42 protein-coding genes and 4 tRNA genes (1 of these 46 running past the window's edge) are annotated in these 57,671 nt (G+C 41.7%); 24 read left to right on the top strand and 22 right to left on the bottom strand.

Annotation, left to right across the window (positions count from 1 at the left end; translation table 11 throughout):
• The 4 genes from V7L01_RS13440 to V7L01_RS13425 form a co-directional block, all read right to left on the bottom strand.
• Positions 1 to 733, bottom strand: partial view of a tubulin-like doman-containing protein gene (locus V7L01_RS13440; protein ID WP_335035467.1) — the start only. The gene continues 2,015 nt to the left of window position 1, outside the view; only the first 733 of its 2,748 coding nucleotides appear in the window; its start codon is at positions 731 to 733; its stop codon lies off the left edge, out of view.
• Between the two features lie 20 nt (positions 734 to 753).
• Positions 754 to 2,526: a vWA domain-containing protein gene (locus tag V7L01_RS13435; RefSeq protein ID WP_335035465.1), complete on the bottom strand. Its 1,773-nt coding sequence runs from the start codon at positions 2,524 to 2,526 to the stop codon at positions 754 to 756.
• Between the two features lie 851 nt (positions 2,527 to 3,377).
• On the bottom strand, positions 3,378 to 6,299 hold the full coding sequence (locus V7L01_RS13430) for a GAF domain-containing protein (RefSeq protein WP_335035463.1): 2,922 nt from the start codon (positions 6,297 to 6,299) through the stop codon (positions 3,378 to 3,380).
• A 200-nt stretch (positions 6,300 to 6,499) separates the two neighbouring features.
• Positions 6,500 to 6,925, bottom strand: coding sequence for a GNAT family N-acetyltransferase (locus V7L01_RS13425; protein ID WP_335035461.1), 426 nt, complete (start codon positions 6,923 to 6,925; stop codon positions 6,500 to 6,502).
• A gap of 134 nt (positions 6,926 to 7,059) precedes the next feature.
• Between V7L01_RS13425 and V7L01_RS13420 the strand changes: the two genes are divergently transcribed.
• Positions 7,060 to 8,193 (top strand): quinone-dependent dihydroorotate dehydrogenase, encoded by a 1,134-nt coding sequence (locus V7L01_RS13420; protein ID WP_335035459.1) that lies wholly within the window; start codon positions 7,060 to 7,062, stop codon positions 8,191 to 8,193.
• 24 nt (positions 8,194 to 8,217) lie between these two features.
• Here the strand turns inward: V7L01_RS13420 and V7L01_RS13415 are convergent, their stop codons facing one another.
• A complete protein-coding gene (locus tag V7L01_RS13415; RefSeq protein WP_335035457.1) occupies positions 8,218 to 8,940 on the bottom strand; it encodes a hypothetical protein in 723 nt (240 codons plus the stop codon).
• Between the two features lie 320 nt (positions 8,941 to 9,260).
• Here V7L01_RS13415 and V7L01_RS13410 point away from each other — a divergent pair.
• From V7L01_RS13410 to V7L01_RS13395, 4 genes are all read left to right on the top strand, one after another.
• Positions 9,261 to 9,390: transfer RNA gene (locus V7L01_RS13410), tRNA-OTHER, on the top strand.
• A 52-nt stretch (positions 9,391 to 9,442) separates the two neighbouring features.
• A tRNA-OTHER gene (locus V7L01_RS13405) sits at positions 9,443 to 9,569 on the top strand.
• Between the two features lie 70 nt (positions 9,570 to 9,639).
• A tRNA-OTHER gene (locus V7L01_RS13400) sits at positions 9,640 to 9,767 on the top strand.
• A 37-nt stretch (positions 9,768 to 9,804) separates the two neighbouring features.
• A complete protein-coding gene (locus V7L01_RS13395) occupies positions 9,805 to 11,406 on the top strand; it encodes a TROVE domain-containing protein (RefSeq protein WP_335035455.1) in 1,602 nt (533 codons plus the stop codon).
• Positions 11,407 to 11,671: 265 nt separating this feature from the next.
• Here V7L01_RS13395 and V7L01_RS13390 read toward each other — a convergent pair whose 3' ends face one another.
• Positions 11,672 to 14,446, bottom strand: a complete 2,775-nt coding sequence (locus V7L01_RS13390) for a tetratricopeptide repeat protein (protein WP_335035454.1) — start codon at positions 14,444 to 14,446, stop codon at positions 11,672 to 11,674.
• An 80-nt stretch (positions 14,447 to 14,526) separates the two neighbouring features.
• Between V7L01_RS13390 and V7L01_RS13385 the strand changes: the two genes are divergently transcribed.
• Positions 14,527 to 14,793: a hypothetical protein gene (locus V7L01_RS13385; RefSeq protein ID WP_335035452.1), complete on the top strand. Its 267-nt coding sequence runs from the start codon at positions 14,527 to 14,529 to the stop codon at positions 14,791 to 14,793.
• Between the two features lie 37 nt (positions 14,794 to 14,830).
• On the opposite strand, the gene V7L01_RS13380 is transcribed toward V7L01_RS13385, so the two are convergent.
• Positions 14,831 to 15,094, bottom strand: a complete 264-nt coding sequence (locus tag V7L01_RS13380) for a ribbon-helix-helix domain-containing protein (protein ID WP_335035450.1) — start codon at positions 15,092 to 15,094, stop codon at positions 14,831 to 14,833.
• Positions 15,095 to 15,467: 373 nt separating this feature from the next.
• Between V7L01_RS13380 and gorA the strand changes: the two genes are divergently transcribed.
• The gene (gene gorA, locus V7L01_RS13375; protein WP_335035448.1) at positions 15,468 to 16,814 is read left to right on the top strand and encodes a glutathione-disulfide reductase; all 1,347 of its coding nucleotides are present in this window, start codon (positions 15,468 to 15,470) and stop codon (positions 16,812 to 16,814) included.
• Positions 16,815 to 16,938: 124 nt separating this feature from the next.
• Here the strand turns inward: gorA and V7L01_RS13370 are convergent, their stop codons facing one another.
• Positions 16,939 to 19,317: a serine/threonine-protein kinase gene (locus tag V7L01_RS13370; RefSeq protein WP_335035446.1), complete on the bottom strand. Its 2,379-nt coding sequence runs from the start codon at positions 19,315 to 19,317 to the stop codon at positions 16,939 to 16,941.
• A 740-nt stretch (positions 19,318 to 20,057) separates the two neighbouring features.
• Between V7L01_RS13370 and V7L01_RS13365 the strand changes: the two genes are divergently transcribed.
• Positions 20,058 to 20,579: a LabA-like NYN domain-containing protein gene (locus tag V7L01_RS13365; protein ID WP_041565194.1), complete on the top strand. Its 522-nt coding sequence runs from the start codon at positions 20,058 to 20,060 to the stop codon at positions 20,577 to 20,579.
• A gap of 95 nt (positions 20,580 to 20,674) precedes the next feature.
• Positions 20,675 to 22,279 carry a 2-isopropylmalate synthase gene (locus V7L01_RS13360; RefSeq protein WP_335035444.1) on the top strand — a complete coding sequence of 535 codons (1,605 nt, stop codon included), beginning with the start codon at positions 20,675 to 20,677 and terminating at the stop codon, positions 22,277 to 22,279.
• 239 nt (positions 22,280 to 22,518) lie between these two features.
• Here V7L01_RS13360 and V7L01_RS13355 read toward each other — a convergent pair whose 3' ends face one another.
• On the bottom strand, positions 22,519 to 23,424 hold the full coding sequence (locus V7L01_RS13355) for an amino acid ABC transporter substrate-binding protein (protein WP_335035442.1): 906 nt from the start codon (positions 23,422 to 23,424) through the stop codon (positions 22,519 to 22,521).
• Between the two features lie 443 nt (positions 23,425 to 23,867).
• Between V7L01_RS13355 and V7L01_RS13350 the strand changes: the two genes are divergently transcribed.
• Complete coding sequence (locus tag V7L01_RS13350) at positions 23,868 to 24,548, top strand: SnoaL-like polyketide cyclase (RefSeq protein WP_335035440.1); 681 nt, start codon at positions 23,868 to 23,870, stop codon at positions 24,546 to 24,548.
• Positions 24,549 to 24,693: 145 nt separating this feature from the next.
• Here the strand turns inward: V7L01_RS13350 and V7L01_RS13345 are convergent, their stop codons facing one another.
• Complete coding sequence (locus tag V7L01_RS13345) at positions 24,694 to 27,150, bottom strand: HEAT repeat domain-containing protein (protein WP_335035438.1); 2,457 nt, start codon at positions 27,148 to 27,150, stop codon at positions 24,694 to 24,696.
• A gap of 374 nt (positions 27,151 to 27,524) precedes the next feature.
• On the opposite strand from V7L01_RS13345, the gene V7L01_RS13340 reads away from it, so the two are divergent.
• The 5 genes from V7L01_RS13340 (at position 27,525) to V7L01_RS13320 (ending at position 32,502) form a co-directional block, all read left to right on the top strand.
• Entirely contained in the window at positions 27,525 to 27,782 is a 258-nt protein-coding gene (locus V7L01_RS13340; protein ID WP_335035436.1) for a type II toxin-antitoxin system ParD family antitoxin, read from the top strand.
• Positions 27,779 to 28,051: a type II toxin-antitoxin system RelE/ParE family toxin gene (locus tag V7L01_RS13335; protein ID WP_335035434.1), complete on the top strand. Its 273-nt coding sequence runs from the start codon at positions 27,779 to 27,781 to the stop codon at positions 28,049 to 28,051. Before V7L01_RS13340 ends, V7L01_RS13335 begins: the two co-directional genes overlap by 4 nt.
• A gap of 426 nt (positions 28,052 to 28,477) precedes the next feature.
• A complete protein-coding gene (locus V7L01_RS13330; RefSeq protein ID WP_335035432.1) occupies positions 28,478 to 29,923 on the top strand; it encodes a RecQ family ATP-dependent DNA helicase in 1,446 nt (481 codons plus the stop codon).
• Positions 29,868 to 30,269, top strand: a complete 402-nt coding sequence (locus V7L01_RS13325; RefSeq protein ID WP_335035430.1) for a hypothetical protein — start codon at positions 29,868 to 29,870, stop codon at positions 30,267 to 30,269. Before V7L01_RS13330 ends, V7L01_RS13325 begins: the two co-directional genes overlap by 56 nt.
• A 346-nt stretch (positions 30,270 to 30,615) precedes the next feature.
• Positions 30,616 to 32,502: a S9 family peptidase gene (locus V7L01_RS13320; protein ID WP_335035429.1), complete on the top strand. Its 1,887-nt coding sequence runs from the start codon at positions 30,616 to 30,618 to the stop codon at positions 32,500 to 32,502.
• A gap of 26 nt (positions 32,503 to 32,528) precedes the next feature.
• On the opposite strand, the gene V7L01_RS13315 is transcribed toward V7L01_RS13320, so the two are convergent.
• From V7L01_RS13315 to pheS, 4 genes are all read right to left on the bottom strand, one after another.
• Complete coding sequence (locus V7L01_RS13315; protein WP_335035427.1) at positions 32,529 to 33,473, bottom strand: dienelactone hydrolase family protein; 945 nt, start codon at positions 33,471 to 33,473, stop codon at positions 32,529 to 32,531.
• A gap of 276 nt (positions 33,474 to 33,749) precedes the next feature.
• Positions 33,750 to 35,303, bottom strand: coding sequence for an RNA-directed DNA polymerase (locus V7L01_RS13310; RefSeq protein WP_335035425.1), 1,554 nt, complete (start codon positions 35,301 to 35,303; stop codon positions 33,750 to 33,752).
• A 210-nt stretch (positions 35,304 to 35,513) separates the two neighbouring features.
• Positions 35,514 to 36,116, bottom strand: coding sequence for a Uma2 family endonuclease (locus V7L01_RS13305; protein WP_335035423.1), 603 nt, complete (start codon positions 36,114 to 36,116; stop codon positions 35,514 to 35,516).
• Between the two features lie 165 nt (positions 36,117 to 36,281).
• On the bottom strand, positions 36,282 to 37,274 hold the full coding sequence (gene pheS / locus V7L01_RS13300; RefSeq protein WP_335002584.1) for a phenylalanine--tRNA ligase subunit alpha: 993 nt from the start codon (positions 37,272 to 37,274) through the stop codon (positions 36,282 to 36,284).
• A gap of 345 nt (positions 37,275 to 37,619) precedes the next feature.
• On the opposite strand from pheS, the gene surE reads away from it, so the two are divergent.
• From surE to V7L01_RS13280, 4 genes are all read left to right on the top strand, one after another.
• On the top strand, positions 37,620 to 38,417 hold the full coding sequence (surE, locus tag V7L01_RS13295; protein WP_335035488.1) for a 5'/3'-nucleotidase SurE: 798 nt from the start codon (positions 37,620 to 37,622) through the stop codon (positions 38,415 to 38,417).
• 287 nt (positions 38,418 to 38,704) lie between these two features.
• Positions 38,705 to 39,601 (top strand): MBL fold metallo-hydrolase, encoded by an 897-nt coding sequence (locus tag V7L01_RS13290; protein WP_335035421.1) that lies wholly within the window; start codon positions 38,705 to 38,707, stop codon positions 39,599 to 39,601.
• Positions 39,602 to 40,307: 706 nt separating this feature from the next.
• A complete protein-coding gene (locus V7L01_RS13285; protein ID WP_335035418.1) occupies positions 40,308 to 41,375 on the top strand; it encodes a bifunctional riboflavin kinase/FAD synthetase in 1,068 nt (355 codons plus the stop codon).
• A gap of 141 nt (positions 41,376 to 41,516) precedes the next feature.
• Positions 41,517 to 42,425, top strand: coding sequence for an AAA family ATPase (locus V7L01_RS13280; RefSeq protein WP_335035416.1), 909 nt, complete (start codon positions 41,517 to 41,519; stop codon positions 42,423 to 42,425).
• 279 nt (positions 42,426 to 42,704) lie between these two features.
• Here the strand turns inward: V7L01_RS13280 and V7L01_RS13275 are convergent, their stop codons facing one another.
• From V7L01_RS13275 to alr, 7 genes are all read right to left on the bottom strand, one after another.
• On the bottom strand, positions 42,705 to 45,728 hold the full coding sequence (locus V7L01_RS13275; RefSeq protein ID WP_335035414.1) for a hybrid sensor histidine kinase/response regulator: 3,024 nt from the start codon (positions 45,726 to 45,728) through the stop codon (positions 42,705 to 42,707).
• 85 nt (positions 45,729 to 45,813) lie between these two features.
• Positions 45,814 to 48,642, bottom strand: coding sequence for a methyl-accepting chemotaxis protein (locus V7L01_RS13270; protein ID WP_335035412.1), 2,829 nt, complete (start codon positions 48,640 to 48,642; stop codon positions 45,814 to 45,816).
• Positions 48,643 to 48,702: 60 nt separating this feature from the next.
• The gene (locus V7L01_RS13265) at positions 48,703 to 49,200 is read right to left on the bottom strand and encodes a chemotaxis protein CheW (protein WP_335035411.1); all 498 of its coding nucleotides are present in this window, start codon (positions 49,198 to 49,200) and stop codon (positions 48,703 to 48,705) included.
• A 4-nt stretch (positions 49,201 to 49,204) separates the two neighbouring features.
• A complete protein-coding gene (locus V7L01_RS13260) occupies positions 49,205 to 49,582 on the bottom strand; it encodes a response regulator transcription factor (protein WP_335035409.1) in 378 nt (125 codons plus the stop codon).
• A 54-nt stretch (positions 49,583 to 49,636) separates the two neighbouring features.
• A complete protein-coding gene (locus V7L01_RS13255; RefSeq protein ID WP_335035407.1) occupies positions 49,637 to 50,704 on the bottom strand; it encodes a response regulator in 1,068 nt (355 codons plus the stop codon).
• 757 nt (positions 50,705 to 51,461) lie between these two features.
• Positions 51,462 to 51,543, bottom strand: a tRNA-Leu gene (locus V7L01_RS13250).
• Between the two features lie 126 nt (positions 51,544 to 51,669).
• The gene (gene alr, locus V7L01_RS13245) at positions 51,670 to 52,857 is read right to left on the bottom strand and encodes an alanine racemase (RefSeq protein ID WP_335035405.1); all 1,188 of its coding nucleotides are present in this window, start codon (positions 52,855 to 52,857) and stop codon (positions 51,670 to 51,672) included.
• Between the two features lie 916 nt (positions 52,858 to 53,773).
• Between alr and V7L01_RS13240 the strand changes: the two genes are divergently transcribed.
• Together V7L01_RS13240 and V7L01_RS13235 are read left to right on the top strand one after the other, a co-directional pair.
• Positions 53,774 to 54,271: an HNH endonuclease gene (locus tag V7L01_RS13240; RefSeq protein ID WP_012411878.1), complete on the top strand. Its 498-nt coding sequence runs from the start codon at positions 53,774 to 53,776 to the stop codon at positions 54,269 to 54,271.
• A gap of 650 nt (positions 54,272 to 54,921) precedes the next feature.
• Positions 54,922 to 56,205, top strand: a complete 1,284-nt coding sequence (locus V7L01_RS13235; protein ID WP_335035402.1) for a DHH family phosphoesterase — start codon at positions 54,922 to 54,924, stop codon at positions 56,203 to 56,205.
• Positions 56,206 to 56,246: 41 nt separating this feature from the next.
• Here V7L01_RS13235 and V7L01_RS13230 read toward each other — a convergent pair whose 3' ends face one another.
• Positions 56,247 to 56,393, bottom strand: a complete 147-nt coding sequence (locus V7L01_RS13230) for a hypothetical protein (RefSeq protein ID WP_335035400.1) — start codon at positions 56,391 to 56,393, stop codon at positions 56,247 to 56,249.
• Between the two features lie 71 nt (positions 56,394 to 56,464).
• On the opposite strand from V7L01_RS13230, the gene V7L01_RS13225 reads away from it, so the two are divergent.
• The 3 genes from V7L01_RS13225 (at position 56,465) to V7L01_RS13215 (ending at position 57,585) form a co-directional block, all read left to right on the top strand.
• Positions 56,465 to 56,593 carry a DUF29 family protein gene (locus V7L01_RS13225; RefSeq protein ID WP_335035398.1) on the top strand — a complete coding sequence of 43 codons (129 nt, stop codon included), beginning with the start codon at positions 56,465 to 56,467 and terminating at the stop codon, positions 56,591 to 56,593.
• On the top strand, positions 56,586 to 56,693 hold the full coding sequence (locus tag V7L01_RS13220; RefSeq protein ID WP_335035396.1) for a DUF29 family protein: 108 nt from the start codon (positions 56,586 to 56,588) through the stop codon (positions 56,691 to 56,693). Before V7L01_RS13225 ends, V7L01_RS13220 begins: the two co-directional genes overlap by 8 nt.
• Positions 56,694 to 56,988: 295 nt before the next feature.
• Positions 56,989 to 57,585 carry an HNH endonuclease signature motif containing protein gene (locus V7L01_RS13215; protein ID WP_335035394.1) on the top strand — a complete coding sequence of 199 codons (597 nt, stop codon included), beginning with the start codon at positions 56,989 to 56,991 and terminating at the stop codon, positions 57,583 to 57,585.
• Positions 57,586 to 57,671: the final 86 nt, after the last annotated feature.

Here is a 57,671-nt window from a genome sequence, read left to right as displayed (position 1 = left end):
TAATGCCATAATCAATCTCAATACTATTAGATGGTGACAATCCCCAAAAGTGTTCGATTTCTTTGAGAGCGCCATAAGCATTAGACTTCACCAAGTGAGTTTGGGGAATATTGGCAAACACTCTCGGTAAAACAAATACGCCTGTAATATTAGAAAAATTATTGAGATGTTCTCGTGTTAAAAAAGCCGTATCTAAGAATGTGCCACTGCCCGTTCCACCAGCCAAACTGCCAACAATAAAAACTTCGACACCATCCCGACTGGAAACTTGAAAGTTATCTGAAAATGCTTGTTTACTAGTGCGAATTTCGCGGACAGCATTGATTGCTTGAGCAATTAATGCGTCAATATCGCCTACTTTCGCAAACAAAGCGAGCCGTCCCCGTGCCCGAATCTGTCCGGCACCACTGATCAAGCTGGCTGCGGAAATGTCTCTAGGCCACCATTCAGCGATGTGGTCGTTACGTGTTAGCGGTAGGGGATTTGCGACAGAAATTGCATAAAGTTCATTAGGTTCTAAGATAACCTTGGTGCCATCAGGTGATTTTTCTCGTTCTTGGATATTTTCAGTAGTATCAATAGAAATAAAACGAATAACTTCTGGTACTGAGCCGTAAACATCTATAAATCGCTTTTTGAGTTTGAGTACAACTTCATAACCCGTTCCTCCTAGCCCGATAACAACGGTAGGACGAAAAACAACCGTGGGACGCACAACCGTGGGACTTAACATTCACTTTCCTGTGATATTATTCAAAAGTTTGTCTGCCCACTGCTTGTCTCAGAGGGTCTTTGGTGTTCAATCCAGTTAAATTGCAACTTAACGTTGCCAATCTCGATGATGTCCTCGTTGAAGAGTTCATCTGTATTTATCTTTTTAGTATTGACAAAAATTACACCTTTCAAACACCGCAAATCTATATTCTTTTTGCCTAACCGCCAAACTGTGACTAACTCGGCATCAGAATTTGTCGTAGCGATAGCTGGTATCAATTCACTCAGGCATACTCTACCCTTGTGTAGGTTAGTGAGACTAATCTCTTCGTCTTCCGATGATTGTGGCAGTGGTTCTAGCACTACCAACGCTCCTTCTAAGCGTTTACGGTTGCGGAAATCTTCGGCTAATTCCAAGGGAGTTTTGCGTTGAATCAAACAAATTACTATTAGGGCGATTAACAACACCAACAGCACTAAGAGCAACCAAATAACTATTTTCCGCCATAGGGGCATCAAAATATACAGATGAGCTTCTGCACTTACAGGATTAGCAATTGAGTTATCGGGCTTCACGACTAAGGTAAAGGTGCGATCGCCTGCAAAACTGCTATCAGTAATCTGCAACTGCACAGGAATTCTACTTTCTCCTGGTTGTAAGGATATGGCTGCTGAAGGCTCTGCTATAGAAACGTCTTTGGAATTGCCTTGTAGTTGTAAGCTAGCTGTTCCAGATATATTGGTGCGAACTACAAAAGTTTGGGTTTCAGTGGTTTTTCCTGCTTCTATTGAGCCAAAATCTATCTTTGTCGGTTGTATTTGTAGTTGTGACTGAATGGTTACAGGGAGGTCAATTTTAATTGGTGCGATCGCTTGATCTGCACTTGTCAACACCAAGCGCAAGCTACTAGCGCCTCCCTTTGCCTCCGGTGGTATCTGTAAACGCACAGGAATGGCTGTTGCTTGATTAGCAGCTAAGTTGATGGTGCGATCGGGTGAAATTAAGCGAATACCACTTTGCTGAGGGTCTTCCAGTTGCAAACTTACCTTAGCATTGACATTACTAATACCATTAATATTGAGCGGTTCAGTAGTTGCTCCCGGTGATACTGGCGGTAAGTTGGTAGTAGGGAAGTTAACATCAAGTTTGGGTTTAATAAGCGCTGGTCGGATATTTTGAGCCAGTTGGTTTAACTGAACTCCTCCAGGATCTCGCAATACCTGCCCCTTACCACAAAGCGCTGGATTGCTAGCAAAGTCATTCAGTTGCTTTTCGTGTTCTTTTAATCCTAAAGACACAAAAAATATGTAGGGTTTGCATTGTTGCTCGCGTAGAAATTGGGTATTACCAGGAATAGAAACAGGATTAGGAATACCACGCACATCTTCTAATCCGTCCGTCAAAAATACTATACTAACAGTACGACCAAGAGCATCAGCACGTTTATTTAACAGAGCAGAATGTTCTAAAGCCTTTTGTACAGCCTTCCCTGTATGAGTACGCACACCCTCAGCTTGAAGTGCGCTAATTATTTGTTTGAGTTTACCTCTGTCTGGATTACTGTTAATAGTGATATCATTGGCGTTTAGGGTGACATCTCGATCGAAGCTATAAATAGTAACTGTATCGCCTAATCTAGCCGTGTTAACAAATTCAGTAATAGAATTTTTTACTGGTTCAAAAATATTTTTTGTTCCACCTACACCACGCATTGAAGCAGAAGTATCTACTACTAAAATCCAGTCAATTCCTCCTTTTGGAGTAGTCTGAGCAGATGCACCACACAAGTTATAAATTGATATTAGAGCCAAAAAAATAATGCTTTGGATTGAACTAAATTTCAACCAAAGCTTGAAGTATCTAAAATTCATTGATAGATTTCTCCAGACAGATAATTTTTATATTGAGCTTTCTCAAAGCGGTAGATTAAGAATTGAGATTTAGTTCTCTTGATGTTTGTAAATATTTTTTGATAGTATCTATATACTTCTCTTGGCAGTTTTGTAATAAATAAACTAAAAATTCTAATCTGATGAATTGATTCCATTTTTTTATCTACTAAATCTAGGATAAATCTGCTATTTAAATTCAAGAAACAATATAAAAGTTTGAACAAGTATGTAAACAAATCTATTATATATTATTAATAATCCCACTTATCGAATGTGATAATGCCATTTAACCAATAAATAGTTAACCTCCGATAAAAGCGCTAAAATTGCTAATATTTTTTGCTTTAATCATATTTAAAAATGGATTTTATAGAAAAGTTACACAAACTTTGAATGACTAATTATTTTTTTTAATTAAAAAAGATAAATGGTGCTAATCAGCATTTTATCAAGTTATATGTTAACTACTATTTTCAAAATTGTCACGTTTTTTTGTAGACATTAAAGTTATCAAAAGCTACCAATTTAATTTATCGAGTCAGTAAATATATACAAAATAGTTGAGAAAATTGGCAAAATAATTTTATATTTCCGTTTAATTAGCCTTGACAGTGACAAGGAGAAATTGTTGATGCTTGTAGTTATAGCAGTTTCCAAATAATTAACCACATCAAAGTAGTACAAATTGACTGCTATAACGTGCGGGAAGGTAAGCGCATTTGCGTTTAAATTTCAACCCTCAATTCGTCCCGATTTTACACAAAGCTACACTAAGAATCATGACCAACTAAGGGCAACAACAAGCGGCTAACTACCCGATTATCTGGTAATTGATAGAAATTCAACTCTCCTCCCAACTCCTGCACAAGGTTTTGGCAAATGAGCAGATGTAAACCTGGTGGTTGGTCGAGATTGGAGGGAGCCAGCACATCTTTAGGTGTATTTTGATGTAGTTCTGTGAGTAACTGTGGTTCGATCGCACCGTTGTATGTAATCGACAGTTCTAGCGATGTCTGATGTTCATCTCCAGTGCTTGCAGAAGAATGCTTTGCGTCTACCTTTTTAGATGCATCTAAACGGCGACACCAAATATCAATTCTGCCTCCGGCTTGAGAACGGTTACAGGCGGTAAGCAATAATTCATGGATAACTAACTCAATTTTGACAATATCACCAGCGATCGCCATTGCGGATTTTGCATTGGGGGCAGGAACGCCTCTGGCTAATGAAGAATTCTTGGACGATTCTTGCTCGTCAATTGGTTGTCCCAAACCATGTACGCCAATCCACAGCTTTTGTTGTTTCAGTTCATTTTCGATGCGTTCGAGCGATCGCTTCAGTAAACTGGCTATGGACATAGTTTCCCAACTGATATGTAACTGCCAATGCTCAAGTTTTAGCATTCCACTCATAGAGGTAACTGTGTGGTCTAACTGCCGCAGCAATAGCTGGTACCGCATCTGAGTCAGTTCGTTAGCAGGAATACCCAAATCATGTATTTGTTTAAGGGATAGTGCCGTTATTCTTTGAATTTCCTCTAAGCGACGATGTTTGTACCAGTTGAGTTGTCGTAATTCTTCTGTTGTGGATTCTAGAAGTCGGGTAATTTGCTTTTCACGACGCCACCAGGCTAATTGAGCAATTAAAGTTGCTGTTGCAATGAGGCTTTGTTCTGACCAGCGACGCTCTTGATAATCTGCTAACAATACTACACCTGTAGCTTCATAAACAGCATTGGTACGTAATGCCATCAGAAAAATTTGACCTTTGTCTGGAACACTCAACCATTTCCGGGTTTCCGGGGGTAAATTATCTACCTTCAAAGTCAGATAACTTTCCGTAGCAAGTGCCCACTGAATTAAGGCTTCAGCCTGGATAGGAAGAGATGCATCGGAAAAAATCCCAAATAGACTATTGTCAATCACTCCAGGAATAATTTCTGCCCGACTTTCACCAGGCGACCAGGATAGCAGTAGCGCTAGGGGACAGCCCAAAATTGATGCTATTTGTTCGAGTGCTGTATGTTCTAAATGCTTTTTTTCAACCTCGATGCTGTTCTGGGATTGTGTCAGGATGCGTAGGCATTGCTCAAATGCCTGGGAAACTTTTTGCTGCTGGGTAGTGCGGTTATGTAATTGCCACTGACGAACAATTACACCAATCTGCTGACTAACAGCCCAGAGTAATTCTTTTTCCAGAGTTGTCCAAGAACGATGGGCTTCGTGAGCGATGACCAAAAGTGGCGCTGGTGTATGACTGTGAGTGCATTTACAAATAAGTAGCGATCGCACACCATTTTCTAATAAAGAGGGACGCCAATTAAAAAAGCGTAAATCTTCATCTAAGTTCTCAATTTCCACCGCTTGAGTTGAACGTTGCAAAAGCTCTTCATCTAATTCTTTGAGAGTATGAAGACTAAATGCAAAGGATCGGCGATTATGGGGCTGACTTTGGTAAATAAATTGATAATTATTCTGCTCGGGGTCATACTGTAACAGCAAAAAGCGGGTGGCAGCTAATCGAGCTAAAACTCTTTTAGCACAGCTATTTAAAGTTTCCTGAAGGTCATGTTCGCTATAAATACCTTGGGCAACTTGGCCAGTCAGTTGGGCATCCTCTTGAATCTGTGCGATCGTGCTTTCCATGCTTTCGGTAGATGCAACCATAGAAATTAAGCCAGCAGTACCTTGGACAAAATTTCTGTCTGTCTCTGTCCAGATTCGAGGTTCATTGCTTTCCACCGCCAGAAAACCGAGCAAGTTCTTTTGCCAAATAATCGGAGCTGCTAGGAGCGATCGCACCTTCAGCCGTTGCAGTAATTTTGCCGTAAAATGGCTTTTCAGAGAACTGCGTGCATCACCAATCGAGACAATTTGGTTAACTGTCAAAGCATAATAAAAGTCACTCAACTCTTGTACTGTCATTCCCGCTGCTTGCTGGGTGCTAGTATTGCGATCGATTTTCACAAGCTGATTGCTCATCCGACACCAAAAGTAGCGCCCTTCCCGCTCAAACCAATAAACATTTGTCCGGCTGGGCGAGACAAATTTATGAGTTGCTTGCACTGCTGCTTCAAGTCTTTGATTAAGGTTAGGGAGGGTGCGTAAATTTTCTAGCAATTCTAATAATGGCTCGTCGCTTCTCTTGGTTTGCTTGTGGTGCAAATCCATCTCTTTTTGATAAAGCACTGCCCCCAGTTCGCCTAAAACCATCATCAAACGTGCTTTTGCTTCCCCTGTGAGTAGGTAGCCCCAGCGTTCTGAACCCAGTAACAACAAACCCAAGCAACGGTCTTTATAGCGAATTGGTAAAATAATCGTTCCCTGGATGTGGAATTTTTCGGCAATTTTTCGCCATTCGGCAGCGCGGACTTCAGTTTGTAAATCAGCCACGCCTAAAGGATGCTGTTCAATTACTACTTGCTCTAATAAATCCCCAGGACTAAGAACAACTCTTTGCCGTAAAAAGCTCGTGTCACGATCGGGTGTGATGCCTCCTTTACCGAACAATATGTGATTCAGGCGATCGTAAAGAGCAAGCCAAATCAGGCTGTAGTCAAATTGTTCCTTGAGATAAGAAATAGTAGTTTCAATCAGAACTTCAACATTATCTTCTTCCCTAAGGCTCTGGAGGACTCGCCCCAATGAGAGGATCTGCTGTTCGGCGGCTATAGGTTTTTGCGGCTGCCCCATCTGATTTATTGGTTAACATAACTTGTAATATATAAGATGCCCAGAAAAGCACCCTGAGTAATATTGCCACAAGTGTTTAATATTGAACCTGGACAGCTTAATAGGAAATTAAGCTAATCAACATTCAAATTGCATTCCTTATCTTTGCGTCTTTCTAGCGATTTGAACTATGCAACTTAATATAGCTGCCTCCTGAATGTTTAACTCAGATTAAATAACTTTTGCATGAAGTATCTTTTATGACCAAGTGGATAATTTTCTTGAAGAGCAAATACACTGTAGCCTTGAGATTCATAAAATTCCTTAGCTTGAAAGTCTAATGTCTCAAGATGAACCCCTACACAGTTTTGCTTTTGACCTTCTTTTTCAGCAATTTTAAGGATGTTGCTTCCAATCCCTTTGCCGCGTAAGTCTTCTTGAACAACTAGAACTCTGATATAAAGCCAATTGCAACCGATTTCACCCAAAACTCCACCAACAATCAAACCTGATTCATCTCGTGCAAAAACTGCTACAGGTTCCCACTCCGATAACGTAAAAAAATGTTGATTGAACTCGCGAATCATTTGGATGACGGTCATCCGATCCTGCTGAGTTACTTCCTGTTCTACTTGAACTGTAATCATCCTGATTTTTTCTGGCTAAGGTTTTGACTAATACTCATTGCCCACTCCTACAGAATTACGGAGTGAATTCTGACACCTTAGCGGAGCTTTCCTTGTTCTGCCCCTGACTTGTGAGTTTTTCTTTATAAAAGCTAATGGATATTTATAAATTTGCCATTCGTCCGCTTTTGTTCAATGTGGTAAAAACCGATTCAGAGTGGTTACACCAGCAGACGATTCGCAGTTTTAATTTGCTATCGCAAACCCCTGCAAGTTGGGTAAACCAACGCCTAAAGCATTCCTTATGTCTATACGATTCCCGCCTAGAACAAAATTTGTTTGGGCTAAACTTCCCAAATCCTGTAGGGTTAGCAGCTGGTTTCGACAAGGATGGAGTCGCTGCCGGTATTTGGTCTAACCTGGGTTTTGGTTTTGCAGAACTAGGAACTGTAACTTTTCACGCACAACCGGGAAATCCCCGTCCCCGTTTGTTTCGCTTGCCGTTGGACAAAGCTGCTCTGAATCGGATGGGCTTTAATAATCGCGGTGCAGCAGCAATGGCGGCACTTTTGGCACAGCAAAAGCAGAAGTTAACCCAGTCAATACCTATAGGGATAAATTTGGGGAAATCTAAGGTAACTCCCCTAGAAACAGCCGCCCAAGATTATCTCGATAGTTTTCGCTTACTCAAGGATTTGGGAGACTATTTTGTTGTTAATGTCTCTTCGCCAAATACGCCAGGGTTGCGATCGCTCCAAGATGCTTCTATGCTCAGTGCCATCTTAGATTTATTACGACAAGAAAACACTACACAAAAACCCATTTTTGTCAAGATAGCGCCAGATTTAGAATGGGAAGCGATCGCTGACATTATAACTCTTGCTAAAACTTACCAACTGGCGGGAATTATTGCCACTAACACCACCATCCGCCGTGATGGACTGAAAACCCAGGTAATTGACCAAACAGGCAAATCACCCCAGGATGAAGCTGGCGGAATTAGCGGTGAACCATTGCGCGATTGCTCCACTGAGGTAATTCGTTTTATTTGGCAGCAAACCCAAGGACAAATTCCGATTATTGGCGTTGGTGGCATCTTTTCTCCTGAAGATGCTTGGGAGAAAATTACTGCTGGTGCTAGCCTGATCCAGGTTTATACAGGCTGGATTTATGAAGGGCCACTGATGGTGCGCCGGATTTTAGCAGGTTTGCTTTCCAAGCTAGAACAAAGCGGATTAAATTCCATCAACGAAGCTGTAGGTTTACAAGCAAAAATTCAAAAATTCTAATTTTGAATTTTGAATTTTGAATTGTTATCCTTCTTCCTCCACTGGGAAAAACTCCTTAGTTTTTTCCGAGAATGTCCAGGCTATACCATCAGGGTCTTTGCTGCGACTCCACTCTGGAAACTCTGGATCGTTTCGCCGTTTATAAACCGTGCTGGAATAGACATTTAGCCGTTTGGCAAGTTCAGATTGAATTAGAGAGCCAAAAATTAACTGTTTTTCCAGCGATCGTTTAGCTTCCTCATGAGTTGTCTGTGGTGGTGATTCGGTTTCTGGTTCCTCCTGTGGGGTTGGTGGTGGTGCTAGGAGCGATCGGGCAGTTTTAGTAACTGGTTGAGCAGGAAGTTCTTTGACAGGCTCACTACTGTCAAGGATATTGCCGAGAATACTGGCAGTTATAAAATAATAAGACTGCCCCGCATCTTCGGAGTTCACTATACTGGCACCAAATTCCGAGGCTTTACTATCCAAGTAGCGTTTTGCCGTTGTTCCAGGAAAATTGCCCCTGATTGCCAAGTCCATTGGCGTAAGTCTGCCTTGATTTTCCCGAACCAACTGATGAAAAATTGGGTTAACTCGAACAGTCCACTGTTGCCATTGATATTCCTGCCAAAGCTTAAAGCCAATTACCAGGAAAATTACCGCCAGTAAAATTCTCCATGTAGTAACCAGGAAAATAATCAAAAACGAGATGGGCAAAAGTAGAACGAGAAAAGCCTTGCCGTTACCTTCTATGGGTTTCTCACTCATGCCGATTTTTGCCAAGTGAATTTTAGGAAATAATATTATATTGGCAAAAATTGAGACACTTTTTTGTATCGTTTGGCAAAGTTGCGGCAAAAGTTTCGGCAAAAGCTTTATTCAGTAAGTGTTATAGGCTTATTACCTTTTTGCTCATACTAAGATTGGTCTGCGATGCCTACGGCGGTAAACTACGCGCAAAAGTTTCTACCAGAGAAAATAAGAGGGTTTTTAACTCAACCAAGAACTCTATAAGTTAGCTTACCAGTCCCTTGACAACAAATAATACATATACTACATTAGTAATACAAGTCAACTTTACTTGATATGTGGTGGGTAGCTCAGTGGTTAGAGCGCCTAAACATCCTTATTCAACCCTTGCCTGAAAAGGCCGACGAATTGAGGGTTATCGCCTGCCAAGCGGGAGGTCGCAGGTTCGATTCCTGCTCCACTACACCAAATAATTTGAGATTTTAAATTCAATCCAAAATCTCAAATCCAAAATTTTTATGTGGCGGGTAGCTCAGAGGTAGAGCGCTAAACATCCTTGTTCACCTCTTGCCTGAAAAGGCCGACGAATTAGGGTTATCGAATAGGGTTCGAGAGGTCGCGGGTTCAAATCCCGCTCCGCTACACCAAATAATTTTGGATTAAATTTAAAATCCAAAATCGTTCGACTGAGCGTAGCCGAAGTCCAAAATTTTCATGTGGCAGGTAGCTCAGTTTGGATAGAGCGCCGAAAAACATCCTTGTTCACACCTTGCCTGAAAAGGCCGACGAATTAGGGTTATCGCCTGTTAAGCCGGATGTCGTGGGTTCAAATCCCGCTCTGCCACCTTTCATTTTTGCCTGCAAAGGCCGGGAGATGAAGCGATGAATTACAATTTTTTCACTAACAAGAAAACAACTACACCCCAAAATCAACCTATCCCCGGACGAGAAGCCGAAATGGTTCAGGGACGTTCCGGCGGCTTTATGTTTGATGCTGGCATTTGGAAGATGCTGCGGCGTTGTCTGTTGGTTGGCACAGCAAAAAGCACTTACTACGCTGGTAAACAGGAATTAACTGAAGATTTTGTGACAGTTGTAAGACTTGCTGTTGCTGAAAATCCCGGTCGTGTAGCAGAAGAAATTTTATATGCTAGCGATGGACGCGCCATCAATAACAGTGCGCCTATATTAGCTTTGGTACTGCTCTCTATGGGTGAAGCACCAGAAGCAAAACAGGCGTTTGGTGAAATCTTCCCGCAAATTGTCCGCACTGGTAGCCACTTCTACGAATGGCTAAACTACACAAAATCTCTGCGGGGATTTGGTAAAGTCGTGCGGGAAGCTGGTAAAACTTGGCTCTCAAGGGAAGATGTCAAGGGTTTAGCTTATCAACTATTGAAATATCAACAGCGTCAAGGCTTCTCCCACCGAGATGCGTTGCGGTTGTTCCATGTCAAACCGCCTACAGAAAATCACCGTCAACTATTTGAGTGGGTAGTTAGAGGCTGGGAAGAATTGCCAGCAGATATCCCCTCAGAAGCGTTGGCGCAGATTTGGTGGTATGAGTGGCTGAAGCGGAATCCTACCCAAACCCATGAAGCTATTTCCCAAGGACGCTTAACCCACGAAATGGCTGCACCTGTGGGCAAAATGGATCGGCAAGCTTGGCAACTGCTATTTCAGGAAATGCCAATAGGTGCAATGTTACGTAACTTAGGTTCTTTAACTGAACTGGGTGTGTTGCGGGCCGATGAAAGCGCCAATTTGCTGCAAGTGGAAGCAGTTCTTAATCGCAGAGAACATCTGCGTAAAGGTCGCATCCATCCGATTGATGTTTTGAAAGCACTCAAAACTTATCAATCTGGTGGGACATTAGGACGCAGTAAGAAAACTTGGAACCCAGTTCCTCGGATTGTGGACATTTTAGAAAAAGCGGTTGAACTGTCTTTTGATGTTGTGCAACCCACACGTAAAGTATTCATGCACGCCGTAGATGTTTCTGGTTCTATGGGTAACTTGGTTGCAGATATGGGACTGACTTGTTGTGAAATTGCCACCACAATGGCATTGGTGACAGCAAAAGCAGAAAAAAACTACATGATTCGCGGCTTTGCTACCGAATTCCGTGAATTGGATATTACTGCTAAAGATAGTTTTAGTTCTGCGGTTCGCAAAGCTAGCAACCAAAACTTTGGTGGAACGGATGCATCGGTAGCTTATGACTGGATGATTAAGAATAAGTTCAAAGCAGATGTAGTCTGCTTTTGGACTGACTCGGAAAGCTGGTCGGGAAATAAGCATCCAAGTCAAGCGTTGAAGCAGTACCGGAAAAAGGTAAATCCTAACGTCAAGGCGGTGTATGTCACCTTGACACCTTACCAAATTACCTTGGTAGATCCTGAAGATTCGCTATCTTGGGATTTGGCAGGGTTCGACCCAGGTACGCCTCGAATCATCCAGATGCTGGCTATGGGTGAATTGTAGATATTGCTGAAGGGTAAAGGATGAAAAACTTTATCCTTCATGCTTCATGGCGGGTTATCCTTGTTCGCAACTTGCCTTTCGGGGACGAAGAATTTAGGGTTGTCGGTTACGTCTCCACCATTGTGGGGATTAGCGGGTTCAATCCCCGCACCCGCCTTTGTTTGATTTAATTTTTGAATGGTCGTTTTTCTATTTCAGCGATGGGTAAGAGTAGGGTGTCTTAGAATTTTATATTAGTTATTAAATAGTTTGATCAACAATTTTATCAAGCGGTTTTTGATTCTATTATTTCTATAGCCTGTTGATAGTAATCATTTGCTTGCTTGTATTCTCCTAAAGCACGATAAGCATGACTTAGATTACAAAAAGTAATATGTAAACCCTGTCGTGCCAAAGCTTTGAGCTTAAAATTACCAATATCCTCTGCAATTGCCAATCCTTTTTCATAAAAATCAATCGCTTGATTATACAGATTAAGCAAACTGTGTTTAAATTTAAAAGCTAGGTTGTTAAGGACGCTACCTTGAGCAATTAAAGCCTCCCCCAAACCTTCTAAAGCAAAAGAAATCATGCTACTATCACCAATATCTTGTGCAACTCCCAGACCTTTATTAAAAAAGGTAATTGCTTGTTCGTATTGTCCCATTTGATTGTAATTAGATGCTATGTTGTTTAAAATAGCACCCTCAGAGCAATAATTACCAACATTATTTTTAAAGTTAGTACCAACTTTTTCTAGCATTTCTAGCGAGTTATGATAGTAATCAATTGCTAGCTGGTGTTCCTTAAGAAAACCATAAATATTACCCAATCCGCAGAGCGCAGTTGCTTCTAATTCTAAGTCACCAATCTCTTGAGAAATTGTTAAAGATTTATTTGCATATTCCATTGCTTTTTTTGAATTTACTTGCCGCAAATAAACGTTACTTATATTATGAAGTGAAACTGCTTCCCATGATTGATTGTTAATCATCCTTGCTATTACTAGGTGCTGCTTGTGGCATTCTAATGCCTCCTCATATTGCTCAAGCCGTTCATAAGCATTACCCAGGCTACATAATGCATCGGTTTCAGCCTGATAATTACCTAACTCCCGTGCAATTTTTAGTCCTTGCAAACAAATTTCTATAACTTTGTTAGGCTGTCCGAGATAAAGATAAGCACTACCTAATCTTGTTAGAATTACTGCCAATTTTTCTATTTCTAAACTACTTTTATCGAATACCTGTAATAGATACTCATACAGTTCAGCTAGTAGAGTGTTATAACCTCGCAAATGTAAATATTCATCAATGTATAAAACTAGTATTTCATAAGCGTGAAGAAATGCCTCTACTTCACAAGAAAGATAAAAAATATCTACGAATGGCATCACATGATCCAGTGTTTCCCAAGTATCTAAGGTTGGAGTAATTGAAAGATAATAAATCGCTAATTTACGAGCAAATGCTTTTTTGTAGAATGCTTCTTCTAGCTCAGATGTCTTTTGTTTAGCATACTGTAAAACAAATGGGTGGAACTGGTATTTTTGTCTTGCTGGCAATAAATCCAGTAATGAACGACTTATAAGCTCATCTAAAGCTTGTTGAGTCTCCCAAGCATTAATAGGCTCTTGTACCGTTTGATTATCTGAAGGTTTTAGCTGAACAGAAATATTATTTGTTGGACTTCCCCAAATACTAGTAAGTTCTTCTGCCTCAATTAAAGCTTCGGATGCTGTATATAGGTCAAAATCATGACGGAATATACTGAGGTTGAGAAAGAATCGTTTTAGCTTTGGGTTTAACTCTTTAAAATGTTGCTCCAGAATCCAGACAAACCGGAATCTTTCTCGATCTCGATACGTCATAGTAACATTATTCAATAACAAGTCAAGTTGGCTGAAACGAAGTTTTTTGGCTTTCAGTATATGAGTACCTGGTTTTAACTTTGATGCCACTAACCGCAGCATCATTGGATGTCCATCGAGATATTTAGAAAAATCTTGTAGTTCTTCGTCAGATCCGACAATACCTAAATCTAATAATAATTTTGCACCTTCAGTAACTTTGAGTCCTTGCAAGGATAGCCAATAGCCATGACCTTCCATGACTTCTGGTTGAATCTGGGTTGTTAGCAGTATCTTACTGGTTGTTCCATGTTCAATCCAGCGATTGAAGAAGTATTTGTAATGTTCCCGAAAATGACGCTCCTGATCAAGCAGTGTTTCTAAGTTATCGAACACTAACAAGCATGGCCTTTGTCTCAAAATGTCCAACAAAGCAAAGATGAGCTGGCTTGGTTCGCGTAGTATCGCCAACTCTTCTGAAGATTTCCCAGCTAGTTCAGTCAAAGCTTTCTTTGCAAATACACTGAAATCAGTGCCTTCTCTAACATCAGCCCAGAATCCAGCTTCAAATAGCTGAGATTCATACACTTTGGCTACTAGACAGGATTTACCTATCCCAGTTAAACCTTGGATTCCAATAATGTTTACATCGTTATCAGCTAACCAAGTCGTAATTTGCTGGATTTCTTGGCCACGTCCTTGCCAGTTTTTAAGCGTTGGTGGATAGTGAATTAAGTTAGCCGAAGAATTAGCCTTCTGCTCATTTTGTTGTATTCCAGCCTCAATGCTAATAACCTGAGCGGAAAAATCGTCCTGAAAACTAACATATTTGATCGCATCCTCACGCCCCAAAAAATCAGAATTGTTGGATATTGGTATTTCAGAGACTGACTCTTGAGGCTGAGGGTTTGCGGCTGAGTGCTGAGATTGTACATTTGATTGAGCAAATATCCTTGTCAGTTCACTCAGTTCAACACCTAATACAGTTGCTATCTTTGCAAGTGTTGTTGGTTCAGGAGAAGCAATTTCACCACTGGCAATCCTACCAATATGAGCTATACCCAGACCAGTTTCTTTTGCCAATCTGTAGTTTTTGAAGCCTTTTTGTATAAGTAATTCCTTAAACGCCTCTCCAGCTTGCTTGTTCTTTTTAGCTCTTGTCACTGTGAATAAACCTCTATGTTCAACGGTTGCACGTTCAACTAGTTGCACAACTACAACTATTCAAATTTTAGAAGACGAACAAAACTAGTGAATAGCAAGTAAACCGATAAGTCCACGGATAATTTAATATGCGTCACAATAACTTACAGCAAGAAGTAATTCAACTTGAGTTGCTTAAAAAAACTTTGCACGGTTGGCAGCCAGCTTTTCCAGTTGTTGAAAGCTATGAATGGTCAACTGATCAGCTAGAGCATCACTTCGGTATTTCACGCCAAGAGTTATACAAAATCAAGAGTAAACCCCATCTCTGGCGTTCCTCAATTTTGGTTTTTTTACACCTGCGAAAAAATAAATGGCGGGTTTACAGCCTCAACCCTCTACAAATTGGGGGATAAGGTAAAAGTTGTTGCCCCAAATGCGATCGCAAAGCTCTTAGGGGTGACTCTGTTCAAATATTAAACCGAGTCGGTATCTCACCAGAGGATCGTCTTGCAGACAACCAGCTGTCTGTTTAAAAAAACCAGAAGGCCACCCCAATTCTTCGGATGTTTTTACCTGCACTGGTGCTTCAATGTTACCTTTTGCTGCAAACACTTTGAGAGCATCAACAATTACTTCCTCTGGTGAAGCATACTTACCACTTTCAATCTGAGTTTGGATGAATTGCTCTATCTCTGGATTTAAGAACACATTCATAGATTTATTTACAAGGGTGCTTTTCCATAACTATTTTAGTCTGAGGTGAGATTATAACTGAAGATTAAGCAGTTACTTATATGCTTTGCATTAAAAGCGCGATCGCAAACTTCTACCTCTTGTAGAATAGACAAGATGCTTGTTTTGCAACATAATGTAATATAAATTAGCAATAACCGAGCGATGCCTACGGCGGGCTGCGCCTACGCTGTTCCTTTTGGAGCTAATTGCTATTAATGCGGCAATGTGCTACATATCAGCCTGGTTTCATCCCTATTTGTCCACCCAAAGACAGTAGATAAAGTTTTGTGTGAATAACTATAAGGGATGAAATAGCTCTGCTTTCCAAACAGTAAAAAAGGAACAGATTTTTATGACATTTGATTACGACCTGTTTGTCATTGGTGCTGGGCCTGGGGGATTGGCAGCAGCTAAAAGAGCAGCTAGTTACGGTGTACGTGTCGCTGTTGCTGAACAAGAAGCCATTGGTGGAACCTGTGTAAATCGCGGTTGCGTTCCCAAAAAACTGATTGTCTACGCCGCTGACTTCGCCCTGCAAAATCAAATAGCGCACAGTTATGGGTGGAGTGACTGTCAAACATACTTTGACTGGACATTATTTATTAAGTCAGTACATCAGCATATTGACAGCATTAACCAGTCGTATTTTCAGCAATTGCAAAAAGCTGGAATCGAACTAATTTCTGAATATGCCACTTTCATTGATAGCCATACTATCAATATTAATGGACGCAAAGTTACAGCAGACAAAATTTTAATTGCTGTGGGAGGGCAACCCCTCAAGCCCGAAATCCCCGGAATAGAATACGCCATCACATCTCGCGAAATGTTTCAATTACCTTATTTGCCGAAACGTTTAGCAATTATTGGCGGCGGCTACATTGGCGTAGAATTTTCCAGCATGATGCACGCTTTCGGCTGCGAAGTGACGGTGATTGAAAAAGACAAGATGATTTTATCGGGGTTTGATGATGACATTTGCTCTGCTGTACAACAGGGTTTGATTAAACGCGGAATTAAGTTATTCACCAATAGCACCGTTGGTGAAATCAAATTCTCAGAAGAAGGTTTCTTGTTAAGTATTACTGGTGAGAGCCAAGAAATAATTACAGCAGATACCATTCTAGTTGCCACAGGTTACGTTCCAAATACCAAGAATCTTGGGTTGGAAAATGCCCATGTTGAACTTGGCGAACATGGTGCAATCAAAGTAGATGAATACAGCCGCACCAGCCAAGAAAACATTTTTGCTGTGGGTGACTGCACCAGCCGCGTGCAATTGACTCCCGTGGCAAAAGCAGAAGGTATTGCCTTTGCCGATACAGTTTTTGGGAACAAGGCGCAAAAACTAAATTATAATTATGTGCCCACTGCTGTTTTTTGCCGTCCAGAAGCGGCTAGTGTGGGGATGACGGAGGCGAAAGCACGGGAAAAATTTGGTGAATCTGTACAATGCTACCGCACTCAGTTCCAACCACTGTTGTATCAGCTAATCGAACAGAATGAGCCAACCACTATAAAGTTAGTGTTAAATGGTGATTCTGGGCAAGTTTTGGGCGCTCATATGGTGGGCGAAAACGCAGCAGATATCATTCAAAGTCTCGGCGTGGCAATTCGCAAGGGCATTACCAAGGAAGATTTGGATGAAACCATAGGCATTCATCCCACGACAGGAGAAGAATTTCTGTCGTTAAATTAAAATCATGTGCAGGGCTGAGTGAAAAAGGCACAAACGAGAAGGGGCGGGGTGGATGGGGGAAAATTCTTCTTCTCTGCCCCGTCTGTGCGTAGCAAGATCCCTATAAGGGTACAATGCTGAATTATTATTCTTGTCTATCTTGTCTGTCTTGTCCTTCCGAGCAAGATTTTGTGGGAATGCCTAAATCGTCCAAAGTATTCATTAATGAGTCATCCTGCGGTATGGGGTATCTGCTTTGGGAATTTACAACATCGTCAAAACCTTCAAGAACTGCAAGATCCTTAAGAGCCTCTGATGCAGACTGATATCGCTCTTTAAAGTCATCCTTCACCATTTTACTGAGAATCTGAGCTAGGGAGTGGCTCACCTGGCAGCGTAGTTTACCGCCGTAGGCATCGCTCCATTTGACCTCCCCATCATCATCTCTACCTAGCTCGCGGGGTGCCACACCAGTCAAGGCTTTAATCCCAACCATGCCGACTGCATAGATATCACTACTGTAGTGTGGACGCCCAAAATATTGTTCGCTTGGTGCGTAACCCTGAGTACCAATGCCAATGGTGAAGGGGATTTGCTCTTGACTATCGAGCGGTTTTGTGCTGACTTCTTTGACAGCTCCAAAGTCAATCAATACCAATTTTCCGTCTGAGTGTCGCCGGATGATATTGCTGGGTTTAATATCCCGATGAATGACGTTGTTTTTATGGACAAATGTTAATGTTTGCAATAAATCTCTGACAATTTTGATAACTGCAATTTCATCAATTGCTCTACCTGCTGGGAGTTCTTGATTTAAAGGATGACCAATTATCTGTTCTTGGACTAAATAAAATTCTTCATCTTCTTCAAAATACGCCAAAAGTTGGGGTACTTGACTGTGCGTACCCAATTTTTCTAGTGTTTGCGCCTCTGAGCTAAATAAACGTCTGGCAAGCTGCAATCCTTCTGGTTTGGTGTTGGCTGGTTTTAGTTGCTTGACAACACATCGTGGATTACCAGGACGTTGGGTATCTTCGGCAATGTAGGTTTCGCTGAATCCACCGGAACCGAGAACTTTGATAATTTTGTAACGTCGAGCCAAGACTTTCCCTGATAAGGCCAAATCTCGTTGCTGGATTAGGTCTTGCAAGTCATCTTGTTGGCTGATAATCTCTTGGACAACGGCGGAAGTTTTATACTTCTGAAAAATGTCTACTAATTGGCGTTTTCTGATGCTTTCTCTGACTAATGAGGTTATTAGGTAGCAAAGTCCGATCGCAGCGATCGCGATCGTTGGTACAGTAGTGGGAAAAATTAACGCACCATAGAGAAAGAAGCCATAGCTAATTCCTACCCAAGCGCCAGACAGGACGAGGCTATATAGTAATCTATTTATACTACGTTTGCGTCTGCTAATCATCAAGGCTGTACTGCCAACTAGAATTAGCACAAACAAACCCCGCAACGGTGGAGTGTTAATTGCTGGGGCGATCGCTTTATCTGTCATCAAAGTTGCGATCGCATTGGCGTGAATTTCCACGCCCGACATCGGTTTACTGCTCTTGCTAACAGCGACTGGATAATAATCATTGTTTAACTTATCTGTTGCACCAATCAGTACTATCTTGTTTTTAAAGACCTTTCCCTGTTGCAAATAGGTGTTCCAGTTTTCCGGGTCGAGTATGTGCCAAAAGGGTATTTGCTCAAATGTACCCGCAGACCCCCAAAAATAAATGCGATCGCCCTTTGGTGGAGGATAATTTACTTGTGCTGCCCTAAGCGCTGCTTCATCAAAAGAGGGTAGGTTTTCGAGCAAATTATCTTCCGCTAACAACTTAGAAAACTCACTCGCCAATCGATGAACTTTACCATCCGCCTCCAAAGGGAAATTAACTGAGCCAATGGACACTGACCCTATACGAAACATCTGTTGTGGGTCAATCAGTTGCATAAAAGTCCCTTGGTGCGTTTGGGAATTTTCGTAGACGGCTGCTAAGGTAACTTTGCTGCCATATTTTTGCAATGCTGCCTGGAATTGGCGATCGTCAGTAACTCCATAACTACTTGGCGTGTCAAAAACGACATCCACCGCTACAGAGCGGGCACCCGCTTTGATTAACTTTGTAATTACCTGAGCATATGCAGCCCTTTGATAAGGATAAGATTTCAGTGTTTCTAGGTAGGCATACTGTTTCGGATCTGTTTTATAGTACTGTTCGGGAACTGATATTGACTGATCGTCTATTGCTAAAATTACGATGTCTTCTGGAGGCACAATCGGCCCGCGCAGTTGAAAAAAGCCAGAAAGCGCCTTATTTTCGCTCAATTGAACCAATTCCCCACCAGAAGCACTCAGCAGTGCTGCCCCCATTACCCAAGCGCCAGCGAGGAGATGGCCTAAGCGAACCATCCACCTGGAGTGGCGGGCAGATGCTGTCGAGGTTACTTTTGTCGGTTTACTTGACACTCTATTGGCAGCAGAGACATAGTTTTTAGTTAAGGTAGATGTAGGTTCTTCTGCCATATCGTGTTACTGATTGATTTAAGCCGAACACTTTTATTTATTCAGACCACGTTTTAGTGTAAGCACATTGAAATAAGACTTAAATGACAATCTTATACATTTGTAAAGTATCTTCTATTCATCAACAAATTTTTATTGGCAGAGCTAGCCCCCAAGAGATTCCTACTCAAGCACTATCTAACTTATTCTTTTTCTGTTGAGTGAGTTACAACTAGTGATTGTCTCACAGATCGGAGTTAAATATACTCTGCCTCTGCATTTGGTTGTGGCGATATTTTACCCTAACCTAACCAACAGGTACGCTCCAAACTAGGTGCTCTAGTAGAAGCTGTCCAAAGTCTGTCTTCTGTCTTTGGGGCAATATTGGTATTCTCCAGAAAGCGTATCCTTATACTGACAACAAAACTTATAGATAGGCATTAACATATATCCAACCCTAAGCCTATGCTATACCTCTTTAGGAGTAAACTTTAGTGTTATACAGCTATGAATGCTGTTACTCAGTCAATTTTATTGGTAGATTTTGATCGTAGGGTGGCTCTTGCAGTACCGGAGGTGAATAAGGTTTAGCACCCAGTATCTCAACTCCAATGTTGCAGCCGTTTTTATGCCTTGAAAGAGGTAGGATAAAAGCTATAGATGAAGAGCTACTTTATAGATATTAGCAAACAAGGCATTTGAAAATTGCTATAATCTATTGTTCCATCTAAATTCATATATATTATTAGGTGTAAATTTGTATGGGTTCTCCAATGAATCGTCTGTCTATTTTTGTAGATGGAAACAATATGTTCTATGCTCAACAAAAAAATGGCTGGTTTTTTGACCCGCGGCGAGTCTTAGAATACTTCAAACATGAGCAATCAGAAACAACATTAATTAATGCATTCTGGTACACTGGCTTAAAAGACCCACAAGATCAGCGAGGTTTTAGAGATGCTCTAATTAGTCTAGGTTATACAGTCAGAACTAAAATTCTTAAAGAATATTATGATGATACTTCTGGTCGTTACTCACAAAAAGCGAATTTAGATATTGAAATTGTTGTAGATATGTTTAATACGGTAGACCAGTATGACCGAGTAGTATTATTCAGTGGCGATGGAGATTTTGAAAGAGCAATTGAACTATTACGCTCAAAAAATACACATATTACAGTAGTGTCAACAGAAGGAATGATAGCTAGAGAGCTACGGAATGCTACTGATAGATATATAGATTTAAATGATATCAGAGATCAAATAGAAAAAACCGAAGGTTAGTAGTCTTAGCAATTATTTACAAAAGTAAGAGTAAAAGAAAAACTAAGGTTGAAGATATTTTGAGCTAAAAGTAGAAACTAAACAACAAACAGCAAATGACAAACAAAACAGACCGAATCATCATTTTTGATACTACGCTGCGAGATGGAGAGCAGTGTCCGGGAGCAACTCTAAACATAGACGAGAAGCTAGTTATTGCCAAGCAATTAGCCCGTCTGGGTGTGGATATAATTGAGGCAGGCTTTGCCTTTGCTAGCCCTGGAGATTTTGAAGCAGTTAGCAAGATTGCCAAAATTGTCGGAACAGAAAATGGGCCAGTAATTTGCAGTTTAGCAAGAGCGATTAAAGCAGATATTGAAGCGGCCGCCGAAGCATTAAAACCAGCAGTTAACGCCAGAATTCACACATTTATTTCTACTTCTGATATTCATTTAGAGTATCAATTGCGAAAGTCACGGGCAGAAGTGCTAGCGATCGCAGAAGAAATGGTAGCTTATGCCAAGTCCTTCATGGCAGATGTAGAATTTTCGCCAATGGATGCGGCTCGTTCCGATCCAGAATTTCTTTACCAAGTGTTAGAGCGAACGATCGCAGCTGGTGCAACAACAGTTAACATTCCTGATACTGTGGGTTACACAACTCCCAGCGAATTTGGAGCAATGATTAAGGGCATTATCGAAAATGTCCCCAACATTGACCAAGCGATTATTTCCGTTCACGGTCATAATGATTTAGGCTTGGCAGTTGCTAACTTCTTAGAAGCTGTGAAAAATGGCGCACGGCAACTAGAATGTACCATCAATGGCATTGGCGAACGCGCCGGAAATGCATCGCTAGAAGAATTGGTGATGGCGTTGCATGTGCGGCGGCAATATTTTAATCCCTTTTTGGGAAGACCAGAAGAATCTCAAGAATCCCTGACAAATATCGACACTCGGCAAATTTACAAAACCTCACGCCTAGTTTCCAATTTGACGGGAATGTTAGTACAACCAAATAAAGCGATTGTGGGGGCGAATGCCTTTGCCCATGAGTCTGGGATTCACCAAGATGGTGTGCTAAAAAACAAGCTTACCTATGAAATTATGGATGCCCAATTGATTGGCTTAACAGACAATCAAATAGTTTTGGGCAAACATTCAGGGAGAAATGCTTTCCGCACTCGGTTGAAAGAATTGGGCTTTGAACTGTCAGATACTGAGTTAAATAAAGCCTTCGTCAGATTCAAAGAAGTAGCAGATAAAAAGAAAGATATTTCTGATTGGGATTTGGAAGCGATCGTTAACGATGAAATCCAACAAGCACCCGATTTGTTCCGAGTAGAATTAGTGCAAGTTTCCTGTGGTAGCAACGCCCGTCCTACAGCTACAGTCACCCTCCGCACCCCAGAAGGTGAAGAATTAACCGATGCTGCGATCGGTACTGGGCCAGTGGATGCAGTTTACAAAGCCATCAACCGTGTGGTGAATGTGCCCAACGAGTTGATTGAGTTTTCCGTGCAGTCAGTAACAGCCGGTATTGATGCCATTGGAGAAGTAACGATTCGTTTACGTTATGAATCTAAAGTGTTTTCTGGTCATGCAGCGAACACAGATATCATCGTGGCATCCGCGCAAGCTTATGTAAATGCGTTGAATAGGTTGTATGCATCTTTGCAAACTCAACAAAAGCCAGAGGAAGTAACTGCACAGAAAGTGTAGAAAGACTTCTGTTTTAACTCATCCCCCGGCTTGAAGCCGGGGGGAAATCGAAGTCATTAGTCATTAGTCATTAGCACTAATGACTAATAGCCATCTCCGAAAAAGAATTGTTTTGACGTAGCAGTGCTACGTCTCTACAAGGGTTATGGGTAACGCATATTTAATTTCTGGAGATGTCTAATGAGAAAACTCCTAAGAAATAGTTAACTAGATGATTTTGCGGTGAAAATGCAATTATTTTACAGTTCATTTTTGGGAATTTCCTCACGAAATTCTATGAGCAATTGCATAGTTTCCACCACCAAATCGCGTAAATCCCGATTGAGTGCTACAGCGCCTTGAGATCCAAACCAACGGTCAAAAATAGTGACATATCGCTGATTACCATTGACGAATCCTTGCATGAACTTGACTAGAGAATAGTTGACTGTATCCAAGAATTTCGAGTTATTTTCTGGCACCATACAAGCGATACCTTCTCGTGAATAAGGGCGATTGGGTACGATCGCAAAATCATCTGGATTTTTTTGCTGTTGCAGCCATGCCTCTAAAAGAATGCTATCGGATGAGAAAGCATCAATAGTACCTTTTTGCAAAGCTGTGTATCCCTCTGCTCTAGTTTTAAAATACACCAGTTTAGCTTGGGGTTGTACACGAGCGATCGCCTGCTCATTTGTGGTTCCCGCTAGCACGCCAATTTGCTTACCAATAAGGGATTCAGCAGAACCTAGATTACTTCCTTTCTTAACTAATAATTGGGTTCCAGTCACACCGTAGCTGATAGAAAAGTCTACTTTTTTATCTCGCTTCCATGTAAAACTACTAGCATCACACACAATATCAACTTGTCGATTAACTATTTTAGGAATTCGCTCAGAGGGGCTAAGACCAACTAATTGCAGTTTAATTTTTTTTCCTAAGTCTTTTTCTAATTTCTCTTTAATCAAAGTTAGCATATCTACAGAATAGCCATTTAACTTTCCTTGACTATCCACATAGGCAAAAGGTAGCGCATCTCTACTAGTACCAGCGGTTAATACCCCTGTTCTCGCTACTTTTTGCATCACAGTCTCAGCAGCGACCACATTAGGTATGAGCGTTGCAAACATGAGACTTAAAATAGGAATAGCAATTTTTTTATACATAAGCTTTAAGAGTAGGTAGTTTTTTCAAAAATTAAATTTGATTTACAACAGAATTCAGGAATAAAACACGCTTTATATCTGTGTAACAGACTCAGCTTGTGTACTTCACCTTCCTTGAAATCTGCTGTATATATCAAGGTCAAGAAATTATCACTATCAAGTACATAGTCAGATTATCTAGTAATTATTCTTTACATCAGGTACTTCCAGAAAATAAAATATACACTTGGGAATGATATCATATCCGCATAATTTGCCATCGTTATTGCGATAGGATAAGTTTTTAGCTCAAGAAGCATCCGTATTGCCTGCATTCGTATTTGTGCAAAAAGTCAAGTTTATTGAGTTGATTATGAATATTGTTTACTTTTTTAGAATTTTTGATTGACTTATATTCATAAAACTTTATTCTGAGAAACGATGTTTATAGTCAGTGGGCTTGTATGAGTAGCGAAAAAACTACAGAATTGCCGCTCTGGGTACAAGATAGAGATATAGTCATTGCTCATGATGAAGAAGTACAGTGGCGAGAAGGAAAACGCCCGGATTATTCTTACACCAATGAATTTCTTCATCAAGAGAGTAAATTTCAGCATCCTGAAGGTTCTTTAGAAGCGATCGCTCAAAACTTAGTCCGCACTTTTGAGATGGAAGCTTCTAATAAATCTAACCCTCAACAGTGGCTTTCGATTGTTACCGATAAGTTTAAGATGAGTACCAATGGCGGACAACAATTTACTGCTCAGGATGTTGCAGATGAAGGTACTTATAACCTGTTTTTGGGTAAAACTGAGCAATATGACTCTGAAACAGAAACCTTTGAATCTTCATTTCAAGTTTTTCATACAGCCTTCCCCAATGGCTTCCTTTGGGAATTAACAGAGGTTCTTTCGGGGCCGCCTAATGTTACCTTTAAGTGGCGACATTGGGGAACATTTAATGGTTCCTATAAGGACTATGCACCCACAGGTGAAACAATCGAAATCGTCGGAGTTAGTATTGCTCGCGTCACTGATGATTTGAAGATTGAGTCTTTAGAGCATTATTTTGATAATAATGTCTTTCTTGAGAAATTAACGGCAGGTGGTTGTCCTTTTCATTCTCAAAATCAGAACAATCACTAATTTTCATTTAGTTATAGTCATCTAATAGTAGGCTCGATCGGTGCTCTAAGCAAACAGCAGTGAGTGCCGATTGAGTGATTATAATCATCGAAAGTCTGCAATAGAAGGGAATGCCGAGAAATTTTAATAAATTGAAAAATGTCGTTTATGGTATTAGTGTTTGCACAGTAGTAGCTGGTGTATTGATTGAAGATGTAAATCCAGCCAGTTTACCCGATTTCTGGGGTACAAAATCCGTTTCTTTACTACCTTGAACCTCAGATAAGTAGCAATCTCGCACTGCCAACAACAAGCCTTTGATGGCATCGGGTGCGCCTGTTTTAACTAAATCGTCTGCCTTTTTGAAAAAATGCGATCGCCATTTGCCATCGTTATTGCCATACAATTCTATTAAATACCAACCTGCAAGATACTCCGCTAAAGGATCGAGACAGAAACGGATTCTGTCTTTGGCAGAACCGATAGTTTGAATCAGGTGCAGGCGCTTTTCCAGATAATTGAGGTATGCTTCGGGGTCATCAATACCCAAAGCTGCTAATGCAGCAATGGCATCTGCACGCTTGGCGGTTCCTGGTTGATAACTTTGCTGCAAGCATTCCCAGGCGATGGTTTTGGCAATTTGATGCACAGTGCGGTCATCAAATTGCTCGTCTGTAACATCACGATTGAGTTCATTGATATAACCCAGCATCAAATTAGGAATATTCTCTGGCAACGCAGAAATATTAGATGTAACATCTTTACTGGCGATTAACTGTTCAGCATAAAGTTTAGCCAGCAAGACAGTGATATTATTTTGACCGACCATCAGAGAAAGACGGTTACAAGCGTCAAAAAATTCCTGGTCAGTAAAGCGATCGCGTTTACCTCGCTGCATGAGATAAGCTTCCATAAAGGACGATAGTTTATTAGCCTCAATCCGCAAGGGTTTAATTATCGTCTTATTAACCCGCCCCAGCTTTTCCTCAATTCGGGAAGTAATCACCAACGCATTCACCGGAAACTCTGGCGACTCCGGCTCAATTGCTTCTCGTGTAGTGCCATTCATTTCTGAGAATCGGTCTACAATCACTAAAATGCGTTTCTTTCTTAACAAACGTAACAGTAATTCTTGACAAATCGGCTCTGGTTCATCAATTAAAGCTTGCAACTGTCCTCTGATAGCTTCTAAAAGCGGCGACTTACCTTCAGTTACCCGAAATTCTTCTTCTAAAAGCACAGGTAACATCAAATGTTTGCAGAGTTGTTGGTCTTCATCTTCAGCCATTGCCCACCCAGCGATTCGACACGCTAAACTGGTTTTACCTACACCCCCTTCCCCACCAATTACTAGGCAGCTACGTTGTTTCTCGAAAGTTGAGTGCAAATTCTCATTCATCAGTTGGGGAACTGTTGTACCATCCAGAACAACGGGAATGGGAATGTAACAGGCGCGACTGCTAACTGTATCCTTTTTGGGAAATTGTTCGCGGGCTGCTTTGATATATTTAGCTACCCATGCATCTAATACTCTGGGATGGTAATGAAACCAGCCAACAAATAGCACATATCGCAGAGGTACATTAACGCTGATAAATGGGAGAGAAAAATCTGTGTAAGGTTTGAGGGCGTTGTTAATTTTCAACAACCATAAAGGGGCTACCCGTAAGAGAATTAACCAAATAGAAGGCAATAAGATAAGGTAAGCGGCAATTCCCAAGAGTAATTTATGCTTAAATAGCGATTCCAAAGCTCTATCAAAGAGGCGAGTTTCTTTTTCTGCTTTCAGGGCATTGAGAGGACGACGTATCAGCTTAATGTCCGTCTCTGTAAATTTGTCTTTATATTTTTGTATAGTTGCCAATACCTCTTCAAAGTCTGAGATGACTTTTTGCAATTTGGAGGTAGGTAAAGCATTTGCCTTGTCCTGAAAGCCTGCCGCTATTCCTCCTAAACCTTTGATAGCACCTAAACGCACGTAAAACTGGCTATCATTCAACAGGGCAATTAAATTCGGGACAGAAGATACTGCTTCTGTACCCATTGCACCCAAAGCGTAGGCAGAATTGTAACGTACAGTGGGGTTCTTATCTTTTAAGGCAGCAGTTAATACTGGGACAGCTACTTTCGCTTCTACACCAATTTTTCTGAGTGCAGAAGGAACATAAATGCGAACAAATTGCTCCTTGTCTTGTAATGCCGCCATCAACGATGGAACTGCTGCTTTGGCTGCTGTACCAATATTTCCTAAAGCTAAGGTGGCGTACAGGCGGACTTGTCCATCCTCATCCTGTAATGCTGCACTTAAGGCTGGAACGGCTGGTGCTGCTTCTGCACCCAAATCTCCTAAAACTGAAGCAGCGTGCCAGCGAAGATTAATATCCTGATTTTTCAAAGCCTCAATCAGAGACGGTACTGCTGGCGAACCGATATTAACTAATGCATCTGCTGCAAGGCTTCTGATGTGGGCATCGTTATCTATCAGCTTCTCAATCAGGGGAGCAATTTTGCTGTCAGTAGTGATTTGCGCCCAACTATTGCTTGTGCATAGTAGGAACAGTGTCAGGCATAAGACAACTACCTTGAGCGCACTAAGTAATACTTGTCTGGTATGCTTTGTCATTGAATCGGATTGAATCACCCGATGAACAACTCCAGTCAGAGAAACTATACCTAGATTGTAATCTAACTGTCAATGCGGGTTAGCGATGTCTACGACGGGCTACGCCTACGCACTGGTTTGCCCTCGCTTTGCTCAAGCTTGGTTAGCATTGGAATTTAAACGCATCATAATTTTCTCTGGTTCTGTCAAATTTTTAAATCTATAACAGCGGTAAAGTCCATGAGCATCTTTTGTGTCTAACATCCACCTTGACGAAACACCTTGGTACGAGAAAGGTAAACATCAATTGCTTAGTTACCGTTCAAGAATTGCTTTTGATGTAGCAATGTTGTTAGAATCTAGATAAGAATATTAATTCTATAAAGCTAAAAAATATGTATATCCAAATTAAACCAGAACTAGAGCAATTTATTCAGGCACAGCTTGCAAGTGGTAGATTTACTAATGCAGATGATGTCATCAATGAAGCATTTAAACTGTTACAAGAAAGAGAGCAGCGACTTGAAGAATTACGGCAAAAAATTTCTGTAGGAACTGAACAAATTGCTAAGGGACAAGTAACTGACGGCGAAGTTGTATTTGCCAGATTACAAGAAAAAATTCGTTTAATTGCTGAGGAGTCCTCTGAATGAGTAATTATTCATTTTCAGATGCAGCAATTCAAGATTTAGATGAAATTTGTGAATATATTGGTCGGAGTAGCCCAAAAGCAGCCAGTAAACTTTTTGATGACATTCGCTCCAAATGTAAATTAGTAGCGAGTTTCCCTAATATGGGAAAAAGCTATGGAAGGCTTGTACCAAATCTGCGCGGTTTTGTTGTGAATTATTATATTATATTTTACTATCCAAGAGCACAATCAATTAGATTATCAAATCGGTTTGACTCGCGTTATTTGTAATCCGCGTGGTTATCCAGATGAGCCAAATAATTACTTTAATCCAGGATTATCAGTGGAGATTTAATAAATATAGCAATCTGATTTGATTTTGGAAAATATCTAAGCGTAACCTCCAGATAACACTGCAATGTCCCTAAGTCACTGTTACTAGTTCGGTTAAGGCAAGAGACGCGATGAATCGCCGTCTCTACAATCATCAGTCTTTTGTAGAGACGGCGATTTATCGCGTCTTTGTGATGATTTATCGCATCTTTAGCGGTCTAAAATTTTCATCAAAAAACCTTAACTGAACCGTATTGTAATAACTATAATTCATTCTTGCGGTCAGCGCGTTGCAACCTAAGATGATGAAATTACTGAACCATTAGCTGGATAACAGAGGCTATATTCAGCATTCAATGATATGGGTGCATCTAGTTATTGATTATGAATCAGCCTACAACAAAATCTTGGCAAGAAGTCCGCACTGCTTTTAAAAAAATCTGGGGTTATGAAGATTTCCGTCCACCACAGGGAGAAATTGTCAGCAGTTTATTGGCACAGAAAGATGCGCTGATTATTATGCCCACAGGTGGTGGTAAGTCGATTTGTTTTCAACTTCCCGCACTGCTACAAACAGGATTAACTTTGGTAGTTTCGCCCTTGGTGGCGTTAATGGAAAACCAAGTTCAGGAATTACTACAAAGCCACCAAAAAGCAGCACTTTTACATAGTGAATTATCTTCATCTCAACGCCGTGCAACTCTGCAAGCTTTAGAACGCCAACAGCTAAGATTACTTTATTTATCGCCCGAAACTTTGCTCAGTGTCCCAGTTTGGGAAAGATTATGCCACCCGCAATTGCAAATTAATGGTTTGATTTTAGATGAAGCTCATTGTTTGGTGCAGTGGGGTGATACTTTTCGCCCAGCTTATCGCAGATTAGGGGCGGTGCGTCCGGCATTGCTCAAATCAAAACCACCAGGAACAAAAATCAGCATCGCCGCTTTTACTGCTACTGCTGACCCCTCAGCCCAAAAAATTATTCAAACAGTTTTACAATTACAGCAACCAGAGATTTTCCGCTTGAATCCCTACCGTCCGAACTTGCATCCCAGCGTTCGCATCGCTTGGACACCACGAGGTAGAAAACAACAATTATTAAAGTTTATTCAAAATAGACCGCAACAATCGGGATTAGTTTATGTTCGCACTCGGAGAGATAGCGAAGATTTAGCCCAATGGTTAGCAGAGATGGGTTACGCTACAGCTAGCTATCATGCGGGATTGGGCGCAACAGAACGCCGTGAAGTAGAAGCAAACTGGTTAAGTGGCAAAATCCCCTTTGTTGTGTGTACCTGTGCGTTTGGTATGGGGATAAATAAAAGTGACGTTCGCTGGGTTGCCCATTTTCATGCGCCGCATCTGCTATCTGAATATGTGCAAGAAATTGGCCGCGCTGGAAGGGATGGGAAACCAGCCGAAGCGTTGACATTGGTGAGTGAACCTACGGGGTGGTTAGATTCAGGGGATAAGCAAAGACAGGATTTTTTTCAAGAACAAATGCGATCGCAACAACAAATAGCGCAGCAACTTGTGAAAAAATTACCAAAACAGGGAGAAGTGAATGCAGTAACTCGACAATTTCCCGAAGGTGCAACGGCACTAGCTTTACTCCATAGCAACGGCCAGCTAAACTGGCTCGATCCTTTCCATTACAGCATCGGGCAAAAAGCCGGAAATCAGCCACCGACGCAATTACACGCTGTTAAACAGATGCAGCAATACCTAACAACTAAGCAGTGTCGTTGGCAGTTTTTGTTAAATGCCTTTGGTTTTGACAAAGAAGCAGCTAACCTGCGTTGCGGACATTGCGATAATTGCCGTCAATGAGTATAAAAGACTCATCGCCGAGTATAAAAGACTCATCGCCGAGTATAAAAGACTCGTCGCCGAGTATAAAAGACTCGTTCAAGAATATCAAAGACTCGTCGCCGAGTATAAAAGACTCGTTCAAGAATATCAAAGACTCGTCGCCGAGTATAAAAGACTCATTCACGAATATAAAAGACTCGTTCACGAGTATCAAAGACTCGTCGCCGAGTATAAAAGACTCATTCACGAATATCAAAGACTCGTCGCCGAGTATAAAAGACTCGTTCATGAATATCAAAGACTCGTCGCCGAGTATAAAAGACTCATTCACGAATATCAAAGACTCATCACCAAGAATAATTAATGAGTAAATTCTCTGGAGAGACGGCAATTTCTCGCGTCTCTTTAATGTGCCTGTGTTTTAGACGCGATAAATTGCGTCTCTACATGGGGCGCTTTTTTACTTTCAGGCATTCCCCTACTTATTCTCTGACTTTTCACGGTATCTGGAAAACCTCTCTCTAAATCTCTCTCCTAAAAGGAGAGAGACTTTGAATTTTCCCCCTTCCCGCGACGTGTTGGGGGTTAGGTTTTTCGTGCGCTTTTCCACATAACGTGAAAAGTCAGACCTATTCTAGGTTCACCCAATAGGATGAATTGTCATTTTGATAACCAAGTGACAATAAGGTAGTCAAGTAGAGGATAAAAATATGTCATCTGCTCAAGCGCCCTCCCTACCACCGTTGATTCCGCGCGAAATTCTGTTTGGGAATCCCGAAAAAACCAGCCCACAACTCTCGCCTGATGGCAAGTACTTGGCATATATCGCCCCTGATGAGAAAAATGTCTTGCAGGTATGGTTGCGAACTATAGGACAAGAAGACGACCAGATACTAACAGCCGACAAAAAGCGCGGTATCCGCATTTTCTTCTGGACTTATAACGCCGACCAGTTGATTTATATGCAAGACTCGGATGGCGACGAGAACTTTCACCTCCACTTAGTTAATATCCACTCCAAAATTGTGCGTGACTTAACGCCATTCCAGGGTGTAAAAGCCGAACTTGTGGAACTGGAACCGAAATTTCCAGATCAAGTGCTGGTAGCGTTGAACTTGAACAATCCTCAAAAGTTTGACGTTTACCGCATCAACCTTAAAAATGGTGCGGTTGAGTTCGACACCGATAACCCCGGTAATATTATCAGCTGGACATCTGACGCTGATTTTCAAATACGTGCAGCGACAGCTAGCACACCCGATGGTGGTTACGACCTCTTATTGCAGAAATCAGATAAACAGTGGGAAATTCTCCGCCACTGGGGAGCGGAAGAAGAAGGGAATTCTGTTAGCTTCTCAGATGATGGCAAAACCCTTTATATTCAAGGCAATCACGATGCTAATGCCAAACGTCTGCTAGCTGTTGACTTAGATAGCCGTCAAGAAACTGTCATTGCTGAAGATGAGCAGTATGATGTCGTGGGGATAATTATTCACCCATTAACGCGAGTTATCCAAGCAGTTTCTTTCTACAAAGATAAACAGGAATGGCAGGTAATTGACCAAAGTATCGCCACTGATTTTGAGGAAATCGCCAAGGTGCGTCCTGGAGAATTTTCTGTAATTAGCCGTGACTTGGAAGATAAAACCTGGCTAGTAGCTTATAGAACCGACGATGGGCCAGTTTATTACTATGCCTACAACCGAGAGTCCAAAACTAGCACTTTCCTCTTTAGTAACCAACCCAAACTCGAAACGTTGCAGTTAGCTTCAATGCAACCAATTTCCTACGAAGCGCGGGATGGTTTAACTATCCACAGTTACCTGACAACCCCTGTAGGAATACCTACGCAGAATCTCCCAACAGTACTACTGGTTCACGGCGGCCCTTGGGCGCGGGATACTTGGGGTTTCTCTCCCACAACGCAATGGCTAGCTAACAGGGGTTATGCCGTTCTGCAAGTTAACTTTCGCGGTTCCACTGGCTACGGTAAAGCATTTTTGAATGCTGGGAATCGGGAATGGGCTGGTAAAATGCACGATGACTTGATTGATAGTGTTAATTGGCTGGTGGAACAAGGCATTTCCGACCCGCAAAAGATTGCGATTATGGGCGGTTCTTATGGAGGTTACGCCACTCTAGTAGGATTGACTTTTACACCAGAAATATTTGCGGCTGGCGTGGATATTGTCGGGCCAAGTAACCTGATTACTTTGATAGAAACTATACCGCCTTATTGGGAACCATTGAAGGCAATGCTTTCTCATCGCGTTGGTAATTTAGAGACAGAAGAAGAGTTTCTGAAATCGCGATCGCCTTTATTCTTTGCTGACCGGATTCAAAAACCTTTACTTATCGGTCAAGGTGCAAACGATCCGCGAGTGAAACAATCAGAAAGCGATCAAATTGTCAACGCAATGCAGCAAGCTGGTTTACCAGTGCAATATGCACTTTATACAGATGAAGGACATGGTTTTGCCAGACCAGAAAATCGGTTGCACTTTTTTGCGATCGCAGAAGAGTTTATCGCCAAATATTTAGGCGGTAGATTTGAACCTTTGGCAGATATCCCCGGTCATTCAGGAATAGTTAAATAAAGTCTCAAAAAGGTGGTTAGTGTGATTCACCGACCACCTTTTGGCGGCAAATATTTGAGAAACTTAGATTTCGCACGCTCCCACATCTGCTCAGACAATACGTGCCCCTGGTTCTCTTCGATGAAGTAGGTAAAACTATCTTCAGCCTCACACTTATAATAAGCCTTGTAAATTGTCTCCATACCCTTCCTGACCTCAATAACCGGACTGTGTTTATCCTCGCTGCCAAAATTGAGGTGTAGAGGACGAGGAGCAATCAGCGCCGCAATGTCCGGTGTATCTCCGTATTGGTTCAAACCAGGAATGAAGATACCAAATCCAGCAAGACGACGAGTGCTATGAATGGCAGAGTAGGTTGGCAGAGCGCAGTTTCCCACAAGACACTTGAGCCGTGTTTCCCAAGGGCCGATAAGCCATGTGAAAATCGAGCCAAGGGAATGACCATAGCAACCGATCGCGTCAGTATTCACATCGGGTCGCGAACACAAGTAGTCGATAGCTCTGTGCATATCGAGTATGTATTTCCATGCAAGGCACTTGCCGTTGACGAGATAGCGCAAGAACACAAAGCGCTCAAAATCACCTCCTCGAAGAATCGAGTCCTGTCGTTCCTCAAAGCACAGGGCGTCTGGACAAAGCACAACATACCCTTCGCGTGCCAGAGCAACACCTGTGAATTGTGTTGGATCGCCTATAAGACCGGCAGGCTCACTCTTACCGAGCGCCCAATTATTATTATGCTGATGCCAGACAGCGATCGCTGGAGCAGGTGATTTGGGAGTCACACTATCAGGTACAAGAACATACGCAGCCACACGCTCTCCGGGTTCGACCTGATATGTTACTTTGTCAATTCGATATCCCTCACGAGCTATTGAGTTCTCCATCTGTGGATCGAGCGGACAAGGCTCGGGCCATTCGCCTCCCAAGCATCTGAGAAGATTCCGGCGAAAGTCTACTGATTCGTTCATTTAGGGTAAAATAACTCAGCAGAACTGGCATTGCCTCTAGCTTACCAATAGTTATGGTCAGCAGCAGGCTGGTTTACCAGACTCGATCGCAATTTCGCCAGATTAAGCCAATGCTGCGTCTGTCTTCCTTTTAAATTTAAACTAATAAATGGCATTACCCGCATTGCTTTCTCCAGCTTTGAGTACTTGTTCTGCGGTTAGCTGTAATTCTGAGAAGATCGCAGAAGAGTTTCTCGCCAAATACTAGTTTTAACAGGTTAAATTAAATTGCCAAAGTCAGAATCTACCAGAGGGGCCACTAGTAGAGTTTGGCGGAATAACTAAAGGAGTCTTACTTCCATAAAAAGTAATACCATTATCCTTGAGCAGAGAAAACCAAGGATCTTTTGATACATAATCGACTTTTTTAGATAAATGCCCTTGTAGATTAGCTTCATAACAAAGGAGCCATTGCTCACCATAAAGTTCATCTTCATTTAAAAATTGTTCCCATGTACTTGTATCTAAACTTTCTTTAATCTGCCCTTGCTTTCGTGCATTTAAAGCTAAAATTGCTACTATAGAATCTTCCATTTTAGAAATAGACTCTGTAGCTAGCTTATTAATTGATAAGTCAAAAACCATTGCTGACCATATAGCCCAAGCAACTTCACTGCTATGTCCAAGTATTGCATTTCTGTAGATTTGAAAGTTAATAACTTCTTCAAGCAAGGATAAGTTAATATTATATTTGTTTATCTTCTTTTCTTGAATTATTGAAAGAGAATCACGTAAAGTACTAGGCTCAATAGTAATTGACTGTAAGAGAAGACTTTCAAGAAGAGACCAATTATTTATATCAATATTGCTAATATTACTAATTCGTGCAACTGCATATTTAAGTACTGGTTCCCCAGGGAATTCATTTCTAAGTTGAAATGCTTTATCAAAATAACGAATAATATCTTGCATTTGTGCAAGCCCATTTTCGCTAAATTTATAGTCAGATAGTTCTAAAACCCATATTGAATCCAAAGAACATGGTAACTCAAGAATTTGGGTTTTTTCAAAGTTAATAGTTAATTCAAACTCTGAAAGTACTTGTTGAATTTGGCTTAAAGCTGATTCAGCATCTGAAATATTTTGAAATACAAACTCATAATCATCACTATAACGAAAGCCTTTAAATGGATAGTTACAAGTGTTTTGTAATCGCTTTTCTAGTTCTATATCTGTTGTACAAAGTATCAGTTCGGCAATGACTAATGAAGTATCTGGACCAATAGGGATACCTAGTGTTTGACCATCTTGACTATTTCTCAAAATTTTATCAAGATTATTTCCCAGAAGATTCATATCATTTCTCTGTTGTTTAGCCAATGATTTTCCATGTATTGCCCAGGGAATACTATGAGTGTAAATAGATTGATAAAATCGAGAAATATCTGTATGTAATATATATCGCCCAGCTATTCTATTTTTAGCTCTTTCAACAGGAATTAAGTAGAAATCAAGTACAGGCGAAATAGAACGTTCACGTTGTGGATGAGGAGTATGAGTAGGCTTACTTTTTGAAAAATTAGAACGTTTTATTATTTGATTAACTGTAGACCAATTAGTATCTAATAAATTAGAAATTTCTAAGAAAAATACTGGGTTTGGAATACCTAAGTTTCTTCTTAATGAGTTGTATCTAACATGATTATGACTATAAATTTTTGCAGTTCTCTTAGGGTAACGTGGAAAATCTATTTTACCAGATGTAGCAAAGTCAGCGAGGGAAATAGTATTAAAAGGAGGAGGCAGTTCTTTTGGGAAATATCCTCTAGCTATTAAATCTCTGCTATTCATCTTTAGTATTTTAGGATTACATAATTTACTATAAGATATGTTGCCCTGAAATCGAGATGAAAGCAATCGTAATTGCAGTTAATGAATGGAGTAACTGTACTCAAGCAAGGTTTTTGTACAATAAAGTAGCTCCTTCAGCCGCAACTAAGTAAGAAAACTGCGAAATCGCACCTCTAAAATCATTTATTCTGTCTGCCTTTTACATTTAAACTAAGAAATGGCATTACCCGCATTGCTTTCTCCGGCGTTGAGTACTTGCTCTACAGTTAACTGAAATTCTGGGAAAATAGTAGAAGCGATCGCAGTATTTCCTGAAAATCTGGTTTCTTCATAAAACCCGTCAACTAATATTAGTACGGTAACTGCATTTATTTGTGGATCGACAATCCAATATTCAGCAATTCCCCTTGCGGCATACTCGGAACGTTTGTAGCGATAGTCCCGATCTTCGTTAGCTTTGCCAGGAGAAACAACTTCGACAACTAAAGCCGGAGGTGGCATATCTAGAGTGATTGTGGATCGTGTTGCACCTTCTAAAGCTATTGCAAGTTCATCCGTCAGCACAACTAAGTCAGGAATGCGAGTTGTCGCACGAGAACCAGCAACAACAATTTCAACTTTGTTACTTAACCGATTAACTGGGACGAACTTGAGAAAATTGACCAGCAAAAAGAGAGATATCTGGACATTTTTTGGGCTTTCGGGTGGTATTGCAACTAACTCACCTGCTACCAGTTCATACTGGCTATCCGTGCCATCGTCATATTTCAAATATTCCTCAAGCCTTAAATGTTTGCCAATGATTGCAGTCATATCACTTCAATAGAAGTTACGTATTGATAGTTTATTAAATTCATCAATCCCGATTTCTTATTTAAAACCACAGATAATTCATGGGTATTTATCTGTGGTTATATTTTCATCTAATTGACTTTTGCAAATTTAGTAAACGCCTGATTATTTAAAGCGATCGCTTCCCTAAAATTGCTGCAAAAACCGCAAATCACTAGCATATAACCGACGAATATCGTCGATTTGATGTAACACCATTGCAAAGCGTTCTACACCAAAACCGGCAGCAAACCCTGTATAAACTTCTGGGTCATAACCCACAGACTTAAGTACATTTGGATCGACCATACCGCAGCCCATCACCTCTAGCCAGCGACCATTCCACTGCAAATCTACTTCAGCAGAGGGTTCGGTAAACGGGAAATAACTGGCGCGGAAGCGAATTGGTAAATCGCCAAATATTGCTTGTAAAAATACTTTAATTGTGCCCTTGAGGTCTGTAAAAGTTAGTCCCTCGTCAATGGCTAAAAGTTCTATTTGATGGAAAACTGCTGAGTGAGTCGCGTCTACATTATCTCGCCGATAAACTCGCCCTGGAGCAACAACCCGAATCGGTGGTTCTTCTCTTTCCATGTAACGAATTTGCACCGAAGATGTATGAGTGCGTAAAAGATTCCCGTCTGGCAGGTAGAAGGTATCCTGCATATCACGGGCAGGGTGATCTGGCGGGGTGTTAAGAGCCTCGAAATTATAGTAATCTGTTTCCATCTCTGGCCCTTGAGCCACGGTGTAGCCCATACCAACAAAGATATCCAGCGCCCGGTCAATAATTCCATTGAGGGGATGAATGCGACCTTGGGGGCTGTAAATTCCCGGCATAGTTACATCCAGAGTTTCCGCCTCTAGCTGTAACTGAATTTGCGCGGCTTCCAGGGCGACGCGTTGCTGGTCTAGACTAGTTTGCAAAGATTCTTTGACTGTATTGGCGATCGCTCCAATTTTTGGTCGTTCCTCTGCGCTCATCTGCCCCATACTTCGCAACAGCGCCCCCAGTTCCCCTTTTTTACCCAGATAGTTAACTCTGAGTTCCTCCAGACGTTCTAAGGTATCGGCGGCTGCGATCGCTTTTTCTCCTTCCTGCCGCAGTGCTAAAAGTTGAGCTTCTAAATTGCTAGTCATTAGTTGTTAGTCATTGGTCATTAGACATTAGTCTATAGTCAAAAGCTGTGAACTGGTCGATAAATAAACTTACAGTCATATCCATTAACATTAGCCAAATGTGAGGGTCAAAATTAAATCTCTGTTTATCAGTAAGAGGCGATTAGGCTAGTACAGAGGGCGCGTAAATCTAGCGAACATCTTACTTCACAAGACTTGGAGATTGAGCAACTTGTCTTAAAGGTAAGCAAACTGACGCCACAGTGTACTAGTGAGGATGTATGTTTTTTTCCCACTTGTGACCTCAGACATTGACAAATCGCTAATAACAAATAACTAATAACTAATGGCCAATGACTAATGACTATGAAATTACTAATTAGCAACGATGATGGCATTTCTGCCTTGGGGATTCGTACCCTAGCCAACTACTTGGCAGAGGCAGGCCATGATGTGAGTGTAGTTTGCCCAGATCGAGAGCGATCGGCAACTGGACACGGGTTAACTTTACACCAACCCATTCGCGCCGAAATTGTTGAAGGGATTTTTCATCCTGCTATCAAAGCTTGGGCTTGTGATGGTACGCCTTCAGATTGCGTCAAATTGGCACTGTGGGCTTTGCTCCCGACTCCCCCCGATTTGGTTCTTTCTGGCATTAATCAAGGTGCGAATTTGGGAACTGAAATTCTGTATTCCGGCACAGTTTCGGCGGCAATGGAAGGTTTAATTGAAGGCATTCCCAGCATAGCGCTTAGTCTTATGAGTCACATATCTAAAGACTTTCAACCTGCTGCTAAGTTTGCCAAAATTCTCGTAGACCAGTTAGCCCAAAAACCTCTGCCAGATTTAATGTTGCTCAACGTCAATATTCCTGCTGTGAAGTGGGAAGAAATTGCCGGAGTTACTCTCACCCGTCAAGGAGTGCGGCGTTACATTGATGTGTTTGATAAACGAGTCGATCCTCGTGGAAAAACGTACTACTGGTTAACTGGAGAGGTAATTGAGGATGTGGAACCCCCAACTGGATTAAATCTGCCTCAAAATGTACCTACAGATGTGCAGGTTGTACGTAAAAACTACATCAGTATCACCCCGTTACAATACAATCTTACCTACGCAACTGGGCTAGATAAATTGTCTGAGTGGGAATTCAATTTTCAATGAATCATTTGATATATCAGGACAAAATTAGGGTTATTCAAATGCATTATAAAAAAATGTAGGCTATAACGTAGGTGCACTCTTGAAATAACCGATACACATCCATCCCAAAAGTTGGAAAATTCTAGTTGAGACTATCTCATCCACATTTACACAATCAGTCAGAAACAGGGTATGCTGTTTTACCAAGAAATCCTCCCTTTAGCAAAATTGGTCAGACAGCATAAACTTAGACAAAATAAGTAACAATTTTTCCAATTATCGCCCGCTCAGTCCAGCAAGCAACACCCATGTCTAGGATAGAGAACCAGTTTACCGTACAATTTTGGGGCGTTCGCGGCAGCATCCCCAGCCCAGGGCCACACACCGTTCGTTACGGCGGTAATACCCCTTGCATATCAATGCAAGCGGGCGATAAACGCTTAATTTTCGATGCAGGCACGGGACTACATGTTTTGGGGCAATCTTTGTTGCGCCAAATGCCGTTAGAAGCTCACATATTTTTTACCCACTCTCACTGGGATCACATGCAGGGTTTTCCCTTCTTTACCCCAGGATTTGTGAAGGGGAATGACTTTCATATCTACGGCGCGATCGCACCTGATGGTTCTACCATAGAACAGCGCCTCAATGACCAGATGTTGCACCCGAACTTTCCCGTACCCTTGCAGATTATGCAAGCAAATTTAAATTTCTACGACATTCGACCGGGACAACCAATACACATCGATGACCTTACGATTGAAACAGCACCTTTAAATCATCCAGGTGAAGCTGTAGGATACCGTGTCAATTGGCGTGGTGGTGCTGCTGCTTATATTACTGATACCGAACATTTTCCCGACCGACTCGATGATAATGTGCTGTGGCTAGCTCGTAATGCTGACATTCTGATTTACGATTCCACTTACACAGATGAAGAATACCATTGCTCAAAAAGCCCAAAAATTGGCTGGGGACATTCTACCTGGCAAGAAGCAGTGAAAGTGGCACAAGCTGCTAACGTCAAAACTCTGGTGATTTACCACCATGACCCCGCGCATAATGACGACTTTTTGGATTGTGTAGGCAAAGAAGCAGCTGCGAAATTTCCTGGGGCGATCATGGCACGGGAAGGAATGGTACTTCAGGTTGCCACCTCACTTTCCTTATCAGAATCTTTTCCTGTTAGCAAATTTTCTACTTAAGAATTGCGATCGGAGGAATTGGAGATTTTAGATTAGATTGGTGATCAGAAGCTTTCAGCGCGAGAGCGTACCTGTTGGCTGCACCGTGAGACAGCGCTGCCCAGAGTTGTCACGCCGACCACAGGATAAGGGCGACAACAGGAGGACACACTTTATAGCACTAACACAACCCAGATACCTACAGACGCCCTCTCTTGCGGCTGCTCGGAGGGTGAAAGAGGCAGGGGGCAGGGGGCAGGGAGCAGGGGGAAATGACCCGATCGAGAACTGCTGTGGAGCAGAACGGAACATGGGTCTGAGTCCCCCAATTCTATTAAGTGGTTCTCGTACCCTATGGGAAGCGGGCGCAATATCTGGGGTCGAATCTCAATTCTTTTGTATCCCCCTGCTCCCTGCTGCCTGTTCCCTTGCTTCTTGTTCAACACTAAACTAGAGCTTTTTTAGCTCTGGTATTTGGGGTTATCTGGACTTAGCAATTAGCTGTGAAGCTAACTGCACAAGAAACCATCTTGGGCAACTTACCGTGGCTTAGGCTTTTGGCTGATAGCTAAAAAGGGTGGCATCAACACTCTGGCTGATAGCACAAGACCTCATGGGCAGTTGGTGGAAGTTCAGACCGTCTACAAAAGCTGTCCTCCTCAAAGCGGTTTACCATAGGGTAGCTTCCTGCTGATAGCTAAAATAAACCTAAAATCTCAGAATCCACGTGCTAAATTTGTCTAAAAATGGGTGTTCTGTGTGGGTTGCTTCTTCGAGCGAAGGGCTGCTAACGCCGACTGCTGTTGCCCTTGGCAAGTTTGATGGTGTTCATCTTGGTCATCAAAGGGTAATTCAACCAGTCTTGCACGCTGGCGGTCAGTTGTCAGTAGCTAGTAACCCCCAGTTAAACGAAAATCAACAACTGACAAATAAAGAATATACCTACTCAACAGTTGTCACCTTTGACCCCCATCCACAGGAGTTTTTTACAGGACAACCCCGCACTCTGTTAACGCCATTGGATGAAAAAGTCCAACAATTGCGATCGCTTGGGGTAGAACAACTGGTATTACTACCCTTTGACAAAGAATTGTCTGCTTTGACCCCTGAAGAATTCGTCGAAAAAATTCTTGTGCAACAATTGCGATGCCAGCAAATTAGCATCGGGCAGGATTTTTGTTTTGGCGAAAAACGCAGTGGTACTGCCAAAGATTTGCAATTAATTGCCGCCAAGCATAATATCCCTGTTACCATCGTTCCCTTACAGACTTATACAGGTGACTCGCCCACCCAAAGCAGTTGCGTCAGTAATACTCCGGCTCAAGATGCCCGCATTAGCACTTCATTGATCCGCCAAACCCTTGAGCACGGCGACATCGAAAACGCAAATCTACTACTAGGACGCCCCTACGCTCTCCTTGGTGTTGTCGTTCAAGGTCAACAATTGGGCAGAACAATTGGCTTTCCCACCGCCAACCTCCAACTACCAAAAGAAAAGTTTTTGCCCCGCCAAGGAGTTTATGCTGTCCGCGTTTTCACTCTCAGTGAAACATCAGATGCCGCTTCTAGTGAGAACTTGGGTGTAATGAATATCGGTAACCGCCCAACTGTAAATGGTACTTATTCATCTGCGGAAGTACATTTATTCGATTGGTCTGGTGATTTGTATGGTAAAAAACTGGCTGTGCACCTAGTTAAATTTTTGCGCCCAGAACAAAAATTTCCTTCTCTAGAAGCCCTGAAAACACAAATTCAACTTGACTGCGTTGTTGCTAGAGAAGTTTTGAGTGCTTAGTGGGAACAATAGATAGGGCATTGGGCGCGGGAGGCAGAGGGGCAGAGGGGCAGAGGGGAAAAACTAAACTTACTGCAACTTCTCCTCTGCTCCCCTGCCCCCCTGCCCCCCTGCTTCCCCACTCCCCACTCCCCGCACCGCATGAGAGAAAAAATTGACGCCTTAACACAAAATCTAGCTCTTACCATCGTTGGCAAAACTGAGGCAATACGCTTAGTGCTAGTAGCCTTGCTAGGTGGTGGTCATGCCCTTCTAGAAGATGTCCCTGGTGTTGGTAAAACCCTGCTCGCTAAATCCCTAGCTCGTTCGCTGGATGGCAAGTTTCAACGCCTACAATGCACTCCCGATTTACTGCCAACTGACATTACTGGCACCAACATTTGGAACCCAAAAAGCGGCGAATTTACTTTTCTTCCCGGGCCAGTCTTTGCTAATGTGCTGTTGGCTGACGAAATTAACCGCGCTACACCCCGCACTCAGTCAGCTTTACTGGAAGTTATGGAAGAGTATCAGGTAACAGTCGATGGTGTCTCTCGTGCAGTTCCCCAGCCGTTTTTTGTGATTGCTACTCAAAACCCTATCGAGTATCAAGGTACTTTTCCCTTGCCGGAAGCGCAAATGGATCGGTTTATGTTGTCGTTGAGTTTGGGCTATCCTTCCGAGACAGAAGAATTCCAAATGCTGCAAAATCTCCAAAATGGTGTGAAGGTTGCTGATTTGCAGCCTTGTATTACCTTGGCAGAAGTCCAAGAATTGCGTTACCTCTGCTCTCAAGTAAAAGTGGCAACTTCCTTGCAACAGTACATCCTCGAATTGGTGCGGACAACACGCCAAGATGAGGAAATCGCCCTTGGCGTCAGCCCGCGCGGCACACTAGCATTACAACGGGCTGCCAAAGCGCTAGCTTTTCTATTAGGGCGTGATTATGCCATCCCGGATGATGTGAAATTTCTCGTCCCTCACGTTCTTTGCCATCGGCTTATTCCCAGAGGAGGACGCAATGCAAGAACTGTTGTTGAACGATTATTGCGATCGGTTTCTATTCCTTAATATAAAAAAGGTAGACAACAGTATTGCTTTCTCTTGAAAATGCTATTAACCCAAGTTGCGGGTTATCAAATACAAATTTACTATTTCAGGCGATCGCACATGGTATAGCAGTTTGCAGTTGAGTCCAATACAGACCTAACCCCCAACTCCTTCTCTACTAGAGTTGGGGAGTAAGGCTCAAAAGCTCTCTCCTTTTAAGAGTGAGGTCGAAAGTGTACTGCAACCAAGCGAGAAGCGCTATGTCAGAGACTGGGAACGAGATCGTACCAAATTCTGAATTTAATTAGACGCGCCCTTTCCTGCTACTGTAAAAATTATTTCCTCCAGCGTTTGGAGTAATTCTTGCTCGTTGTAAGGTTTAGAAAAGTAAGCTCGCGCACCCAATTGCATGGCCAGTTGCCGATGTTTATTGCTGCTACGAGAAGTCAGCATAGCAACTGGAATATTTTTTGTATCAACGTCTGAATTTATCTTACCTAAAAAGCCATAACCATCAAGGCGAGGCATTTCAATATCGCAAATTACTGCCTCAACTCTCAATCCACTATGGAGTTTTTCTAAGGCATCTTGACCGTCTTTAGCTTGTTCTACTTGATATCCTCCTTTTTCAAGGGTTAGGGCTAAAAAGCGGCGAACATTAATCGAGTCATCTACGATTAAAATTGTGCCTTTCTGCTTAACAGAGGCTGCTGATATTTTGTCTTCATCAAAGATTAGGAACGGTGTCTTTAACCTTGCTGATGGTAATTGAGTGCCTCTGGGAGTGCGCCGATTGGTAGCAATCCAATACAGCAACTCATTGACATTAACTAGTGGCACTACTCGACCATCACCAAGAATTGTGCAGTTGCTGAAACCTTCAGGTAAAGGTATATTTCCCTCAACTTGGCGAATAGCAACTTCCTGTTCGCCCCAGCAACGGTCTATTTGGATCGCTACTGGCTGATTATTACCTTTAACTACTAAGACGCTGTTAGCATTAATTGCTGGCGGAGTCTCCAACTCTGGGCTATCGTAACGCAGGCAATTAAACTCTAAGTAGTGAATCAAGCGAATCAGTGGCAGCATGGTTCCTTGCCAATTTAAGACTTCGCTACCTGCCATTTGGAAAACTCGCTCGTTTTGGAGTAAGGATATTTCTGAAATGACATCTGTGGGAAATGCCAATAGCATTTTGTTGATTTCTACCAGCAGAACTCGGGCGACGGAAAGGGTAAATGGTACTGATAGGGAGAAGGTAGTACCAACTCCTGGTTCCGTATCAACTTTGACATCTCCTCGAATCAGTTTCAGGTTGTTGCGAACTACATCCATACCGACACCGCGACCAGATAATGCTGTGACTTGCTCGGAGGTGCTAAAACCTGGTTCAAAAATTAGTGATAATAGTTCTTCATCACTAGCATTAGCAAGTAGAGAAGCATCCAATCCCATAGCTAGGGCGCGGGTGCGAATTTTCTCCAGAGAAATGCCCCAACCATCATCACGGATAGTAATGATAGTGCGATTACTGCGGTGAGTAGCTGTAATTTCAATCAATCCTTGTTCTGGTTTACCCAGAAGGCGGCGGGTGGCAGAGTCTTCGATACCATGATCGAAGGCGTTCCTTAATAGGTGCATTAAAGGTTCGTTTAATGCTTCTAAAATGCTGCGTTCTATTAAAGTGTTGCCACCTTCAATTTTTAACTGGACATTTTTCCCATACTCTACATTTAAATCGCGCAAAGCTCTAGGAAAACGTTCGACTAAATCGGACAGCGGTCGCATCCGAATGTGATTTAGTTTTGTCTGTAGCTGTTTCGATGTTTTGTTTAGTTTCCGAGCAATTTGGTCTGTATCATCTACACTGAGTTGCACATCATTTGTGACTTCCTGTACTTGAACAATGGTTTCCATAACTTCCTGCGATCGCAGGTTTAAATCGTTATAGCGATCCATTTCTAAAGCATCAAATTCTCTCTCTGTACCTTGTGTTTGATGGCTATTTTCAGCTTGCAGGCGCAGCCCAGCAGAGATGGCAGCTTGAGTAGATATTTTGTCGTAGACTATACGTAATTCCTGGTTTTCTCGGTCGAGAACTTGGACTCGCTGGTTCAGGTTACGAACGAGTTTGCGTAATCTTTCTAGTTGCGAGTTTAACCCATTTCGCTGAACAATCAGTTCGCCAAATAAATCATTAATTTGCTCTAGTTGTTTGCTGGGAACGCGAACGCTATTTTCGTGACTTTCCCGCTCTTTAGCAACACCATTTGCCTCTCCTTTGCCTTCGCCAAATCTGGCATCTGTAGAATTATTTTCTCTAGCAAATATTGGATTATGCTCAGTGACATTCACAGCATTTACGTCATCTGTAAATTCTGCATCTACAAATGTAAAATTAGCTGCAATTGCTTCATCTTTAGTTATTTCTGGTTGCCAAAAAGATGTTGACGCTACTTCTGTATCGAGGATAGCGGTGTCATCTGTATATGTGGCGATTAACTGTGGGATTACTTCTGCTTGTAATAGCGGTTGGGCTTGAGTATAACTACTTAATTCAAGTTCTGTAGGCAGGTTATCTAGTTGATTTGTCAGCACCAAAGCTTGCGATCGCCGCCATGCTTGCAATGCTAACTGGGCAATTTCGGGAATGCGCGAGTTACTAACAGTTTCTAATTGCTGTGTTACTGACTCACAAAGCTTGGTAAAAGCTGCCAACTGGAGCATTTCCCCTAAACCGCCCAATTCAGCTGCCATGATCGTAACTTCTTCATGCAATCCGGGCTGTTCGCTATCTGCCAATATAGATTCTAGACGCTGCAAACACTCTTCTACTTCTGTTGCAAATAGCAGGGGGATAACGTCTTGGCCATCTTCTGGGGATAGCATTGTTGAGGCATCCTCAGGGGTGGGGTCGCCCAAGCGATCGTGCAATTCATCAAAAATTGGGTAACAAAAGGTTGCTAACCACTGATCTTCGACAACATTTCCTTCTGCAAGCAATTCTACAATCTGACGCAGCCAGTCAACTCCAGATAGCAATAAACTTTGCAACTGCGTATCAATTTCTAGAGAATTTTTTTTAGTTTTTAAAACTTTAAATGAATCTTCCAGCCGGTGAGATAAATCACTTAGCGATTTAAATCCCATCATCCCCGCGCCACCTTTGATAGAATGAGTGGCGCGGAGTGCAGCATTAATTTTATCCAAATCGATGCGGTTAGTAGTATCGATTTCTAGCAATACCCCTTCTAGGGTATTTAAGTAATCAGTTGCTTCTTCCAGAAACTGCATCTGGATTTCAAGTTCTTTGTCTTGTAACATGGTTATTGTTAATAGTCATTTGTCACTTGTCATTTGTCATTTGTCAGTAGTAAGTGGTGAAAAACAAACAACTGACAAATGACCACTAACTAACTTTGAAAGCCTCGACAGTCTCTTGCAACTGCTGGGAAATCTCCACAGTTTGTTGCAGAGATTCGGAAACTTGGCGAGATGAATCGCTGGTGCGTTTTGATATAGCCGCGATATCTTTCATCAGGTGGCTAACACTTTGCGATGTTTCAACCTGAGATGCAGTTGCAGTGGAAATCGACTGTACTAAGGAGTCAATTTGAGACGATACATCCAAAATTTGACTCAGGCTTAGTTTAGCCTCCTCCACAATTCGAGTCCCTTCTACCACTTGAGTAGTTCCTATTTCCATCGCCTGCACCACTTCACTGGTTTCTCGTTGGATATTTTCAACAATTTGTTCAATTTCTTGGGTTGCTGCGGCACTCCTGACTGCTAATTCGCCGACTTCTTCAGCTACTACGGCAAAACCTTGACCTTCTTCACCCGCACGCGCTGCTTCAATACCAGCGTTGATGGCAAGTAAGTTAGTTTGAATAGCTATTTGGTTAATTAAGGAAACTACGCGAGAAATTTGTTGCGAAGATTCTCCCAAACGTTTCACTTTCTTAGCAGTTTCACCAACGGTTTCCCGCAAAGACAGGATATTTTGTACTGTCAAATCCATTGCATGTCCGCTCTTGGTGGCGGTTTGAGCGGCATTGTTGGCAATGAAGGCAGCTTTTTCGGCGCTTTCGGCTACGGTCTTCATCGATTGGGTCATTTGGTCAACAGCATCGAGGGTGCGGTTGATTTCGGCAGCTTGAGTCAGTGCTTCCTCTGCTAGGTGACGGATGGCTCCTTCGTTAGATCCAATGGCAGTATTTACATGGATAGCAGCTTGTTTAACTTGGGTAACAATATCCCGGAGGCTTTCCACAATGGAGTTGAAAAAGTCGGCAACAGTGCCTATTTCTCCAGCAGTTACGTCTGCACGTACTGTCAAGTCGCCTCTGGCTGCACCTTCTACATCGTTTAGCAGTTCTAAAAGTTGCTGTTGCAGTGTTTCTTTTTCTTGCCGTTCTTCGTCTGAACCGGTTACGGCAACATTTCTGACTTGTTCTATCTGTTCTAATAACTTGGCTTGTTCTAAGGCATAGCCGGTTTGAGTTGCTATCTGTTGAAATAAGTCAATTTCCGGCTGTTGCCAAACACGAGGAGTTTCGCAATTATGAGCAATTAATAAGCCTAAAAGTTGCTCTTGGGCAAGAATTGGTACGATCAAATGACCTTTGACAGCAAATTTTTCCAAAAGTTGGATGTAACCGTCAGCATTTTTCAGGCTTTGATCTTGATGAATGTTGGCAACTGCTTGCACCTGTCCATCGCGATCGGTTTCTAGATAACGTTCCCGAAAATAGGGTTCGTTAATTTGCACTCCGAGCATTTCCGGCCAATTACCAGTTACCGATTCAGCAACGACAACGCCATCCTTAGTATCTGGATTCAAACTATAAATGATTACCCGGTCTGTTTTTAGCGCTCGATGAACTTCTTTGACTGCTGCTTGATAAATATCTTCAGTTTTGAGAATTCTCCGAATTCGTAGGGTAATATCTGCTAGTAATTTTGCCCCTTCAACGTCCAGTTCTTGTTCCTTGACTAAGACCTGTAATTGTTCGGCCATCTGGTTGATATTTGCACTCAATAACCCTAATTCGTCTTCTCTTTCAACTTGCAGACGGGTATTGAATTTACCTTGACCTAGCTTTGCTAATGCCGTAGTCGCATTCAGAATTGGCTGTGTAGTCAGTTTAGCTAACCAAGATGCGATCGCACCCACAATAAATGCTGTCAGTGCTGTGCCGATGCCTATAGTCCACAACAATTGTCTTTGCGGCTCAAATACAACTGCTGTGTCTGTAGATAAAAGTACTTGCCAATTTAAATCTGGTAAGCCATCTAGGGTACTAGCTGGTACGTAGCTAACTAATTCTTGTTTTTTGTCAGTTTTAGGGACTTCTATAAAACTATCTACCTTTTTGGCTGCTAGCAGTTTAGGTAAACTAGAATACTCTCCCTTTGCCTCTTTCCCCAATAATCCCTGTTGGGGACTCAAGAAAACTTTTCCCGAAGCATCGAGCAAATGGTATTGTTGTCCATTAGCTACGTAGTTTTTAATCACTTCCTCTAAAGATTTTACGGGCATACGTGCTTCTACCACGCCAATAGTTTGCCCCGTCCTCGTCTCTTTCACGGGTGCAGCTATATAAATACTCATTACACCAGTATTTTTTGCTGCTTCTGGGTTACTGATGACAGGAGTATCTTTTTGTAGAGCGTCTTGAAAATAGGTACGGTCTTTTTGATTTTCCAGCGGTTCGCCTGTAGATTGCACAATCAAGTTACCTTGGCGATCGAAAACAGCAATACTGTCATAAGCTTTGTAGGCTTCAACAACTCGATCTAGAACTGCTTGCTTTTCTTGAGTAGTAATACTTACACCAGCTTGGGGACTTGTCAAAAATAGCAAGTTTGATATTACCTGAATATCACCGTAGCGTCCCAACATAAAGCGGTTAACTTTATCGCTTAAACCAGTGGCTTCAGCTTGTTGAGATTGAGTAATTTGCTTAGTAATAGATTTGTTAGCAAAACTAAAAGCGATCGCGCCTATGCCCAAAACTGGTATTGTACCGATTGCGATCGCTAAAATAGTCGCTTTCTTAACCAATCCTAACCTTGTAAAAGGGCTAAAAAATTGATTTGAAGAAGAATTATTAACAGTTTCAGTAGTCGGCTTTGTTGGTAGCTTTACTACAGTCCCGATGGCTTTTTGGGATGAAATCAGTGATGCTCGGTTTTGAGCGCCACTACCTTGATTCGTGTTGCTTTTATTAAACATAAAAGTAGTTCTCCAAAGTATGTGAATAAGAACACTAAAAATCTTTTTTAGTAGTACACCCTAATCACTGCGGAGAATAGAAGACTGCACAATCGCCTGTGCATCTAACACCAGTAAAATTTCTTCCTGTTGCACAACGCACCCACATAAATAAGGAACTAAACTGGATGCTACTTGTCCTATAGGAGAATGAATAGCATCAGCTACGAACCTAGTTGTACCTTTTATTTCTTGTACAACTAAGCCCAACACCAATGATTCCACTCGGATAACGATCGCATTGTACTGTCGCAATCGATAATCTAAAGATTCTAAATTGAGCATTCTTGGCAAATCGACTACCCAAATTATCCGACTCCGCCAATTCATTAATCCTAATATGCAGGGTGGCATACTGGGCATCGAGGTGATAGCTTCAACAGGCACAATAATTGCTTCTTGCGTATGCCTCATTGATAAAACAGCAGCAGTCTGTTGATTTAGCTGAAACTTAAGATAACCATCTGCTAAGTTGTTTTCGGTTGTTGTTGGAGAAAGATTAATATTTGTACTAGTCATTGATTCAAATTACCACTGATTTAATAGTACGTAGGAGAAGTTCGCGGGTATAAGGTTTAGTTATATAGGCATCTGCACCTTGTCTCATCGCCCACAAACGGTCAATTTCTTGATTTTTGGAACTACAAATCACAATCGGCACTTTCGCAGTAATCGGATTTCTTCTCAGAGAACGACACAATTCAAATCCGCTCATTTCTGGCATTACTACATCAGTAACGATCGCATCTGGTTTTTCTAACACAGCTTTTTCTAAACCCTCTTTCGCACCACTTGCTTTAATTACGTTGTAACCGCTCTCTTTGAGATAATGGCTCATTAATTCCAATTCGCTGGGAGAATCTTCTACAATCAGAATTGTGCCAAGCAAAGTCAGGCTCACTATTAAATCTCCTAAAAAAATAAATTAAACATATTAACTTTGTTATTGTTTAAATCAACCAATGTGCTTAAAAACTATTTTTAGCAATTCTGATTGTGTAAAAGGCTTAGTCAAATATCCTGACGATCTGACCATTTTGGCCTTTGCCCTGTCGATAAATCCTGTTCTGCCAGTCACCATAACGATCGGTGTATTTTTAAAAGCTGAATGTTTCCGTAATAAGGAACATAGCTCATAGCCATCTAAACTTGGCATTTCGACATCTAGCAAAATCAGATCGGGCTTACTCCGGAGAATTTGCATTAAAGCTTTTACCGGATCGTTGATAGTCACAACTGAAAATGTGTTTTCATCCAAAAAGTGCTTGATGGAATTCAAAACTGTTTGGCTATCATCGATGCAGGCAATTGTATATAGTTTTTTGGCAACAGGTGGCTGAATAGTTTTATTATTCTCAGGAATGTCAAAATTAATTGGTTTCGGCAATTTTTGCCCAATTTTTATTTGCAGTTGTGGCTGAATTTGAGAGGGTTGTGTTGTAGACAAAACTTGAGAACCCCCACCAGCCGGAACTGATGACTGGATATTTTGCCGAGTTCGTAACTGCTTTTGACAATGTTCAACAAGTAACCGCAAATCCAGGCGACAGAACTTTGGTAGTTCATCCAAAGAGCTTTCCGGACTGAATTCATAGCTACCTTCTTTTAAACACAGAAATGATTCCAGTACTTCTTTTGCCAATTCGTCTATCAGGCTTGCTGCTTGGACAGAGGTAATATAGTCCTGATTTACTAACCAACAAATAGCTTGGTAATCCGCATTTGGTATTGATTGATGTTCATTCTTCGTCTCAAACATCAGCCGCATCTGCACGCGAGTGGCGCTGTTGAGAGCAGGAATTTGCTGACTCAAGCGTCGCAAGTGACTGTCAAGGCGCTCAAATACTTTATCTGAATAGGAGGCATAAGTAAGTTTACCGTCCTCTAGATAAATTGACCAAGAAACTATCCCGGTAAATATACTTAAGCAGCCCGTAGCATGGCGATTGGTTAATTGTGCCAACAGAGATAGCGGATGTAGTTTCTGGAACAACCTGTAGCTACCTATAGGAGTTGTGCTCATTTTGCTTTTACTTCAGCTAAATTCAATACATGTAAGCTAAATTCGTGCTGAGTTATTCCCCAATTTAAATCAAGTAAAAGGCATTAAACTTTTGTATTTTAAAGTACATCAGTTTCCATTTAGCTTTGTGGTGAAACTCAACGACAGTAGGGTTCTTTTCAGATGAGAAATCTTAGTAAATTCGTAAATTGCGATCGATTTACTTGCTGTTACTGAGATTTATATACATCTTGCAAGAATAAGACATAAAAATGCCAAGAGTAGATGAAGCCACTTTCCATTGAGTAACCCCAATCTGACCACAGGAATAATACTGATTTTATTGGCGGTAATATATTTGAACTTCTGTATTTACACTTAAGTAAAATCTAATTTTGAACTATCTAAGGACTGATAAAGCCACTTTGCATTGAGTAAGTTCAACTTGACCACAGCAATAATACTGAATCATTGGCAATAATAAATTTATTTTTTGAATTTCACACTTAAAAACGTAGATTGAACAGTATGCAAAACTTATCTTTTGTAGCGACAGTGTAATGCACCGAAAGCACTCGAAATGCTGTATTAGGGAGGTAACGCACTCTAGCTACGAAAATTGTAGGTTATTAAGTCCACGTTTTTTATATTTGAAACTATGCTGGCTGAATAGATTTTTATTTAAGCACTCAATATTTAAATAGGCTGGTAATTATACTTAAAATTTTAACTCAAGTATCAGTACCAGCCTAAATAAGGCAATTTAATTTGTTACAAGTGCGGATGAAAGGACTTGAACCTTCACTCCTTTCGGAACTAGAACCTAAATCTAGCGCGTCTGCCAATTCCGCCACATCCGCATCAGTTTATTATCATACCATAAGAAATTATTTTTGGGAATAGGGAATAGGGGATGAGAAACCAAGGGAGAAAACTTTTCCCTCTGCCCCCCGCACCCTGCCCCTCTGCCTCTTTTCAATGCCCAATTACATGACTGCAACACGAGGCAGACGATGCTTGAAGCCGCAGAGAATTTCCCAGGAGATAGTGTTTAGCTGTTCTGCCCAATCGTCGGCTGATATTTGTTCTTTTCCCTGTTCCCCTAGCAAGGTGACTACTTCTTCTTCTTGGATATTGGGTATGGCACTCACATCCAGCATCAACTGATCCATTGTAATTGTCCCAATTTGCGATACCCGCTGACCGCGAATTAACGCCTGCATTTTGTTGGAAAGACTGCGAGGAACACCGTCAGCATAGCCAATTCCCACGACGGCGAGACGAAGTTCGCGCGGGGCAATAAATTTATGGCCGTAGCTAACAGCTGTTCCTGCGGCAATAGTTTTAACTTGAGTGACTCGTGCTTTAAGTTGCAAAACGGGCTTGAGGTCGATCGCATTTTGTAAATGGGTTGCTGGGTAGAGTCCGTAAACGGCTAAACCTACTCGCACAATGTCGTAATGCAATGCCGAATTTGTGAGTGCAGCGGCTGAGTTTGCCAAGTGCAAGCAGGGCGGTTGGATTCCTATTGCTTTGATTTGGGCGATCGCTTCCTCAAATCGTTTATGCTGTTCTTCCATTACCGTCGGATCGGGATCGTCTGCTGTTGCCAAATGGGAATAAATACTGGCAATGGAAAGATGTGGTAACCGCTGCACTAATTGCACAAATTCGCCAGCTTCCTGCCAATTAGTTCCCAACCTAGACATTCCCGTGTCTAATTTGATGTGTACGGGCACTGGAGAACCATAATTTATCGATTCCAGAGTATCAGAAAATACCAAAGCTTGTTTAGAGCTACAGATTGTAGGCTGAAGTTTCCAGTGTGCGATCGCATGAATCTGCTCTGGTGTATGAGTTGCCCCTAAAATCAAAATGGGCGCTTGAATGCCACCTTCTCGCAATTGAATAGCTTCTGGAACTGTAGCGACTCCCAGCCAACTAGCTCCGGATTGAATTACGGTTTGGGCAACTGTTACCGCCCCATGTCCATAGGCATCAGCTTTTACTACTGCCATCAACTGGGTACGCGGTGATAAAAACTGCACCAATTGCTGTACATTGTACGACAACGCTCCTAAATCAATTTCTACCCAAGCTCGTTGCGAAAACCACGCGTAGGTGTCGCACTGCTGATTAGGATCTATACCAGGGATTTGTTTGCTACTTAACATTTGTACTGACTCCTATCCCACCACGGCTAAACTTTCAAGTCATCTATCTATACACGATCCTAAAAGCGAGAGCGGATTAAATAGGAAGTTTAACACCTTCATATTAGAATCAGATATCGCTGTCATTGGTTTTGCGATGAAGCTGATTATTTTGATACCACTCGCTAACCAAGGTGAATATTGTAAATGTCGCCGCTAATTAGAGACTTCTAAAAAAATAATCAATCGCTGAGTGAGCAGGGAGAGCAGGGGGAGTAGGGGGAAGAAAATATGTCCTAGTCCTTTTGGATGGAAAAATTGAGTAATTTAATTTTTGGAGTTCCCTTCTCTGAGCAGCCACCGTCTGGGCATTGATCAACCCACCATCAAATTGGGGGTTCGGTAGTAATAAGTAGCAAGTACTCTGCACTCAGTTGCGACTTATTAATTTTTGGTGCTGGTTTATCACAACTGACCAGATTAAAAAGAGATCGGTAGCGTTTCAGAAATTAACTATTGCTGGTTTGCCAATGGTATATGCGCTCACCAGTCCACTGCAAGCGCCTTTCAAAGCGATCTATTTGCCTTGCTTCTGGTAAAGGTAACCGCTTTGCTTGACGATATTTGAGATATTAAATAAATAAGATTTCTTCAAAGCATTAGTATAAAAAGTATTATATCGAGAGGCGTAGCGCAAGATGTAAAGCGCCCACACCCTAAGAATTATCATGCTTTTAAGCCTAAGTACCTTAAGGCAGACTACCTTCTCTACGAGACGCTAGGCAAATGTCCTTCTGCCTCGTGAATTCTAAACTTTTAATTTCTAACTCATAACTTAATTTCCCAATTATCCCGAAAGTATAATTTATTCTCATCTCCCTAGCGGGGTGTATTTGTGTTAACATTTATGTAAAGCTAACACCCTGAGCGCAGATAAATGGGGAAGGTTTTAGTCTTAAACGCCTCTTACGAACCTCTCAATATAACGAGCTGGCGTCGCGCTGTCGTTCTGTTAATTAAGGGCAAAGCAGAACGCGTGGAACACAACGGTAAATTCCTTTACTCGGATTTTCCGTTGCCGACCGTGATCCGGTTGCGTCATTACGTGCGTGTTCCTTATAAAGAAATTCCTCTGACTCGCCGAAATATATTGCACCGTGATAGTCATGCCTGTCAATACTGTGGTTACACAGGGGATGAGTTGACCCTAGACCATGTAATACCGCGATCGCGCGGCGGCGGCGATACCTGGGAAAACATTGTGACTGCTTGTGTCCGTTGCAATGTCAAAAAAGGCAGTCGGACTCCCCACGAAGCTCACATGCCTTTGCGTCATCCTCCCCGCCAACCTTATAGCAGTCTCTATTTCGAGGTCAGCAAACATCTTAAAAGTGGACTGCACACAGAGTGGCAAAAGTATGTTATAGGTCTCTGAGCAAAAAGCACAAGATCAAAGGAGAAAGAAGAAATACCTCTTTCTTTGGAACATAGCCAATTTAAGTTTAGTTATGGACTGTTAAAAGAATTGGCGGCTATATGGCTTGCAAGCAAGGCGAGTGCGTCAAACGTTAAGCCTCTACTTATGTATGGGGTTTCGCTTTTGCTCCTCGTCTTCCCTGCCTTATTCCACTAGGGTTCGCTCTAAATTATCAGAATTGTCAAAGGGGATATGAAACAGGCGTTATCGCTCAAAAATAATTGTTAGTTGCTCAATAGTCACAATTAATGAGAATATTGAGCATAAGAAGATTTTAAATATCAAGGACTAATCCTAAAGTATAAGATAGAAAGTGTACCCTAAGTCAGATAAAAATCCCCTGGGTTGAATTTCCAGAAGAGAAAAAAACTCCCAAAACAGATTTATGCTGCCAGATACAGCCCGATATACTAAATTTCCTTGCTGTATGCCTTCTAGTGGAATTTAGTTGATGTTAAGCGTTGTTACTGACAAAAAATATACTTAGATGTATAGTGCAATGTCTTGATATTTTTGCGAAGATCGGAATAATGTGGCTAAATTCAGTGAATTGCTGCTCGTAAGTATTTCTGAATTAAAGGAGCCTCACACTTTAAAAAAAGTTCCTTATGTACTTGAATTCTCCCGTTACTCAGTTTGAGAGTTTGTCGTTGACCAAAGAGCCAAACCCAGAGGAACCTGAAATCGAGAAAGCGCCAGTGGAAGTTGCATTTAAAAGCCCGTCATTACCGCCATCGGTAGGTGATGGGGCTATATATCTCAGTCACCGTGGTAATTCTCTGGCCCAACAAAAGTCAGAAGAACTGCAAAAAACCCTTCTGGCACACAGACACGATCGCCAACTGGTAATTCTGCAAGATTTTCCCGATCCTGATGCCCTTTCCTGTGCCTGGGCTTATCAGTTAATTGCCCAGCAATATGATATCAAATGTGAAATCATTTATGCTGGCGCATTAAGCCATCAAGAAAATATTGCCTTGGTAAGGCTGACTAATTTACCTATCCAACGCTGGACGCCGCAAACCTTGAAAACCAAGGATTTGTCATGTTATCAAGGTTTTGTATTAATTGATAACCAGGGAACCACTTCACAGCTACTGTCATCGGTGCAGCAGGCTGGAATTCCCCTAGTGGTACTGATCGACCATCACAGTATACAAGGCGATCTTCAATCAGAATTTGAGGATATTCGTCCTTATGTCAGAGCGACCGCAACAATTTTTACTCAGTACCTCCAAACGGGTTTATTGGCATTAGATACCAGCATAAATCAACACGTAAAATGTGCTACTGCCTTGATGCATGGCTTGCGATCGGATACAAATCGGTTAATGCAAGCGCAAGAAGAAGACTTTATGGCAGCTGCGTATTTAAGCCGATTTTATGATGCCCAATTGCTGAATGCCATTTTACAGGCGAACCGTTCCAAGCGGGTAATGGATGTGATCGAGCGATCGCTAAAAAATCGGATCGTCCAAAATAACTTTTCCATCGCTGGTGTTGGTTACTTACGCTACGATGACCGCGATGCCATCCCCCAAGCGGCTGATTTTCTCGTCACCGAAGAAAACGTCCACACCGCTGTAGTTTATGGCATTGTTCACGATGAAGACGAAGAACTAGAAATAGTCATCGGCTCCCTGAGAACCACCAAACTTACCCTCGATCCAGATGAATTCATCAAAGAAGCCTTTGGGCAAGATAGTGCCGGGCGATTTTTTGGCGGTGGAAGGACAAGCGCAGGCGGCTTTGAAATCCCGATGGGTTTCTTATCTGGCAGTAACGAAAATTCCGCCTATGCGAAAATGAAATGGGAAGTATTCGACACTCAAATTAAGCAAAAACTGCTGAGGTTGGTTAATCCCAGAGATAACCCGATTCAGTCAGAATAGAGGGAGAAGGAGATGGGCAGAACTCCTAACTCATCCAGCAATCAGAGTGTTTGGTCAGATAGCATCCCTAAGTCATTCACGATCGACATATTTCCCGACTTTTCTAAAAAGTCGGGAATTTTGGTCTTTTCACAGATGCTGAACTGATTGAGGATGTAGTTCGTACTTAATGCTAAGTAGGTAGGCACAAATAAAATTAACTTGTGCCTACCTATTTTATTTGCGAACAAGGAGCGTCATCAAGTCTATAGAACTGGAAATGTTACAAACTCTGTATGAGCAAGATTTTTGTGCGCGGGTAGAGCAGACAGCAGAGCTTTTGCAATTGCACCACTGGGACACGCTGGATTTAGAACACTTAATTGAGGAAGTGGTAGACATTGGGTAAAAGCCAACAACGGGCGTTGCAAAGTGCGTTGCGGTTGGTGTTGTCGCATTTGTTGAAGTGGAAGTATCAACCCAACGTCGCAGTCACAGTTGGCAAGTGACCATTACCCGTGAGCGACTGAATAATAGATGAATTGCTGCAAGAAAGTACTAGCTTGCGGCGTTTTTTTAATGATGCCGAGTGGATTAATACTACTTATCAGCGATCGCCTGTCCCTTTACTGTCGATCAGATTTTAGACTTAGACTTTTATCCTAACGCTGACCAATGATCGTAAGGTTATTTACCCTATAAGAACTGCTACGTTATACTCTAAATTGAGTAAATATACGGCTTATCTTTAGTATACTAAATGGCTAACATCATGACAATCATGATTAGTCATTTTTATATTTGATGGAAACTATAATTTTTCTTTGCAACGGTGAAGCAAAATATAACAGTGGACAAGGAATCATTAAAAATAGTAAACTTCCTGGCTTGATAAAGTCAGAAATTTCGTCAGGAGAATACTACGAAACATCCTGGAGTTGCTCGAATTCTAGATTCATACAGGTTGGAGATAGAGCCTACTTTCAGAGAAGCGGTAATACTGGCAATGAACCTAGTGGCTTTATTGCTGCTGGTCATATTATTGCAGCACCAAAAGATTATCAACTAAAGGTTTTAGATAGCAAAAAATATTCAGATTTAAGTGAAGCGTACATATCCGATAATGCTGGATGTTTTTTCGTTTACATTCAAATAGATTCAGTTGTTGATTTTGATTTCCCTCTGGAACAAAAAAATTTAAAAAAATTACCTCAATTTCAAGGTATAAATTTTAATTTTGGAGGTGGCGGTTGTAGATTCAATAGTAAAGCTGCTTCCTTTTTAGGTTTGTTGTTACGTGCTGATTTACACACCTTATTTGACTTAAATCTCATTGCCATTAATCCAAAAACAATGATGGTGCATATTTCCCCTATTCTTAAAAACACTGAGTATCAGTAAACCAAAAAGTTTTTCTCCAAAGAGCGATCGCTAAAACATTGGTAGTTTATAATACTAGTAAATACGTAATCCTCTAACCAGCAGAC

Origin of the sequence: Nostoc sp. (assembly GCF_036917095.1) — a bacterium.
In the GTDB taxonomy this organism is placed as follows: Bacteria; Cyanobacteriota; Cyanobacteriia; order Cyanobacteriales; family Nostocaceae; genus Nostoc.
The sequence above is the reverse complement of the archived record's forward strand: the minus strand, read 5'-3'. Positions and strand labels throughout refer to the sequence as shown.

Coding starts and splice junctions, on each gene's coding strand:
- V7L01_RS13430 (WP_335035463.1), bottom strand. CDS start 6,299: ATGGGGCAGCCGCAAAAACCTATAGCCGCCGAACAGCAGATCCTCTCA.
- V7L01_RS13425 (WP_335035461.1), bottom strand. CDS start 6,925: ATGATTACAGTTCAAGTAGAACAGGAAGTAACTCAGCAGGATCGGATG.
- V7L01_RS13420 (WP_335035459.1), top strand. CDS start 7,060: ATGGATATTTATAAATTTGCCATTCGTCCGCTTTTGTTCAATGTGGTA.
- V7L01_RS13415 (WP_335035457.1), bottom strand. CDS start 8,940: ATGAGTGAGAAACCCATAGAAGGTAACGGCAAGGCTTTTCTCGTTCTA.
- V7L01_RS13395 (WP_335035455.1), top strand. CDS start 9,805: ATGAATTACAATTTTTTCACTAACAAGAAAACAACTACACCCCAAAAT.
- V7L01_RS13385 (WP_335035452.1), top strand. CDS start 14,527: ATGCGTCACAATAACTTACAGCAAGAAGTAATTCAACTTGAGTTGCTT.
- V7L01_RS13380 (WP_335035450.1), bottom strand. CDS start 15,094: ATGAATGTGTTCTTAAATCCAGAGATAGAGCAATTCATCCAAACTCAG.
- gorA (WP_335035448.1), top strand. CDS start 15,468: ATGACATTTGATTACGACCTGTTTGTCATTGGTGCTGGGCCTGGGGGA.
- V7L01_RS13370 (WP_335035446.1), bottom strand. CDS start 19,317: ATGGCAGAAGAACCTACATCTACCTTAACTAAAAACTATGTCTCTGCT.
- V7L01_RS13365 (WP_041565194.1), top strand. CDS start 20,058: ATGGGTTCTCCAATGAATCGTCTGTCTATTTTTGTAGATGGAAACAAT.
- V7L01_RS13360 (WP_335035444.1), top strand. CDS start 20,675: ATGACAAACAAAACAGACCGAATCATCATTTTTGATACTACGCTGCGA.
- V7L01_RS13355 (WP_335035442.1), bottom strand. CDS start 23,424: ATGTATAAAAAAATTGCTATTCCTATTTTAAGTCTCATGTTTGCAACG.
- V7L01_RS13350 (WP_335035440.1), top strand. CDS start 23,868: ATGAGTAGCGAAAAAACTACAGAATTGCCGCTCTGGGTACAAGATAGA.
- V7L01_RS13345 (WP_335035438.1), bottom strand. CDS start 27,150: ATGACAAAGCATACCAGACAAGTATTACTTAGTGCGCTCAAGGTAGTT.
- V7L01_RS13340 (WP_335035436.1), top strand. CDS start 27,525: ATGTATATCCAAATTAAACCAGAACTAGAGCAATTTATTCAGGCACAG.
- V7L01_RS13335 (WP_335035434.1), top strand. CDS start 27,779: ATGAGTAATTATTCATTTTCAGATGCAGCAATTCAAGATTTAGATGAA.
- V7L01_RS13330 (WP_335035432.1), top strand. CDS start 28,478: ATGAATCAGCCTACAACAAAATCTTGGCAAGAAGTCCGCACTGCTTTT.
- V7L01_RS13320 (WP_335035429.1), top strand. CDS start 30,616: ATGTCATCTGCTCAAGCGCCCTCCCTACCACCGTTGATTCCGCGCGAA.
- V7L01_RS13315 (WP_335035427.1), bottom strand. CDS start 33,473: ATGAACGAATCAGTAGACTTTCGCCGGAATCTTCTCAGATGCTTGGGA.
- V7L01_RS13310 (WP_335035425.1), bottom strand. CDS start 35,303: ATGAATAGCAGAGATTTAATAGCTAGAGGATATTTCCCAAAAGAACTG.
- V7L01_RS13305 (WP_335035423.1), bottom strand. CDS start 36,116: ATGACTGCAATCATTGGCAAACATTTAAGGCTTGAGGAATATTTGAAA.
- pheS (WP_335002584.1), bottom strand. CDS start 37,274: ATGACTAGCAATTTAGAAGCTCAACTTTTAGCACTGCGGCAGGAAGGA.
- surE (WP_335035488.1), top strand. CDS start 37,620: ATGAAATTACTAATTAGCAACGATGATGGCATTTCTGCCTTGGGGATT.
- V7L01_RS13290 (WP_335035421.1), top strand. CDS start 38,705: ATGTCTAGGATAGAGAACCAGTTTACCGTACAATTTTGGGGCGTTCGC.
- V7L01_RS13280 (WP_335035416.1), top strand. CDS start 41,517: ATGAGAGAAAAAATTGACGCCTTAACACAAAATCTAGCTCTTACCATC.
- V7L01_RS13275 (WP_335035414.1), bottom strand. CDS start 45,728: ATGTTACAAGACAAAGAACTTGAAATCCAGATGCAGTTTCTGGAAGAA.
- V7L01_RS13270 (WP_335035412.1), bottom strand. CDS start 48,642: ATGTTTAATAAAAGCAACACGAATCAAGGTAGTGGCGCTCAAAACCGA.
- V7L01_RS13265 (WP_335035411.1), bottom strand. CDS start 49,200: ATGACTAGTACAAATATTAATCTTTCTCCAACAACAACCGAAAACAAC.
- V7L01_RS13255 (WP_335035407.1), bottom strand. CDS start 50,704: ATGAGCACAACTCCTATAGGTAGCTACAGGTTGTTCCAGAAACTACAT.
- alr (WP_335035405.1), bottom strand. CDS start 52,857: ATGTTAAGTAGCAAACAAATCCCTGGTATAGATCCTAATCAGCAGTGC.
- V7L01_RS13240 (WP_012411878.1), top strand. CDS start 53,774: ATGGGGAAGGTTTTAGTCTTAAACGCCTCTTACGAACCTCTCAATATA.
- V7L01_RS13235 (WP_335035402.1), top strand. CDS start 54,922: ATGTACTTGAATTCTCCCGTTACTCAGTTTGAGAGTTTGTCGTTGACC.
- V7L01_RS13225 (WP_335035398.1), top strand. CDS start 56,465: ATGTTACAAACTCTGTATGAGCAAGATTTTTGTGCGCGGGTAGAGCAG.
- V7L01_RS13215 (WP_335035394.1), top strand. CDS start 56,989: ATGGAAACTATAATTTTTCTTTGCAACGGTGAAGCAAAATATAACAGT.